This window comes from Halomonas sp., from assembly GCF_029263665.1.
Taxonomy (GTDB): domain Bacteria; phylum Pseudomonadota; class Gammaproteobacteria; order Pseudomonadales; family Halomonadaceae; genus Halomonas.
Map to the genome: position 1 here is coordinate 56,221 of NZ_JAJUFQ010000017.1, position 44,774 is coordinate 100,994.

The window sequence follows — 44,774 nt, forward strand, 5'->3', positions numbered from 1 at the left end:
CTAGAGCCGACAATGGGTGTCGAGCGCCTGGGCCTGAGCCCGGATGCTGCGACTTGATCGAGATTGCTGGGTCGTGGTGCCGGCATAAGCCTGTGCAATGCTGTCCAGGGCTTCCTGGGCCGGTACTACCTCGTCGACAAGCCCGGCTGCCAATGCATCCTGCGCGGTATAGAGCCGTGCCTGGGTCGCCACGACATCGTCGACGGCCATCCCTCGGTAGTCTGCGACGGATTCCGTGAAGGTGGCGTAGGCATGATCGAGACGTCGCTCGATCTCGGCCACGGCTTGATCCGTGATGGGCTGGTGGGGTGTCAGGTCGTTCTTGTGATCACCGCGGAAGAAGGTGTTGAAGGTGACCCCCATCGTCTCTTCCATGCGGCTCACCTCATAGGTCTCGATGATCACGCCAATGGAGCCGACTCCTGCCGTGGGACTGGCGATGATCTTCGAGCAGGCCGCCGCCAGGAAATATCCTGCCGAGTAAGCGGCAAAGTTGACCAGGGCGGTGATCGGCTTTTCTCCGGTACTGGCCCGGATGAAATCAGCCAGTTCCTTGCACCCCATGGCATGGCCACCCCCGGTGTGGAAGTCGAGCACAATCTCCTCGACCAACTCGTGGCGGAGAGCCGCCTGGATCTGGCTACGCAAACGCTCGTAAGACACCAACTCCTGGCAGGCGGCATTGATCTGCCCACGGCGAGCGACCAGCACCCCATGCACCGGAATAATGGCCACGCGACCTACCACGCGAAGCTCCTGCATCTCACGCTCTTCCGGCTCATGCGCCATTCCGAGCCCTTGTGGCAAGTCGGTGGCCTGACCCAGCAAACGGGGTTCCAGCACCGATCGCACGGCCTGCACCAAATCTGGCGTGGCATAGAGCGGCGTGTTGAACACCATGGACGCCAAGTGCGGATAATTGATCATCATGTGAGACATAGGATCCTCTCGATCTCCTGGAGCTGCTCGGGGCTGGCATTCAGGCTGTCGCCAATTTTCTGGGAATCGGCCATGTTCAAGGGTGTGAGATAGCGATCGCCTCCGGGAATGGGAGGCATGTTTTCCAGGCGACGAATATCGTTGACCGACAGCCATCCCCACTGGCGGCCAAGGGCATAAGCTTCATACCGGCTCTTTTGATCACCACGCAGCAACCCCTGGACGTTGAACTCGATGTAGAGGTCCTTGCGCTCGTCAGGCAGCAGAAGATCGCGCATCATCGCGGCCTCTTTACGCTTGATCCATGGCAGCAAGGTGTAGATGACGAATTGCAGGCCCTGGTGCTCGATATTGCTGAAGGTGGCCTTGTCCAACTGCTGCACCATGTGGGGTGGCACCTTGAACAGGCGGCAGACCTCGATGACCCCAAAGTTGCGGGACTGCAGCAACTGCGCCTTCTCGTTGTCCATGGCCAGCTGCTTGTAGCTCATACCTTCCTGCAACAGGGCCACCGAGAACATGTTGCGCAAACCGGCGTGGCGTTCGGCAAACTTCTGCAACAGCCGATCGACCTTGGCCTGGTCCGAGATCGGCGTCGCCTCTCTGGGCCGCTCGATCACCCCGGACATGGTGGCGCCACGCTGAAACACCGCCGCGGCATGTTGTTCTGTTGCCAGTGCCAGCCCGATGGCATCGGCATTGGTGGCGATCGGAGAGAGGCCCACGAACCCATCCACGGAGAAGGCCTTGACGTGGTGAACCAGGCGCATGGGCAAGATATCGTTGCCTTCCAGCAGCTGGTAATACGGCAAGCCATCCGGCCCCTTGAGCACCCGCATTTTCTGGGGATGGACCGGGATCAGCTCCCGAGGATAGCCCGCGCCATCGCGTTCGATCAGGGAGAAGTCATTGCCTTCCAGACACAGTGCGCCAATGCCTTGCTCGTAGTACTCGAACGACGTGTCCTTGCGATTCGGCTGGCTATGCACCAGGTCATAGATCGGGTGATCGACGGCCCGTGTACGCCCACCTTGGTCATCCCGGCGATACAACTCACAAGGCAACTGTGCGACCGATTCCGCCAGCAAGGTCACACAGGCCCGCAGGGCGGACACCGCCAGGGCCGTTTCCGTATTGACCAACGTGCCCGCCTTGCTCTGCCGACCGACAACAGAGCTCACCCAGCCGGTCCAGTCCGCCCCTTTCCTAGCGTGACCACTTGCGGAAGAACTGGTGAAGAGACCAGACCAGAACATCAGCTCTCCTCCTGGTCAGGTGTTGTTTGACGCGCGGCGGCCCGGGAGACTAGTCCTGACCACGCCAGGCACAGTACGCCACCGGTGATGTAGCCCGCGGCTGGCAGCATCAGCCAGGCTCCATAGGCCATCAGGCCAGCACCAAGGATGCCGACCAGGAGGGTAAGAACGTTGATCAGCATGTCACATCCGTCGTGTCGTAAATGGATTCTTCCGGCGCCTGATCTTCCATGAGGACCGCACGCCCCAGTGCCATCAGGATGGCGATGATGCCGTCGATCTTCTGCTCGGGCTTTTCCTTGCGTGGATAGATGTTGTCCTTGGCATCCGCCTTGGCCATCACATTGGACGCCATCCAAGTCAGCACCGGATCCGCGGCATGCCGCCAGCGTCCGGCGGTGATGGCTGCTTCCATCTCCCGCATCGCCGGGCTCATGTTCTGCACCGTATTGCGGTACTCGATGACCGATGCGCCATCGCTCATTAGCTGGTGCGCCAGTTGCGTCGCTCGCCAGGGGTCATAGGCCACCTCCTGGATATCAAAGCAGCTGGCCAGGTCCTTGATGTCCTCGCGGATGACGTCAAAGTCCAACTCCTCGCCATCGGTAGTGATCAGGTCGCCGCTGTTGATCCAAGTCTCATAGGCCGCCCGGTTATGGCTGGCCCGTTCCACCGCCCCTTCGGGCAGATAGCTGCGCACGAAACAGGTCCAGCGGGTCTTGAGGCGTCCCTTCTTGTCCTCCACCTCATCGCGAAACAGCAATGCAATCGCCGCGATATCGGTCTTGCTAGCCAGGTCAACACCTAGCCAGCATGGCTGGCCAACAAACTGATCCAGTGTCAGATGAGGATCACCGGCCGCATGCCAGGATGCCATGTTCAGCCAAGCGGTACGGGCACTGACCCAGACGTTGAGGTGCTTGGTGAGAAAGGCGTTCTGGCGACTCGGATAGCGCACCGCATCGCGTTGTGCCTTGAGCAGAAACTCCTCAGAAACTGAGATGCCAAAGTTCGGGTTGGCCTTGTGCAGGACGTCTGGGTCCTGCCAGTCGTCGCCGGCATCAATGGTGTAGATGATGGCGAAGAGTTCCTCATTGGGGAGCGCCCCTTCCAGCATCTGCTGCGCCTGGCGGCGTTTGTCATAGCACGGGCCTGCCAGGTTGAAGCCGGCAGTAGTGATGATGAACATCAGTGGCTGGTCACGCGCCCCCATACCCGTAAGCATGGTGTCGTAGAGATTGGGCGTCGGGTGCTCGTGAAACTCATCCACCACGGTGCAGCTGGGTGACGATCCATCACCGGGATCTCCGATCAACGGTTCCAGACGGCTGCCGTCCTCGGGGATCGAGATGTTCTTGGCCATGATTTCGATGCCCGCTGCACTGACCAGGGCAGGTGACTTGGTCAGCATTAGCCGGGCCGGGCGGAAGACCTCCCAGGCCTGCTTCTCGGTGGTGGCACCGCAATACACTTCGGCCCCGTATTCCCCGTCTGCCGCCAGCATGTAGTTGGCGACACCGGCGGCGAGCACGCTCTTGCCGTTCTTCCTGGGGACCTCGATATAGGCTTCGGTAAAGCGACGCAGTCCAGTCTTCTTGACGAGCCACCCGAACAGCGCACAGAAGATAAAGCACTGCCAGGGCTCAAGCTCAATCAGTCGGCGTTCGCGTGCCCACTTGCCCTTGGTGTGGGGCAACAACTGAATGAAGACGCAGACATGCTCAGCCGCATCACGGTCGAACCGGTACCGAAACGACCGGGACTTCGACGCCTTGATGTCGTCCAGGTGGCGCTGGCATGCCTGCCGGACCTCCTGGCACGCCGGAATCCGGCCGGCTACCACGTCGCGGGCGTACTTGTTCGCGGCGTTGACGTTGGGGTAGCTGGCCATGGTCTCTCATCGTTTCTTGCCTACCAGGTCTTTGAAGGGGTTGTTAGCGTCCTTCGCCCCAGGCACTGCCAAGCGGGTGCGACTGGCTGGATCCAGCCCCAGAGCACTGCCGAACATGGCCATCTGCTTGAGTGAGGCATTAGCCTCCGTGCAAGCCGGATTCTTCACATCGCTGTTCAGCCCCGGCACGACAATGCCATTCCTGGCGATGTCTTCCTCTGCCTGACGCCAGCGCGCATAGGCGGCGCAGTACGCCTCGAGGTTGGGCATGTCTGAGACGGTCAGGATCTTGCTGCTCACCAGCCACGGCGCCACTCGCTCCCACATCTGAATTCCATAGGGGTGCAGCCATTCCGGTGGCAAGGGGACTTCAAGCAGACCTTCACCCTCGGGCTCGTCATGATTGATGGCACGTTTTCCCGGATTGCCCTGAACCGCTTTCAGGTGGCTGGGCTTGGGTTTGCGACCTCGCGTCATCTGAAGCCTTCCAATTGAGAACGATTCCCGCTGAGCTGATTTTTCAATTTTGCGGGTGTAAAAATTTAACCTCGGCGTCGGTGTCCGCTGGCGCAGGGTAGGAGAGATTGACCTCCCCCCTCCCCCTCAGCCACCGCCGTCGCGGCCCCGGCGCGCCTCTGACAGCGTCTTGACCTGGTGGCACGGCTCGCAGATGGCCTCGAGGTTGGCGTCGCTACCATCGCCCCCTGACGCCAGGTTGACGATGTGGTCGACCTCAGTCGCGGGCGTCACTCGTCCGGCACGCCAGCATGGCTGGCAGAGCCCTTTATCCCGCTTCAGGATACGCTCCCGTTGGCGTCGCCAAGGACGACCACCACGACCATTCTTCACACCAGGTTGGCATCGGTCCCAGGTCACGGCCATGTGTGAATGCTGATCGCAGTAACCATGCTTGGCTGTGGTCTTGCCGGGACACATCGGCGCGCGACAGGGACGAGGAGGACTGGCTGGCATATTACGGGCCCAATCGAGCAAGGATAATTGTTGAGATCCGCGGCTATCCTGTCCCGTAGTCTGCTATATACACAGAAAGGAATGCTGCGCGTGCTTCTTACGTTGACAGCTTATTCGTTAATCACGTCATACTTAGACAGCACTAGGAAAAAGGAACGAGTAGCACTATGGAACCGCATTACTATCTCTTATGTATCGCAAAGGAATACGGTGACTTTTCGGATCAAGCTAGTGCGCGGCAACATGAGTTTGCTTCGATGACATGGATAGTTGTCGATGGCGCGACAGGGACGGAAACAGCATCCTTCGCATCACACCAAGAGGCAGTGGAATATGCCAACGGATTAAACAAGATAAATCCCTGAGCAACTTGCACCTGTAGCATTCCGAGGCCCTTTCGCTCCATGAGCGCCGCCATGACTTTCGAAGGAACCATTAGGCTAGTGCGAAGACTGCTATGCTCAACATATTGCATATCGCAGCCTCTATACCTCTATAGGGGGGACATTACATTGCCCACCTTCGAAGTAGTTCCAACAACGCCATCGCTGCAAGAACCTGTTGGATGGCTAGTGATTGATGCTCGGAACCCTGCCCAACCAGTATGGGCTAAATTCAGCTGCGAGATTGACGCCCGCCAGGTCGCCGCTCGGCTTTGCTTCGAATCCGAAATGGGGCTTTTAGATAACGAAAATGACGATGCCTCGCTCGATGAGGCGACTGATCATTACCGTCCCTCAACTGAATCACTTTTGTCGGCGCGATAACGCCCAGACTGATGACGACCAGGGAGTGCCGAAAATTTGTCGAATTCCGCGGCTCTCCGCCCCCGTGGATGGCTATGCCCCGGCGGGAAGGACCCACGGGGCGTCGGCGCTGACTTGGCCAGATGGTCTATTCTTTAGTTGCCTTCGATAACAAAAAGTGAAGAACATGCTTAGATTCACGAGGTGGCACATACCGCCTGTAATTATCTGTGGTGGCTTCGGACTGTTCTTCGGATCGAGAATTGGCATAGCTGCCTTTGGCGATGCTATCAGCGGAACATTCATCTCCGGGGCGCTAGGCGCTTACTTTGGATACAAGCTCTATGAATGGTACGAGCGACGGAAAGGCCAAAGAAACAAAAATCCACGTATAACTAGACGATAACCAACAACTTTATCGAGAAACATACATCACTCTTTCACCTGGCCAGCGACAGAGACAATCCTCTCTACAGCAGCACGATCTGCATTAGCTCGTCGGCGCAACGCCTCGTAATCCGCCAGGAGATCCAGCAAGTCGCGGTTACTCGCTACTGCCCTGCGTGGTGCTGCCAGAGGGGATAGCAGATGGGCTGGTATCGTTGGCCCTGGCATGATCACCGGCACTGTCACCGTATTCGGCGGGGAGCTGGCGCACCCAGTCACCAACAGCAACAGGAATAGGCTTGCCAGCCCAGTCAGCGGTCTCGGCATCTTCTTGCTCCAGCTTGCGGGCAGCACTGCGAACCAACTGCAGCAGTTGGTCATCACGCTGCAGCTGCTCTTCACGTTCATTGAGCGCGGCTTCCATCGCTTCGATCCGGCGGCGCTGCCAGCGCTGGTGTTCCAGCAAGGTCTCAGCACGCTGATCGATACGTGAAATCTCGACCTGAGCATCTGCCAGCTTGGAAGCGTAGTGCCGAGCCTGCATGCCCGAATACACGGTGATGCCCAGCAGCACTGAGATAATGAGCGGCGTGAGGTTGCGAAGTAGGGAGATCATTTCCGACCTCGCAGCAGGAAAGTCTCGAGGATGATTGACGCGCGTTCACGGATCCACTTGGTACCAAGGAAGCCAACAGCTCCTCCCAATGAGACCGCGAGGCTCAAACTCAAGCCGAAGTATTGGAGGACGGGAACCAATGACAATGTCAGGCAACCACACAGCACTGCTTCCAATAACGATTTCAGTGGCTCTCCGCCTGCCTGCATGGCACGTGCAAATGCCACAATACAAGCCATGCCAGCGGCATAGAGCTGTGGCCAGTTATGAGATAGCACCCCGAACAGGGCCTGCCAGAAGCTTGGGTCCTTGTCGGGCAGCATATCGACTCTCTTCTTTGTCATGAGACCACCTCATTGGTGGCCTGCGTATGAATTCGTTAACCGCGCCACTCTCAGGCAGCGTCGGAGTATTCGGTACAAACCTCGTCAATGAGCACTCTGCCGACTTCGGCAACTAATGCTTCAAGGTTGTCGCGGAAGGCCCTGAGGTCATCAGGGTTGGTGATGAAAAACAGCTCAACGATGATGCCACCGGCACGAACGAATGCGAGACGTGAGTGCTGCCCGCTGCCTTCACCCTTGGCACCGCGGTTGGAAATACCCATCACGCTGGATAGGGAGTTGCACAGCACAGCGCCAAGACGCTTACCGCTAACATCCGATAGAGTCTCTACACCGGTCGCGGAAGGGCTGGAGAAGGCATTGCAGTGGAACTCGACCGCTACATCATGGCGCTTGGCCATCTCGCATGCCTGACTGAGTGGCAGGTTCTGACCTTCCTTTCCATCACGAGCCAGCACGACCTTGCCAGACAGGTAGTCGAACAGGCGATCACGGAAGTCGAGGACGATGTCCGCCTCAGAAAGGCCATTGCCAGATGCGCCGGGATCAGACATGGAATGACCGGCACTGATGAGCAGCGTCTTGGTCTGGAGCGCCATCATCATGCACCTCAAATAAAAAGCCCGCAGGGGAGGCGGGCAAGACACCAGGTGGCGGTGTCATTCAGGGATCTGGTGGGCCACCGGGATTCGAACCCTGCCCATCCGGTTATGAGCCGGACGCTCTCACCGAGTGAGCTAGAGGCCCAACGCAAAAAGCCCAGCTGGAAAGCTGGGCCATGATCAATTAATTCTGTTTAGAAGGGGTATCCGGAATATCTGGTTGATATCTGACTATGACCTGACGGTTCCTACTCACCGTCTCACCGGATTTTCTGGTTGATAGTAGGCTATGCCTCATAGTTAGTGGTTAGTGGCGAAAAGAAAATGATGTGCTTGAGCTAGTAGGACCGCTGCGGTATTGAGGTGTTCTATTGTCGGTCAGTAAGGGTCAGTCAGAGACGCCCGCGCAGTTGTCGCGATACTGCGGGGCATCGGTGCCCAACGCCAGGCGCTTGGTTGCGCTGTTGTAGTAGAAGCGACCGGACTCGGCGATTGAAAGCTCATAGTCGCCGCACACCCCATAGCCCTTGTTGACCCGCGCCAGGTGGGAAATCTCGGCCGGTGCATGCCTGTCGAGGCGCTCGGCAATCGTCGCGGCGATGTGCGCATCACGCTGGGCCTCGGAATAGGCCTGGCCACCGAAGATCAGGCCGGCAACGGTGAGAATGGCGACGAAGGGAATCCATAGGTTATGCATAGCGGGTCCATTAGAGAATATTAAGGCACATGAGGCCGATAGGAAATTTGCTAGTCTGATATAAAATTTTACCTTGCGGGGTTTAATGGTTAATGAGCGCCTGGTTTTCGTAAGGATCGCTATTGATGCGTTACCAAATGCCGGCGCCATGGCATATACCGCCAGTCGTTGACGAGGGTGGCACCACGGAGCCATGCATGAGATAGCTCTGGTATCAGCCTGGGTTGTTTCTTCCATCTTTGGTCATCTGTGTTTCGTACTCCACCCCGTGCTTATGTAGATAATCACGTATCAGCTGCCGTACGACTTGCGAAGGAGTCAGATCCTGCAAAGCGCATAGCTGTTCAAAAGCTTGTTTCTTCTGAGGGTCTATGAGCAGAGTGAGGCGAGCAGTTTTCTTTTCCATTGATATTTTCCTGATGACATTAACATTTAATGTTAATGTCATTGCTCTCACATCGCAATGCTTGAGCGCTGCTCGTGCCATACAACATGGCGACCTTCGGTTGCGCCATATTATAACAGCATGTTAATGTCATTAACATGTTTTCTACTCCCTACGCCAAATGCTCCGGTCGACGCTACCATGGCGAGGGTGCATTGCAGCAAGGGCCATCGTATGTCGAGCCAACGGTTTTCAGTTAGCCTGCCCAGCATCTCCACTGGTCTTCGCGCCGCATGGCGAGAGGGTTACGGTCTCTCGGATTTGCGCAAAGACGTGATGGCTGGCCTCACGATCGGTACCGTGGCCGTGCCACTGTCGATGGCATTGGCAATCGCTACAGGCGTTTCCCCTCAGCACGGTCTCTACACAGCCATTGTGGCCGGGGCTATCATCGCGTTAACCGGCGGTGCTCGTTTCAATGTCTCAGGCCCGACAGCCGCTTTCGTCGTTATTCTTTTCCCCATTGTCCAGCAGTACGGTCTGGGCGGCTTGCTGATAGCCTCCATGATGGCAGGCATCATTCTGGTGACTTTGGGGGTTACCCGAATGGGGCGCCTGATCGAGTACGTTCCCTACCCCGTGGTTCTAGGTTTCACAGCAGGGATTGCGGTTGTCATCGCAGTACTACAGATCCCCGATTTTCTGGGGCTGAGCGTCGGGCAACTCGGCGAACATTTTGTCGAAAACCTGGGGCGGATCGTCACCTCTCTACCCACTCTGAATCCTATCGAGTTGGGGATTGGGACATTTGCTCTCGTTGTCATGTTGCTCTGGCCTCGATTGCACATGCCCATCCCGGCCCCCCTTGTCGGACTGGTCGTTGGGGCTATTGCGGCTTACGGTGCCAATCAGTGGTTTGGGAGCGCCGGTACGCCTGCCGTTGAGACGATTGCCTCTCGTTTTAGCTGGGAGGCTAATGACGAAACGGGTACTGGAATCCCTCCTGTAGCGCCTTCCTTCATGGCTCCATGGTTATTATCGGGACCCAATGGGGCCCCCCTTGAACTGAGTTTCGAGCTGATTCGCTCTCTGCTAGGTCCCGCCTTTGCCATTGCCATGCTGGGGGCCATCGAATCACTGCTCTGCGCAGTGGTGTCAGATGGCCTGACAAAGACCAAGCATGACCCCAACGCCGAGCTGATTGGCCAAGGGCTCGGCAACATCATCGCGCCACTTTTTGGCGGCATCACGGCGACGGCGGCAATTGCCCGAACAGCGACCAACATCCGAAGCGGTGCTCGTTCACCCATCGCTGCAGTGGTGCATTCTGTAGTAGTGCTGCTGGCGGTCATCGCACTCGCTGGATTGCTGGGTCTCGTGCCCATGGCTGCCCTCGCGGCGCTACTATTCATCATTGCCTGGAACATGAGCGAAGCGCGTCATTTCCTGCATACCATTAGGTCCGCGCCTCTTGGAGATGTGGCCATTCTTGTCATCTGCTTCGGCCTGACTGTTCTATTTGACATGGTTCTGGCCGTTGCTGTCGGCATGGGATTGGCTGCGGCACTTTTTATTCGGCGCATGACCTTGCTGACAACAACCGATCGCATCGAGATCGAGAATCACCCTGCTATCAACGGGCTGCCTCCAGAAGTGGTCGTTTACGAAATCAATGGACCATTGTTCTTCGGGGTGGCCGAGAAGGCACTCACCTCGTTGCATCTGGTGGATCCCAAGGTACAGATCGTTATCATCGACATGCACGATGTGCCAAGCATGGACGGGACTGCCATCGTAGCGCTCCGCTCCCTGATCGACGAAATGCATCGCGAGGGTGTCGCGCTGATCCTGGTGGGATTACCGACAAGAATCATCGTCAAGTTGCGCCGGGCCGGTATTCGCAAGACCGCCGGGATGCTGACGTACTGTAGAGATCTACCGAGGGCCCGGTCAGTGGTTTTACATTGGCAGAAAGCAAAAACAGAATAGTTATCTCCAGGTACCTATAAGAATTGAATGATTTCTCTTCATGACAATATCCTCCACCTTCCGGAGTACCACATCCAGGCCAAGGCAGAGGGCGAACACGACCTTCACTTCCGGATAGAGGCCCCTATCCCTATAGCCTGTGAGGAATGTGGCGTAGAAGGTGAGTTTGTTCGCTTCGGCAAGCGTGACGTTGCTTACCGTGACCTACCCATCCACGGAAACCTGGAGGAGCGCACCCTGTTGGACCTGCTACCCGGTCGTCAGCAGGAAGCGGTGACGAAGCGGCTCATGAGCATGGCCGAGCGCAACCAGGTCGAGATCGTCAGCATGGACATGTGGAAGCCTTACCGCCGCGCCGTCCAGGCTATGTTGCCACAGGCCCGTATCGTGGTCGATAAGTTCCACGTCGTGCGCATGGCCAACGAAGCCCTGGAGAAGATCCGCAAGGACCTCAGGAAGGAGCTGACGGCCAACCAGCGCCGAACTCTCAAGGGTGACCGGAAGATCCTGCTGAAGCGAGCTCACGATGTCTCTGACCGTGAACGCCTTATCATGGAGACCTGGACAGGGGCCTTCCCCCAGCTTTTAGCAGCCTATGAGCACAAGGAGCGATTCTTCCACATCTGGGACTGCCCCACCCGGCGTGATGCTGAGAAAGCGCTGGCTGCCTGGATTGACGACATCCCACAGGGGCAGAAGGAGGCCTGGAAGGATCTCGTCAGCGCCGTCAGTGGCTGGCGTGAGGAGATGCTGACCTACTTCGAGACTGACATCCCGATCACCAACGCCTTCACCGAGTCGATCAACCGGCTGGCCAAGGACAAGAACCGCGATGGCCGAGGCTATTCTTTCGAGGTGATGCGAGCCCGGATGCTCTACACCACAAAGCACAAGAAGAAGTCGCCGCAGACCAAGGATTCCCCGTTCTTGGGCAGGGCAACCATAGCCTACAGCATGGGCCTGCCCGAGCAAGAGAAGAACTTCGGCGTCGATCTATCAACCTTCTGGAGAGATTAAGGTCTGGGCTGGACCTAGGTGCCCCTCAACCAGTTAATCCGGATACCCTTTAGAAGTTGCTAATGCGCTCACTTAGAACAGAACTGTATTGCGTCATGTATTTATGTTGGCGGACGAGGCGGTCTTGTTCGCCAACATCAAGGGATGCGAAAACTTGCCCGCCAAGGAAGCTGTCTAGCGCTGAGATTTTTGCATCCAACTCTTCTTTTTCTGTGACGACACGTTCTTGATGCGGCTGCATAATGCTAGCTCCAATAAAAAGCCCCGCCGGTGAGGGCAGGGCTTTGAATGGCTGGCGCCTAGCGCGCACTGATCGCCAAGCTACAAATAGCGTAGATCAAACCGGTAAAAAGCACAACATGTTGTGTTAATTTCGGATGTAATCACTAGGCAAGCACATAGTCATTACTGCCCCTCCCGGAGCTTCGTCTCTGCTTAGCGACACTCCGTAAGCGATCAGCTATGCTAATTCTTCTGCTGCAAGCCGCCCCAAGAGGCGGCATGATATTCAAACGCAAGGGGATACCATGAAGAAATGGATTATGGCATGTGCTGCCGCAATGCTGGTGACAGGGTGTGCTACACAGCAATCGAAGGACAATTTTTCTACCACGATCTTGGGTCTGAAAGGCTATGACAAAGATGCTGTCTTGCGCCAATTGGGCGCGCCTGACTCAATCGCGGAAATGTCCAATGGTGAAATACTGACCTACCGAAAAGATCAGAATGACAAAGTGAGTGGGTATTACGACTACACATTCAAATGCCAAATCGACTTCATCGTCGAACACGGAACAGTTTCCGATGTTCGTTACACCGGAAACAGCAACCATCCTTATTATCGAGACATTGATAATTGTGCCCGGGTGTTTGGCAATAGGTGACTTTAGTTCAGCCCCGCCATAAAGCGGGGCTTCATATCAGGTTCAGCCCTGTTCAGATTTTCGCCAGCGCAATCATTGCAACCCGAGCGAACTTCCCTGCTTGCCTCAGCGCTTCACCATCTTTATACACTGGAATCAGTTCGACCTGATGCTCTTCAATGGTTCGAGCTTTTCCGGCCGCTTCGAGCCGCGCCAGCTCTGCATTAACCCTGTCCTCAGGCATGGGCCATACATGCATGCTGTTCCGATGCTTAGGCTGAACCTCGCGGACAACCACCCGAGCCTTTTGGTTCGGGACAGCAGCAAATCCAAGTGCTTTGGAATACCAGTCGAGATGCTCAGCGATGTGGTCATAGCTTTTCGCCCAAGGTGTATTACTGACTGCCCTAGGGTGCAGTTTCGCTGCATGAATGAGCGCTGCCAGTAGCTGGCGTGGTGGCACCTTCGCTGCTTCTATCCACTTGCGAGCCAATTCGTGCTGTTCATGTGTGTAGATGCCCCGATCGTACATGGTTGCAAGCGGCTCACGAGCAATAGCAGTACTACCTGGTCCTTCTCCGATACTTGCCAGGGGATTGGCCGAGTGCCATCCCAAGTTCTGATGGATATGCACCGTCCTACGCTCAGCTTCAATATCGAGGATTCGTGTCACAAACACACGAGCTGCATCCGGATCATGTTGCTCGTGTGACTGACGAGCCAGCTCACGCAGCTTCCAGATACCCACCTTCTGATAGTCCATCTTCTTTCCCTGCTGACCTTTTCTTTCCATCGCCATGACTGCCACTGCTCACCCCTTACGCCAGTCCGTGCCACTTGCCAGCACCAGTTGAGGGCCTACTACTTGAGTGCGCGGCCAGCTTGCGTACTCGATCAGCGCCCGTTTTGCCTCTTCGTACCCACGCGCCAGCACAGCGCAGTAACCCTGATACTCGGAACCTTCCAGCCACTTCTCCTGGCTATCAGCAAGATCCGCATCGCGGGGCGGGGTCGCTTTAAATTCAAGATAAAGACCATGCCAGCCACCACGAGCCTGGCGAACCACCAAGTCGGATACACCGGCCTTCACGCCCTGACGTTTCAGGTCTGCTGCCGTCTTCTTGTTGCGGTGCCCTCCATTGGGAACGTGATAGAGGTGGTCATAGAGCTCACCCACTGATGTACCCTGCATCTTCTGGCCATTGAGCCACACCAGCAGGGCGGTCTGCTCTTGGCCTTCCCAGTCAGTGGGACGACGGCGGGGAGTGCCTGAGCTTGTTCGACGACGTACATTTGGCCTTCTGGCAACAGTCATCCAACTCTCCTTTGCTGGCGCTCCCATTCCTGGTAGTCCGCAACGATCTTGTTCAGCATGTGGATGGCCGAGTCGTTGTGATCGATCTCGGCACGGCTCGCCACATTGCAGCTGGCGCGGATGAAGTCAGCGGCATCACACTCTGAATGAGTGCCGTCTGGGAGCTGCTCATGCGCCAGCCCATGCGCTTGCCGACGGCGCTGATCGAGATACAAGCGGAAGCGAGGGTTCGCGCACAACATGGCAGCACGGCGAGACTGAGGCCCGCCTTTAACCAGGCCTGTCACTGGCGGATCCTCCCTGCAGCCTCTCCGGCCAGGGCAAAGTAGGCAGCACCATCTTCATAACTGTCTGCCCGGTATCCACCTTGCTGACTGCGCACAGCTTTCAAAAGGCTCATGAACAACCAACCTTGCTCCTCGGTAAGCTCCAGCCCGGTGACTTCGCGGAAGGCACCGACGGTGGCTCCCATTGAGCGCTCCCCCTCTGGCTTGTCATAGGTGGCAGCACGGTCACGCATGTGAGCGCCAGCACGATCCAGGATGCCCTGGGCAGTGACGACGACAGGCTCAGGGGCGTCGTATACTTCCTTCTCTGCACAGTCACCGCACCGGTACTCCAGGAAGTGGACCTCTTCCCTGGTCATCTTTTTCCCGCAATCGCAGAACACCAGCGAATCAGACTTGATAGGTGTTGCTACCCCAAGGCCCGTTACAAGACCATCCCCGTCAGTGATCGAGACCAAGCCAGCAACCTCCTGCAGAGTCTTGGCACCACTGCCTGCAACTTCACCTTTGTCAGCATTCGGCTGCCCGTCAGTGACTGGCGCGTCATCCAGCTTCTCTGCTTGTTTGGTGCTGGGCTCATTAGGGGTTGCAACCTTGGTATCGAAAGTCGGATAGCCGACAGCTTGCTTACCCGAAGGTGTCGGCACCCATCGATTACCTACCACCCTGACGACATATCCCTTCGCCTTGAGCCTTCCCAGGTCTGTTGCTACACCCTCACGCGCACTTTCTGACCGAACATTGCATGCAGCCTGCACGATCATGAGCTTCACTGGATGGCGGCTCTGAGAGTGCTCATGCACCAAGGCCTTTAGGGATTTCATTTCGCTTGTTGTCAGGCTCATGCCGCTACCTCTCCATGCGTATGTACTGTTTTCTGTTCTTTTACTGGGCGGATCACTTCAAGTATCGGGAACGCCTGGCGTTCGGCATCGATCAGGGGAAGGACTCCCAACACGTCGGAATCTATTTTCACTATGGCTTGGCGCAGGTTTTGGGTGTCTGCCTGCCATATGGCCTCGTCAATGGAGCCAGCAATGGTGGCGCAGAGGATCATGCGTCACCATCCTTCATGTGCTTACCGTCGATGGTCAGTCGAGGCGTAATGCCACCGCCAGGAGCTCTGAGATACTGCAAGCCGGTTTTGGCATCTGTGACCACTGATACGCCGCTGCGGCCATCGACTGGATCGCTGTCGTCTTTGTGGTTATCGACTCTGCTGATCACACCGTAAACAAGTGCGCAGACACAGATCGCGACCATCGTGCCCATAGCAAAAGCAAACCCCTCATCAAAACGGCTCATGCAGCTTCCTCCCGCAAGGCATCACCCACGCTCTCTGGCCACTTGAGCTGCTGCACTGGAGCGCCATCACCATGTTGCTTACCGGTATCCATCATTCGGCCACCGGCGGCACGACCTGCATCGGTCAGCACCCAATGATTACGCCCGCGTGCATCGGGTTGCTGGCGCTGGTAGCCCAGGTCACGCAATGCCCGGTTCACGGCAATGGCGCTCATGTCCAACGGCAATCCCAGCTCAGTAGGTGTCAGGTAACGTTCATTGATCGGGCTGAGTAGGTGTGTGGCGTTCAGCTCACCAAGCAGGTTGACGCCAGTACGCTTCTGCACGGCTTGGTTGACCGACAGCAGGCGCATGTTGTCGTCGAAGCCGAATGCTCGAGCTGCAGCGTCCAGGGCGCCAGCAATGGCGGATGCCCGGGCAATGTCCGTCAGACGATCATCGGGGGCTGGCGCAGGAGCCTCGACCATCTGATAGGCTCCTGTCTTGCGGATCGCTGGTAGGACCTCGGATGTCACCCACTTCTTGAATGTCTTTGCCTCTGGTTTACGGCTGCGAAGGACAGCGGAATACAGGCCAGACTCGTTGATGACGCTTAGCCCACGGTCCTGCTCAACACCATTGGCAGACCTGACCGCCACAATGTGGCGCCCCTTTTCATCTTCATCGAGGAGGCGTGTCATTCGGTGGGGGCTGTCGTATTCCAAGGCCTCGGCCACGTCTGCAGCTACGAACCACACCTCACCATCACGATCAACGACACGGACCTGATGGCTGTTGAAATCGAATGGAATCACATTGCTCATGGGAAACCTCCTGTCAGGCCTTAAGGGCAGCGCGAAGGGAACGCAGGCCCTGATCAGAGTTCATACGATGTGGCAGCCCCGCTGCTTCTGCCCTGCGCTGGGCTTCCTCCTGCCCCGCACGCTCAGCAAGCTCTGCCGGGGTGCGGTGGCTGTCATGCTCGAGGAGCTGACGCGGCACCAGGTCCTCACCTGCCATCACCCGGTTGGCCAAGGCGGCGTAGTGCTTGTGAAAGCGTTTCTCGAGCCGTGGCCACTGGCTCTTTGCCGTTGTGTGGGTCAGGTCCCACCAGCCAGTGGCATTGCCTGCCATGTGCACAGCTTCATGGCTCCACCGATGGCGATTCGGCTCATGGGCATGCGCCAATGCTTCGCACCATGCGTCACCAGTCGCCGGCATTCCAAAGTCCTCCGGTGTCGGCGCCAGCATTGAGACCAGTGCGGGAATGGCCGGTGGCCAGGTGCTGCCCTCGCGCTTCAGGTCGCTCATGGCACGTTCCACCACCCTGCGTGTCGGTAGCGCTGGCCAGCTTGCTACCTCCTGCGCCAGCTCCCGGCGTGCCAGCGTCATCATGTCCGCACTCGGGAACGCACTCGAGAATGTCCTCGGGAAGATCGCTTCCAGCCGGGTAAAAATCTGGGCTACCAGCGCCAGCACCTGCTCCCGCGGTGGGTTCTCCAGGCGATCCGCCTTCTGGCCACCAGCCATCTGCCCAGCTGAGGTCGAGCGGGTTGGCAAGGGCTTCCCGGACGCGGCGGCGCTCATCGCTCGAGCTGTCAGGTTGGCGATGTTGTGCATGGGCAATTCCTCCGGTGGACACCTGGGTAGGCATGGCTAGGATCTGACGCTGACGATTTTCGTAAACCCAACGAGCAAGGCGGCCGTGCCATCCGCTTTGAGTCATTGGGCGGCCGTTCTCGGCAAAGTGGCCGGTGAAGTCAGCGAGCTCTGCTGGTGTGGGCTGGGCATCGGCAGGCAAGCCGCGACGTTGAGCCATGGCAGCGAACAGGGATGCATCCGGCTCCCAGTCGTAGGTCATCGGGAATGAGCGAGACATGCCGCCAAGGGGCTGGCCATCGTCGTCCAGGTGTTTGGCCCGGTCGTGATGCGACGCGCCCGCGTCAGAAAGAGAGGGGGTATTCTCTGTTGTAGTCTCTGTAAGAAAACTCCCATTGGTCGATTCTGTAGACGCCGTTTGGGAGAAACATGTTTCTCCGGTTGGGAGATTCTTGCTTCTCCCATCGGGAGAAACTGGACAACCATGCGGGCTGGAGGCTTGTTCCGCTTTCTTGTCGTCGCTCAAAGCTTGCGCCAGCGCTTCAGCCAGGCGATCACAGTTCACCCGATACCAGGTCTTGGCGGGCATGCCCTTCCGAGCCTCCTCAAGCACCCCCAGGGCAACCAATTGACGCCTGGCAGTAGCCTGCTGCTTGGCGCTCATGCCCGTCTCGGATTCCCAGCTGTCATGCGGGCCTTCCTGTTCCTTCCAAAACCACCCTTCTCGGCGCTGTGCCGTTGGCGTGTTGCACAGAAACAGCGCCTGGGACAGGAAGATGGCGCCCTGCACGTTGACACCCGGCAGCTTGGTGAACACCGGCTGATAGGCAACAGGACGGCCCAGCAGGGACGGGAGCATGGCGGCAGTGATGTTGCTCATGCGACACCCCCACCGATATAGAGGGCCATGCCGTTACCCGTTACATTGGGAGTTCCCACACAACCAAATGGAGCAACAGCATGGCCGAAACTGATCAAATGCTGAAAGCCGTCCTCGTCATGCAAGCTGAGATTCTGGGGAGGCTGGACTCTATAGAGCGACACATCCAAGCTGACCAGAGTTGGCATAACGAATCCAGAGGCGAGGCTTTGGCTGCCATGGAGTACATTGCCGACTGCGACATCGGAAAAGAGATCTGGAAGGACCTGCAGCCCATTATCCGGAAGATCAGCGCTTTCCAGGACCATTAGAGCTTCTCCAGGATTTCAGTGAGATCGTCTTTCCGCGTCGCCTTAATATGCTGGTCTAGGCGGCGCGCCCACGCTTCGCCGAGCATTCGGTCGGACAGGTACCGGTGGTGATTCATCTGCATGTTCATTTCGATCCACCTACCACTGCTGGCCAGCGACATAAGCATGTGCCCTTTGGCACCAGTGAAGGTCGCCCCTTCTTCCATCGCCTCAAGAACTCGATCAAGCTCTGCGCCACGACCTTTGCGCACCAGGCGAATCACTGCTGCCATTCGCTGTAATGTCTTCAGCATCACTCTTCCCCCCGAGGCCGTTCGAACGGTCGAAAGGCGCATGAGCGAATATCCTTTGCTGAAATCAGCCCTGGATCGTCATTCCCCTTAAGCTCCTGGCTTTCCTTTGACTCAATTGGCCCGCCTTTGACCTGCTCAAGGCGGGCCACTGCAAGTGCCAGTTGGGCGTGAGCGACCTGCACCTTGGCCGCTTCAACCTTGGCACTACATGGATCCGATATGGACCCATTGTCTTGAAGGCTGGCTTCTTCTAACTGATCTGCCGGTATGGCACGTGATAGGAGATCTTTCTCTCGCTTTGCTCGCTCAGCAAGATCAGACACCGGACAGTCAATATCCTGGAGGCCGAGACGAGCTCGGTATGCTGATACGGCCACCTGAAGCTCTCTCACCTTGGATTGAAGGCGAGATTGATTACGGGCAGCTTCCTGTGCCGCCTCCTCTTTCTCAGCCATTGCTTCACGCAGTTGCCAGACGAGCCTCCCCAGGGTGATTTCAGCTTCACACTGATCCAGCTCGGTAGGCGGAACCACCTTAAAATCCGTCATATTTGCTCCCGAAAAACCTGTACGTCTATTCACCCCGATCAGTCGGATGTTGCCTATGCATCAGCAGGGATAAGCTTTGGTCTACTGGAAGGGAGTAGCTCCGGCCAAAGCACATGCCAGTCATTTGGACGGAGGGATTTGCGCGAGGTAGCACCAGCAGACGCCGCTTCTACCCGAACAGCTATTTCTGGAGAGGCTGTCTTATGCCCGTATGCAATCTGTTTGAGATAGGCACGTGTGGTGCCTGTGGACGAGACCTGATCATCACTGGCACTTCGCAGCCAGTTGAGTAGGCCTTCATGGCGAGTCTTCATGGGCGGCTCCTGTGTCTATCGCCCAAATGATTACCTGCGGGTAATGTTATAGTCAATACCTCGGGGTAATTTACCTATGAGTAACAGTGTTCGAATATATGCCGATGAACATTGCCGACCTACGTAGAGAGAACCTGCGAAAACTCCTTGAAGATCGCTTTGAGGGGAAAAAATCTGCTTTGGCTCACGCGATTGAGCGTGAGCCAAGCTACATATCGCGCTGTCTCAGCGATAAATCTCACAGAAAGAAAATTGGTGAAGACTTCGCGAGGCACATCGAACGCTCGCTCAACCTCCCATCTGGCTGGATGGACCAAGACCAGGATAAAAGTAGTGCCGTGGTCAGTGAGCATCCGGCCTTCAAAGAGTCGAATGTGGCTCCACCTCCCAAGATGGAGGGATATGTGCCTGTTCTTTCATGGATACAGGCTGGCGCATGGACAGATATGTCCAATGTTGACTTCATCAGCGATGAGATGGTGCCGAAACCACCAGGGAGTTCAGACAATACGTTCGGTCTTAGAGTTCGCGGACAGTCTATGGCGCCGAAGTACGAACCGGGGTTGATCATCTATGTTGATCCGGAGGTGCCCGCATACGATGGCGATGATGTAGTGGCAATTCTCACTGAGGATAATGAGGCCACCTTTAAACAGCTGGTAGAGGAGCCCGGTGGTCGGCGTCTGCTCAAAGCCAGAAACCCCAGTTGGCCAGACCCATGGGTACCGATCAATGGAAATTGCGAGATCATTGGTGTGGTCATTGGGTTTCTGTGGATGCGGGCTCCGAGAACTTCGTGATAGTGTCCAGCATGTGCCATGAGGCAAGCCATGCCCTGGAGCACAAGAAAGAACTTGCCTCCCTATGAATACATCTCTTGTAATGGCTATAATCCAGTCATGAAAACGCTCACCCTTCACTTAGATGGTATCAAGCCGGCGGATCTCCCCATGAAACGCTTGGCCGAGTACTTGTGCGAGCTTTCCGAGCTGTATGGGAAAGAAGGAAGGGTGCATTTCACTTCTGTTACCAAGGGCTCAGCAATGCTGAATGCCCGTGTCGATGATGACCACTATACCAAGGTGCTTCATCGTGTGAGAGAAGTAGCCAACGGCGTTGGTCCTAAGGCTGCGACAAAAGCTTACCGTCGCCTCACGGATCTTATGCAGGAAGACCAGACATCTGGGACGGTGATGTCAGAAGGCGCACAGATTATTCAGTTCCCTCACACACCCAGAAGGCAAAAACCTATGGTGGTGTTCAGGACTGGAAGTGTGCAGGGCAGGCTGTACACCATAGGTGGTAAAGATGACTCTGTTCCGGTTCGTCTTGAAGGTGCCAATGGTGAAACCCTTTACTGTGAAACGGACTTGGAAACTGCGGCCCTTCTGGCCCCTCTGCTTTTCAAGCAGATTCGCATCTATGGCAAAGGTGAGTGGGAGCGTCGCCAGACTGGTGGATGGCGATTGAAGAAGATGCGCATAGCCTCATATGAGCCTCTGGAAAAGGGTTCTCTCAAGGTGGCTATTGAGCGTATGCGAGAAGCTGGTGGCATCTTGTGGGATCGCATAGATTCCCCTCACAAGTCGATACTGGATCAAAGGGGATAGTGTGCGAGTCGTTATAGACACCAACATCCTAGTACAATTCATGTGTGACGCAGATCCGGTCGACTTGAAAGACCCTGAGACTGGCAAAATGGTGGAGCGGGCCTCTGCTCGAGCTAACGCGCTTGTGGAGATGATCGATCAACGCAATGGAGTTGTCATTATCCCTGCTCCAGTTCTAGCCGAGTATCTGATTGGAATCAGCCAGGATGCATATCAGGCACAGTTGGACTTAATGAATAGCTTCTCTTGCATCGAGATTTCACCCTTCGATGATATGTCCGCGATAGAGTGCGCTTTGCTTGTAGATGAGCAAGAGCACAAGGTGCTAGATCCAAATGCCACAAAAGCTAAATTGCGTTTTGATCGGCAGATACTAGCGATTGCCTTAGCCAATGGGGCTGATGAACTGTGGACACATGACAAAGGCCTTTTCTTCAAGGCTAAGGCATCAGGCGTGACAACCAAATCTTTGGCAAAAATTGCTCCTCTGCCTGACCAAAAGAGCTTAGACCTCCCTCCTGACGAAGACTGATATATACGCTTCAGCCCTGCTGAAGCGAGAGATATTTGTCGCCAATCTGATACACTTCAATATGGTGCCGTGAACCAGGAAATCTGGTTGATGCCTTCGCACTCGGTTTGCGGCACCAACCTCTTCCTTGGCCTTCCTATCCGCCCTCGAGGCGGTTTTTTTGTGCCTGCTTAAAATAGGTTTTTACCCACCAGTCTCATTTTCGAGTGACGTTTACCTGCCTGACAATAAAAATTACCCAAAGGTATTGACCAATAATTACCTATAGGTAATCATCTAAAGCAAAGCTTCAGGGCAGATAGGGGTAATCATGCAAAACACAAATTCAATCGAGTTCGCTGGATGGCGTTGCCGATACGGGAAGCGAGGCAGCAATCTACCAACCGCCAAACAAGTCACAGTTCTAGCGGGATTAGCCTCCGGCATGACTCAGAAGGAAATTGCCCGTAAGCGAGGCATATCCCCCTCAACCGTCAAAAGCACTGCGGAAGCAATGTACTGCCGCCTACGTGCTGTGCGTGCTACAGATGCAGTATCGAAAGCCATTCGTCGCGGCTGGATAGCCCCGCTGGTGCTTGTCCTCCTGATCAGCGACATGCACCACCAGGCGTACCGCGTGCGCCAGCCAAACCGCTCTCGCGAAACCACCACCTTTGTGCGCATCGCTCGGAAATTCGAGGGGGTGATCGTATGAACCCCATCGACATTCAGGAATACCAGATCGCCAAGCGGGTGGTTGGAACCATTGTTGGTGGCGCCAGCGTTCTTCTACTGCTGTCGGCTTTCCTCGTAGTTCTTCATCAAGACAGAGCCATGGAAGCGGCCATAGAAATTCAGTACTGCAGTGAGGTCAGCATTTGGCGCGCAGAGGCTGATAGAGGCATTCCCGCCATCGACCGTACTGGCCACCCCGATTACCGCGGCATTGCCGATCGGCAGTGCCCTGGCATCAGAACAGATCTCGCATCTCATTAGATTGCACGGTGCGGTCGCCCTGCCCGCAGCAGGGTCTCGCTCGGGGTGTCAGCTGGTCTATGTGCCACCGGGATCACGAGCAAAACGCCAGCAGCTGGTGATGGATAGCCCCTTCTATCTGGGCACCAGCAACCTTTACTTCCCTGCGTTTTCCGGCCCTCGGGCCGGGCTGTTCAAGCAACAAGGAGCACGCCCATGTGGTTCAAGAACGTGATCATCTACAAGCTCCATGCCGCCGCCTCAATTGATGTCGGAAAACTGGAAACCGCCCTGTACGAGCAAGCATTCCGTCCCCTGGGTAGTAGCGAAGCACGCCGGATTGGTTGGACATTCCCTGCTGGCCGTGAAGGTGCTCAGCACCTGCATGAGCTGCAGGGGCAACGCCTCATGACGGCCATGCGCCAGGAGCGGATCCTCCCGCCTTCAGTGGTGCGTGACGAAGTTGAAGAGCGCGCAGCCAATATCGAAACCCAGGAAGGCCGCAAACTACGTCGCCAGGAAAAGCAGGCGATTAAAGAGCAGGTATACGAAGAGCTGCTACCTCGTGCCTTCGTTCGCACCCAGCGTACTGACCTTTGGTGGGATACCCAGCGCCAGCTCTTGGCTGTGGCCACCTCGAGCCGAAAGCGTGCTGAGGAAGTGCTCGACTTACTGCGCGAGTCGTTGGGCAGCCTCAAGGTCACCCCTCTTGCCACACAGTCTCTGCCTATCCGCGCCATGACGACCTGGCTGACAGACCCAGGCACTCGCCCTGCCGACATGGTCATGGGTGACCAGGTGGAGCTCAAGGCCAAAGGGGATGACGGTGTGGTCCGCGGTCGTCAGGTCGATCTGGATAGCGATGACATGCAAAAGCTCCTGGAGAGTGAACGCCAGGCCAGCAAGCTTGCCTTGGGCATCGAGGGACGTATCCATTTTGTCCTGCACGAAGATCTGGCCATCAAGGCCATCACCTTCGATGACGCCCTCATCGATGAGGCTAACCAGGCAGATGACGGAGATGACGCAATCATCCGCCTTGAAACCGACTTCCTCCTGATGGCCCAGGCACTCAGAGACAGCATTGATCGCCTGGTTCAGTGGATGGGTGGCGAGGCTCAGCAGTACGGCGCCAGCCACAAGGATGATCTGCTGAGGACCGCATAACCATGGCTCGCAACTGGACCAAGTGGGAACGATCGGAATACGACCGGCTCGAGGAGCTGTATCAGGCATGTCTGTCCTATCGGCAAATTGCCAAGCTCATGGGGAAGACATTCAACCAAGTGAGGGGCATGGCTGATTGCCTTGGACTCCGTGACCCGAACAGGCCGAACCCGAAGACCCGCACTGACTGGGACGAGATAGACGCCATCATTGTCGATTGCGTCGAAGTTGAAGGTATGTGCGCGCCTCAGATTTCCCAGCGGCTTGGTGCCCTGGGCAAGCAGATGTGTTCAGAGACGGTGCTGAAGCGCTTAAAGGGCATGCCGGAAGTACACAGGGAAGCAAGGCGTAACGCGGCAAAGAAGCGCGCCACCGCTTCAAGGATCTATTGGGCGCGCCAGCGTGCGAAGCGCCAGCAGGAGGCATCGGCATGAACAGCAAGCAAGCTGATAAAGCCCGGCAACAGCTCGAGCAGTTTGCTCGCCAGCACCAAGGGCTACTTCAAGCTGGGCTTCATATTCTCCCAGTCTTCGAGGCTTTCAATCCTGTAGTCCTCGGTATTAGGGGCGTTACTGAAACGGTTCTCAGCAATAATGGTATCTCCATCTTTTAGAGCCGAGTCAATCGAGCTGATCAGAGTTTGACTTTCAGCTTTTTCAGGGTTTGCGAGAGCTTCAGCTATATCTGATGAGTCTATATAGATTGTTTCGTCAGCCATTTTTGCATTCCTTCGAATAGGCTTTTGGTGTGAGCACTTAAAAAGTAGCAGATGGGTAAGTATTTCACTGAGCAGACATCAGTCTATGAGTCATCATTACAAATAAGAGGCGAAAGTATAGTGAAAGACGTCAATGTTGAGCTGTCCGTGGCAGTAGCCAGCGGCGATGCCGGACAGATCATGAAAGTTCTATCGAACCTGGCTCGTGACGAGCTCGGCATGACGAAGTTGGCGAATGCCACCGGCCTTGCCAGAGGCAACCTGTACCGAATTTTGCGTGAGGACGGTAACCCGACCCTCTCCACACTGCTGCTGATTCTCGATGCGCTGGACCTCAAGTTAAGCATTACAGCCAAGCCGACCGAGGAAGGTGCATGTCACAGCAGGTAACACATACCCATCGTCAACTCGGCGGACGCTTTGCACTGGTCGCTGAGCATGCAGGCACGGGTGCACTGGAAGGCCAGGGAGTGGCCATCTACCTCGACATTGACAAGGACATAACTAGCGCCACCACAACTGACGACTGGCGCCAGCAATGGCGTCCCATCGCAAAGGACGATTGCCCAGTGTGTCTCGGTACCGGTACCGACCAAATCAAGGGCAATAAGCGCAGGCCATGCGGTGGGTGTTTTGGGCTGGGCAAGGTCAAGGGCGATGGGGAAACGCCGGGAGACATGTGGGAGCTGGCGACGGTGGCCACGGGCATCATCCAGCGCCAGCTGCAGGAGCTCGGTCAGTTGCATGAAATGGTTGCCCAGCCAGAACTACAGAGCGCCATCCAGGTGTTGCAGCAGCGCCAGCACGAAGCAGAGCTGAACGCGATAGCTCGCAGCGAGCAGCAATGGCGGAACGGTCAAGGCCGAGCGGCTGGCGGTCGAAGGCATACGGGAGATTGATATGGCTCGTAACAGGTGGGTGCTCAAGAAGAAGGTTGCCGAACTATTCGGCTACAGCGAAACCGCCATCGATCACAAGCGTAAAGATGGCACATGGCCAGAAGGCCGCCTATGGCGCAAAGCACCAGATGGACGGGTGTTCTATAACGTTGAGGAGATCGACAAGTGGGTCGAAAGTCTGCCACTGAGAGCCTGACCCCCGCCCTGCGGGAGTTATTGTCCAAGCACCCAGGAGTAGAAGTTCATGGACCAAGCCTAAGAATCTGGTTCATGTGGCGTGGCAAGAGGTGCCGCGAGAGCATTGGCCTGATTCCCACGCGAGCCAACATCAAACATGCAGCTCAACAGCGGGCAGCGGTCACACATGCTATCAAGCTTGGTACATTCGACTATGCAGAGTGGTTTCCGGATTCAAAGCATGTTGATGGCAAAGGGCCTGTTCGGAATGCCCGCGTCCAGGAGGTTGCTGAGCGCTATCTCAAATTGAAGAGCGTCGATATCACCACTGACACGGAATATCGCTACAAAGCAGCATTGGACGAAGTGTGCACGGTGATCGGGAACGACCTATTGATAGGCACTGTCACTCCTGAAGATATCCAACAGATGCGAGGAGAGCTCGCCGCAACTCGCCAGGTAAGCACCGTCAACAACTACCTCGCCACGGCTAGAGGTTTTCTCGAATGGTGCAAGACAAACGGCTATACCGATAAGGACCTGGCTGCTGCTGCCGAACGCATTCGCGCTGAAGATGTGGATCCAGATCCATTCACCCAGCCAGAGTTTCGAAAGCTCATCGAAAAAGGGTGCCTGCATGAGCAAGATGTAGCAGCTCTCACATTGGCGATATATACCGGACTGCGACCAGGTGAAATATGCGGCCTAGCCCGTGAGGATGTAGATCTGGAGTCAGGTTGCCTGACTGTCAGGCGGTCAGTCACTCGCCGCAACCAGGTGAAGGTGCCAAAGACACGCCAGAGCCGTGATCGAGTCATCTGGCTATTACCTCCAGCCCTAGAAGCTGCACGTGTGCTGCACGAGCAGACAAAGGACTTGAAACCAGAAACTACTGAGGTGGCCATCACTCGGCATCAAAGCCGAACCGATACCGTCACACCATTGATCAGCCCGACTATCCAAGCCAGGCAGCCGATCATAAATCGCTGGATGAATCCCCATACGTGGGGTGTGAAGCTGACCAAGCTAATGAAGCGTGCCGACATTCGGCACCGGAGACCGTACCAGACACGACACACCTATGCATGCTGGTCCCTAACGGCTCATGGCAACCTTGCGTTCATTGCCAAACAGATGGGGCACAAGGACTACTCTATGTTGGTCAAGGTCTATGCCAGGTGGATCGACAGCGAGAGTCAGGATGAGGCCGCACGCATCTGGACCGAGATGAAAAAAGCAGGTGCTCTTATGCCAATGTTGCCCACTTCCGAAGGCTGAGAGAATTCCCGACCCTAATCGGCCAGGGCTTCATTCTGCCCTGGCCTCACACATCAGATGAAAGCTGCAAAAGAGCGGAGCAAGGGAGGTGACTCCGACCCTCTGGCTATGTGCGTAAGCACGTAGATCAATGGACGATCAGGAGACCCATTTTTTCTGAAGATCTCCCCTCGCACTTCAGCACCATCTTCAAAGGCCCGATGGAGGACATCCACGCACCCCTTGGGGACAAACCCAAGTTTCCTACCTTGAGACTCAATACGAATTGCTTTCGAATCAAAGGAATTAGTTGGATCTGACCGGAAGGTTATGGAGTCCCCCTCCTTCAAGTCATCTGCACTTATCTCGGTTTCATGTCGAAAGCCAGCTATCTCTATCAAAAACTCGAAGCGCTCTGGCGGCTCATCAAATGGATGTACGAGCTCAAAGCCATCATTAGGAAGCTTCGCCCCTGTATAGCCCAGCAGCGCAAAGTCACTGACATCTGATGATGGGTTGATGGCAAAGTGCTGCAGGTACTTGCCAAAGTCACTCCGATTGCGAGGCGGAAGCCGACGCATGAAGGCTTCCAGCACCTGATGTGAGTGTTCTTGATGCTTCAATGGAAATGCTGGATATCCGTGAAAACCCAGTTCTTTTGCTTTGATAAACTCAGCGCCCTCCAGGTCGTATTTCAGCACGACCTGATTCCCCTGCTTCACAATCTGCCCCACGTAGAAGCGAGAGCGGCTTTTGCTCTCACGAGCCTGCCAAAATAGCAGCAGACGGTGTGGTTCCACGATGTGTTCTATGAAGCGGTCCATGTTAGGTCTCCAGAGCCTGAATTAAGCGCTCTCTCCTAGCGAGGGTTAAAAACTGTACAAACTCAGCGTTTTCTTGAGTGAAAGGGGCCGGCATGTCTGTGAATTTTGTGAAGCCGCTCAGGATACCCCAAAGATCCTCTTCATCCCACTGCCTCAAGCGGTTAATAAGCAGGTCCTTGACTTCAGGATAGCTCTCACCGAAGCGCTCAACACCTTCAATCAGCCGTAAGCGTTTACGGTCATGCAACGACCAACGCATGTGATGCTCCCCTTTACGGAGATAGGCAGCAAACTCGTTGGGGTCACGCATCTTGCGACGAGCCACTTCTGGAAGCAGCTCATGCCCAAGGCTAGTGCCATTATCGAAATAGGGACTAAACCTCACAGACTTGCCGTCGGGCGTGACAATCAGTCCCCAGTTTTCCTGATGCCTGTCCGTATTGCCGATAAGAGCATCAAAGCAAAGGCAAAGTCCCCAGTACTCTTCCCAACTGTGAGTCAGCCTACCTGTGCGGTATAAAAAAAGTGCTAATCGTTGGATAGTCCCAAAATTGTGCTGACGCCCTTTGTCACGGTCATAACCTGGAATGAGATGCTGCATCAGGTCACCGCCGGCTATGTATAGCTCGCCCTCTTGCCCAGGATAATCCATGAACCACTCGTTAATCGTACCAGGCTCACCGCTATCAGAATCGATCGCAACAAACACTGGAGGAAGGGAGAGCTTCATCAACCGACCAATTCGAAATGCTATCGCTTCAGACCAGTATTGAGCTGGATGCCGCGGACGCCCGGGTTGCTTTGCACTCTTAATCGCTTCCTTGAAAAGGTATCGATGCCTAGGGATGCAGAAGGGTTGAGGTGCTGGATCTGGACACAAGCGCAAACTCTTGTCTCTCGCACCCACAGGATAAACGCCGTGAGTTCCAGAGGTGGGCCAATCAACAATATCAATCACCTGGTCTTCATTCTGATCTACCCCCCCACGATCAATCATCTGCACTCCTCTATCCCTAACGCTAAGAGCTCATTAAGCACCGCAGGTCATGCCAAACTCAACCTGCTTACGCGTGCTGGTCCCTAACTGCTCATGGTAACCTTGCGTTCATTGCCAAACAGATGGGGCAGCGAAAGTCAGGATGAGTCTGCACGCATCTGGTCAGAGATGAAAAGTGCAGGTGCTTTTGCCCCACTGGTGCCCCAAGAAACCGAAGAGATTGCTTTCAACCCATGAATGACATGGCGACGCCAAAGGCCCCCACTCATACGCCGATGATGAGCCAGTACCTCAAGATCAAGCGTGAGCATCCAGAGGTGCTGCTGTTCTATCGCATGGGGGACTTCTACGAACTGTTCTATGACGACGCCAAGCGCGCTGCTGCACTGTTGGACATTACCCTGACCCAACGCGGGCAATCCGCGGGCCAGCCGATCCCGATGGCGGGCGTGCCTTACCATAGTGCAGAAGGTTACCTGGCTCGCCTGGTCGCCGCAGGCGAGTCCGTGGCCATCTGCGAACAGATTGGTGACCCGGCCAAATCCAAGGGACCTGTAGAGCGCAAGGTCGTGCGCATCGTCACTCCGGGAACCCTCTATGACGAAGCGTTGCTCGATGCCCGCCGCGACAACCTGCTTGTCTCGCTGGCACCGCTGGGAGAACGCCTTGGGCTGGCGTGGCTGGAGTTGTCCAGTGGACGCTTCAGCGTGCTGGAGGTCGAAAGTGAAGCGGAAATGCTTTCCGAGCTGACTCGCCTCGACCCTGCTGAACTGCTGGTTCCGGAAAGCCAGAGCCTTCCACCAAGCCTGGCCGAGCGTCGTGGATTACGTCGCCAGAATGATTGGTTGTTCGACCTGGAAAGCGCTACCCGTGCACTGTGCAACCAGTTTGGTGTCCAGGACTTGCGCGGCTTCGGTTGTGCACATCTGTCAGCCGCCATTGTCGCCGCGGGTGTACTGGTGGAATATGCCCGGGACACTCAGCGCAGCGCATTACCTCATGTCACCGCCATCGGCGTCGAGAACCGTGATGATACGGTCGTCATTGATGCCGCCAGCCGACGCAACCTGGAAATCGACACCAACCTCAATGGCACTGGCGACAACACACTGGCCAGCGTCCTCGATACCAGCGCCACCGCCATGGGCTCACGCTTGCTCAAGCGCTGGCTCAACCGTCCACTGCGTGATCGTGCCCAGGTCCAGGGGCGACAGGCGGCCATTGCGCTGCTGCTCGATCGCGATGATTACGAGCCCCTGCGCGAGGATCTCAAGGCCATCGGCGATGTAGAACGCATCCTGGCCCGCGTCGCACTCTACAGTGCCCGCCCTCGGGATCTGGCCCGCCTGCGCGATGCGCTCAATGCTCTTCCCGCACTTCAGGTCAATCTGGCCAACTTCGATGACGGCACCGCGCTTGACGAGATTCGCCACCATATACGCCCTTATCCGGAACTGGCTGACACGCTCACCCGAGCCTTGATCGACAACCCTCCGGTCGTGATCCGGGATGGCGGTGTCATTGCGCAAGGCTTCGATGCCGAGCTTGATGAATACCGTGGCCTGGCAGAGCATGCAGGCGACTACCTTGTGCAACTGGAAACACGGGAAAAGGCCCGCACCGGCTTGAGTGGACTCAAGGTCGGCTATAACCGAGTGCATGGCTATTACATCGAAATTCCCCGTTCGCAAGCCAAGGAAGCACCGGCAGACTACGTGCGTCGCCAGACGCTCAAGAATGCCGAACGCTTCATCATTCCTGAACTGAAGGAATTTGAAGACAAGGCGCTGTCGGCCAAGTCCCGCGCCCTGGCAAGGGAAAAGCTGCTGTATGAGGCCTTGCTCGACGAGCTCAATGCCGAACTCTCCCCTCTACAGGCCTCCGGCCGTGCGCTGGCGTCCCTCGACGTGCTTTGTGCTCTGGCCGAACGTGCGCGCGCCCTGGATTTCGTCCGCCCAACCCTGTCCGATGAACCCGGCATAGCGATCACAGGCGGTCGTCACCCCGTCGTGGAACACGTCAGCGATGGTCCCTTCGTGCCCAACGACCTGCGTCTGGATAACGAACGTCGCATGCTGGTGATCACCGGTCCCAACATGGGGGGTAAGTCTACCTACATGCGTCAGGCCGCACTGATCACGCTGCTGGCTCACACGGGCAGCTTCGTACCCGCAGACGCAGCCACTGTCGGCCCGGTGGATCGCATCTTCACCCGTATCGGTTCCAGCGATGACCTTGCTGGTGGCCGTTCCACCTTCATGGTGGAGATGACCGAGACCGCCAATATTCTGCACAATGCCACTGACTGCAGCCTGGTGTTGATGGACGAGATTGGCCGTGGCACCAGCACCTTCGATGGCTTGTCACTCGCCTGGGCCAGTGCCGAACACCTGACCAGCACTCGGGCCTTCACCTTATTCGCTACCCATTACTTCGAAATGACCGCCTTGGCGGATCAGGCACCCAGTGTCGCCAATGTGCATCTGACTGCTACCGAGCACAATGACGGCATCGTCTTCATGCACCGGGTGGAAGAAGGTCCTGCCAGCCAGAGCTATGGCCTGCAGGTCGCTCAGCTTGCAGGCGTGCCTCAGAATGTCATTGCACGCGCGCGAACCAAGCTGGCCAGCCTCGAGCAACAGGAAGTCGACCATAGCCGCCCCGCCGCTGGCGGCAATGTATCCCCGGATGCTCCTCAGCAGGCGGACTTGTTCGCCAGCGCTCCGCATCCGGTTGTGGAACGGGTTGGCCAGCTGCAACCCGATGAACTGACCCCTCGCCAGGCATTGGAATTGCTGTACGAGTTGAAAGCCAACCTTTGACCCTGTCTTTTTCTGCAAAGGCCCGGGACAGGCATTGCAATGCTTGCCCCGGGCCCGACCCGGAGACTAGAATGTGGCAACAAAGGACCGTGACTTATAAAAAGCCATTGGTTAATAACCAAAGGCAATAAGAGAATGCTCGCCAGGGCCACCTCGTGGCGAGCCCGGGCAAGACCTCGAACGGCGTGAAATAGGCCATGAGCCAAAGCTTTTGTGCTTGACCCTCAGGGGCTTAATTCTCAGGTGATGAGTCCTGAAGCACATCGCCCTATAGAGTGAACAAATAGCCTGAAGAATGAATAGCGCCCTCTGATCGAGAACTTCTGACTTGATCGAGAATTTCTGAAGAGAGGGTCTGTAGCGTACTAACCCACCATATTTGAGTATCACCGGCAGCCAATCCGGTGAGAGGAAGGGAGACTGGCATGGCATTCGTCGTCACCGAAAACTGCATCAAGTGCAAGTACACTGATTGTGTTGAAGTCTGTCCGGTGGACTGCTTCTATGAGGGCCCGAATTTCCTGGTGATCCATCCCGACGAATGCATCGACTGTGCACTATGCGAGCCAGAGTGTCCTGCCGAGGCCATCTTCTCGGAGGATGAATTGCCGGAAGGTCAGGAGCAGTTTGTCGAGATCAACGCCGAACTGGCTGAGGTGTGGCCAAACATCACCGAAAAGAAAGATCCGCTGGAAGACGCCAAGGAATGGGATGGCAAGGAAGGCAAGCTGGAGCAGCTCGAGCGCTGAACCGGCACCTGCCAACGTCTCCCAGGCAAAAATCGCCAGGCATGGGCCTGGCGATTTTTGTATCCAGGGAAAGTGTTTGACCTAGATGAAGATGATGGATCTAGAGAAGGTGATGGATCTGGAGAGATTGATACATCACCGTCACGTCCTCGTCGCGATAGCTGAGCTCCTCGAGATCCCGCCAACCAAGTCGACGATAGAGCGACTGCTGGTCCGGCGTATAAAGATAAAGCCGATTGACACCATGCTCACGAGCCTCATCTTCGACGCGACGTACCAGAGCCGAAGCCAGTCCCTGGCCGCGCTGCTCAGGCAACACGAAGACAGAAGCCAGCCAGGGAGAATATGCCTGACGGATGCTCATATCGTCCGGCGACAGGCTGGCCGTGCCGACTGGCTTTCCATCACGCATGGCCACGAATACTGAAGGTACGCCACCATTGCCACAGAGGCTGGCCACTTCCTTGCTCCAGCTTTCTAAATCACTATCAGGGTGTAGATGCCCCCAGGCTTCATAGGTCCAGGCAGCCACATCAACCAGATGGGGAGAGTCAGCCTCTAGGCGCTCGATGACCCATGCTCGCATTGCTCGATTCCTCCTTGGAAAACAAATGCATAAATGTCTGCGCTACTCAATCACTGCGTTCAGCGGTGCGCAGAATCCTCACCTATACTCCATAGGCTCCTATGCTCCGGGCGCCTTGTTCTTGAGCATGCTCGTCGGCTTATTCAGTGTTTTCATCGAGATATTCTGGCTTCAACCGCGTCCAAAACGTTCAAGCTGCATTTCGCTGAGACGGCTCAGGGTGCGTCGAAAGGCAAAGGCCAGATGGCCATCAGGGTAGAGTTCGCCCATCGGCACTTGCGCTTCAATCATCAGTGGAACACCGCGGTCATAACACTCATCCACCAACGCGATGAAACGCCGTACACCATCATCCTTGGGCGATAGTGGGGGCAACTGTCGGTCACCGGCCTGAACCTGCTCGCTGGCATCTTCGGTACCCCGGGCAATACGTGCCGGCTGCGCACATCCGGCAAGGGCTGGTACCTGCCCCAGCATCAGCACATCAAAGCGGTCACACAGGGCAATGAAATCCAGGGCTGCCAGGGGCGCTTCACACAGAGCAGCGTAATCGCACCAGAGCACCTTCCTTCCCATGCCACGGGCAGCGATGGTACGGCTGCCCAGCCTCAGCTCCACATCTCGACGGGCATCAGGATCAAGCGCGGCAAGCTGATCCGCCATCACGCTGGGTTGTCCTTCACGCTGAACAAAGTACCGCTGACAGGCAATCCCCGGATGCTCGCGATGGTCGACGCCCCCATCCAGGTGTACCAGCACCATATGCTGTTCCATGGCCGCAATCGCCGGCAGCAGACGGTCACGATTGTAACCATCGCGATAGAGCTCTGCAGGAGGTTGATTGGAGGTCGCGATCACGACCAGGTCACGCTCAAAAAGCCGGATCAACAAGCCACCAAGCAAGGTAGCGTCGGCAATATCCTCCACATACAGCTCATCTAGGCACAGAACCTTGACCTCCGCGACCAGCTCTTCGGCCAGGGCCGCCAGAGGATCCGGCCGCCCCCGCCAATGAAACTGGCGTTGGTGTACCCAACGCATGAAATGATGGAAGTGCCAACGCCGTACAGGAACTGGGCAAGCCATCACGAAACGATCCATTAGCCAGGTCTTGCCTCGCCCGACACTTCCCCACAGATAGACACCGGCTATCGCACGTCCATCCGCCTTGAGAGACGAGCCCTTGAGGGCCTGATGGCAGTCATTCAGTATTTCGACGGCACGCCATTGAGCTGCGTCCTCGACGATACGCTCCGCCTCCAGGGCTGCCTGGTATGCCTCCAGAGGAGACAGCGGCGATGTCACGCTGGTCAAAACACTATCATCGGCTTGCATGACAACGGTGGGGCTCGAATTGGGCACGTATCTCCTCCTTGTTTGCTGCGTCATTACACCACAGGTATAGGCAGCACTTCGCGGGTCACCTATAGTAGGCTGTCATACTCATTTGACCTGGCATTCACCGCCCCATCCATCACCCCGCTTGAACGGCTTCTTGATGTTGTCACTCAATGCTCGCCTCCTACGCTGGCTTGGCTATCTGGCCCTGTTCGCCATGCTGATGATGTTTATCGGCCCGGTGATCAGCCAGACTCAACGCCTGCTCCTGAGCGAAGCCAGCGCCACACTTGCTGCCAGTACAGGGGTTGATAAAAGAGCTGGGGTTGCCCAGAGTACCGAGACATCACACGAGCATCATCACGGTCATCATGGTGATTCGCCATTCAGCAAGCTGCCTGGCAGTCCTGAATCAGGCTCTCATCATGACTTGTCCGCCTGTGGCTATTGTGTGCTGTTCACCCTGGTACCGGGGCAGGCAATGGCCGTGAGCCTGCCCGACCTGATCCCTCCTCGGAGTGCTCCCCCGGTTGCCATCAATGGCACTCGAGCACCACCCTCCCGTTCATACGCTCACCCGGAAACCCGTGCTCCACCTGTTTTCTTTTCCTGACTGATTTCGGCGTCTTCCATGACTCAGGCCCTTGTCTATGCCCAGCGGCATGGAGAGACGGTATTCCTCCAGGAACAGAGAATCCAAAACATGCATTCCGCTCATTCTCGCGAAGCCTCATCAAAGGCTTCCTGGATACCTGCGCTTAAAGCGCTGGTAATCCGCCTGCATTTCTACGTCGGCCTGCTGGTCGGTCCGTTCATCTTCTTTGCAGCCCTTAGTGGCACGCTTTATGCGCTCACCCCAGCACTGGAGAAGATGCTTTACCAGCATGCATTGTCAACCGAAGCCACAACGTCCGACGCCGTCCCTCACTCCCTGGCTGAACAAATTGGCGCAGCACAGCAATATCTGGGACATGACACGCTGCCCAGTGCTGTGCGCCCCGCCCCTGAAACGGGAGCCACGACTCGGGTCATGTTCAGCGACCCCACCCTGAAGCCCGGTGAACATCGCGCCATCTTCATTGACCCGACAAACCTCGAGGTTCGGGGCGACCTGACGGTCTACGGTACCAGTGGCGTGCTGCCGCTGCGCAAGACCATCGATCAGCTCCACCGCAGCCTGCTGCTTGGCGACTTCGGTCGTCTCTACAGTGAGCTGGCAGCATCCTGGCTATGGATCGCTGCCTTGGGCGGATTGGCCATCTGGTGGTTCAGCCCTAAGGGGGCCAGGCAGAATCCGGACAAGCGTAACCGTACAGCCAAACGGCTACGCACACGCCGTCGTCATTCCACCCTCGGCCTGGTACTGCTGGTGGGTCTGCTGGGACTGTCCGCCACAGGCATGACCTGGTCGCAATGGGCTGGCAACAACTTTTTCACGGTGCTCAAGGCCGGTGGCTGGACCACTCCTCGCGTCTCGGTGGAGCTGGATGCTAACGATGCAGGCAGCATGAATGATCCTCATGCCGAACATCATGCTCACGGAGCGTCTCATGCTGGTCATCAGCTCCCTTTGGGCGACTTTGACCGAGTATTGGCCCAGGCCAGAAAGGCAGGACTTGATGCAGGCCTTATCGAGCTGATAGTGCCAGGCGAGCAGCAGGCTTGGAAAGTGCGCGAAATCGACCGCAGCTGGCCCAGTCAAGTGGATGAAGTCAGCATCCATCCCAGCAGCTTCCAGGTGCTCCAGCAGGTCGCTTTTTCCGACTACCCGCTGATGGCCAAACTCACTCGCTGGGGGATCGATGCTCATATGGGCGTCTTGTTCGGTCGTCCCAACCAGTTGCTGCTGACAGCCCTGGGCATTGGCATCATGACCATGGTGGTCTGGGGCTATGCCATGTGGTGGAGGAGACGCCCCTCGGTATCTCAACCTCTGTGGCACACTCTCGGCAGGCTGCCTGTTTCTGCTCTGCTGCTGACCGGCATCATCAGCCTCGGACTTGGCTATGCCATGCCAGTGATGGGAGTCAGCCTGCTTATCTTCCTGCTGATCGATGGCGTGCGTTGTCTGGTCGGTACGCGCCAGGCCACAACGGCCTGACGCCTCCTGGGTACATCATGAAAACGAGACGGGCGCCGACAATCGGCGCCCGTCTCGTTTGTCAGCGACCACTCATCGCAACCGCTCAGTGCTTGCCACGTACCTTCTGCACCCCGGTCACGATGGCGACCAGCACAGCGCCGACCACCACGCCGAACAGGCCATTGCTGAGCATCGGCACGACACCATGCAGAATGGCATCAACGCCGGGAATGGACACATCCGCTTCGGCGATATCCTCGATCATGTGATGTACCGCAGGAATGCCATGGGCAAGGATTCCCCCGCCAACCAGGAACATGGCCAGGGTGCCAAAGATCGACAATCCCTTCATCAGCAATGGTGCGCCCTTGAGCAGCATTGCGCCGATCGACTTGGCCACAGAGCCATCCTTGCCGGATAGATAGAGGCCAAGGTCATCCAGCTTGACCAGGCCTGCCACCAGCCCATAGACGCCCACGGTAATCAACAGGCCAATGGCCACCATCACCGCAATCTGAGTCGTCAGCGGTGCATGGGTCACTGTACCCAAGGAGATGACAATGATCTCCGCCGACAGAATAAAGTCGGTACGAATAGCGCCCTTGATCTTGTCCTTCTCGAAGGCCCGGATATCCGTCTGATTATCGGCCAAGGCCTTGAGCCGGGCCTCATGTTCCACTTCTTCCTCATGCTTGTGCAGAAACTTGTGGGCGAGCTTCTCGGCGCCTTCAAAGCAAAGGTAGGCCCCGCCAATCATCAGCAATACCGTCACCAACCAGGGTAGGAAAGCACTGATCAGCAATGCCCCCGGAATCAGGATGGCCTTGTTGAGCAAGGATCCCTTGGCTACAGCCCACACCACAGGTAGCTCGCGATCGGCCTTGACGCCACTGACCTGCTGGGCATTGAGTGCCAGATCATCACCCAATACCCCAGCGGTCTTATGTGCCGCCACCTTGGTCATCGCGCCAACATCGTCAAGTAACGTGGCGATATCATCAATCAGCGTCAGCAGACTACTTCCGGCCACAGAGGCTCCCTCCTTGGGTTGCGAAGATATGAAGATTGGGACTCAGCATACCCCACAAATGCGAATCCCGCCGATAGCGACGGGATTCGTTGGAGCATGCGAGTTGGCACGACAAACGTTCGGCTCAGGATTCAGCCTCGCTGGAAAGGGTACACCGGCCCGATCTGCAGAATACGCGTCAGTTCATCCAGCGCCGCCAGACACTCTTCAGCCAGCTTGGGATCGGCCAGATCCTCCGGCGCCAGACGGTCACGGTAATGGCGCTCGACCCAATCCACCAGTTCTGCATAGAGCGCATCATCAAGCATCACTCGGCCAGCAATGGCCTCACGCTCGGCCTGATTGAGCACAACACGCAGCCGCAGACAGGCAGGGCCGCCTCCATTGCGCATACTCTGCTTGACGTCCTTGACCACTACCTCGGAGATAGGATTGTTGCCCGCCAGCAGATAATCCTGAATGCAGCGCCACACGGCTTCGCGTTCCTGACACTCCCCTGGTACGACCAAGGTCATGCTGCCATCCGCATTGGACAGCAGCTGGGAGTTGAACAGGTAAGAGGACACAGCATCCTCGAGGCTGACCGCTTCCAGCGGCACCCGTACCGGAATCAACGGCACGGACATCTTGGTGCGCAACTCGTCCAGAACCGACTCTTCATCGCGGAAGGCCAGCTCATGATAGAGCAGCACCGGCCCATTACCCACGGCAATGACATCGTTATGGAACACACCAGCATCGATAGCCTCAGGATGCTGCTGGGCATAGACCACCTGGTCATCGCTCAAGCCATGCTGGCGAGCGATCGCCTGACTGGCTTCCAGCGTCTGGCGGGCCGGAAAGCGCTTGGGCTCGATACCGTCGCCACCGAACGCCTGGCGCCCATAGACAAACAAGTGCACACCCGGCTCACCATACTCACCGCACAAGCGGGTATGGTTGGCCGCGCCTTCATCAGAAAAGGCCGGAGTGGCCGGCAACGACGGATGATGAGCAAAATGTTCCTGGCTGGCAAAGATTGCCGCCAGCACGCGTCCAGTCGTTTCTGGCTCCAGGTAGCGATGGAAGCTGGACTGCAGGTTGGCAGGCGTGAAGTGCACTCGAGCATCCTTCACATCACGGCTTGGCGTCACAGTTCCCGCATTGGCCGTCCACATGCTGGAAGCGGAACACACAGCACGCAACAACTGAGGGGCCTGCTCGGCAGCCTGAGCCAGCACCTGGGCATTATCACCACTGAACCCCAGGGCTCTCAGGGCCCCCAGGTCCGGACGCTGTTGAGGCGGCAGAACACCTTGGGCGTAGCCAGCATCCTTCAGCGCCTTCATCTTGGCCAGGCCCTGAAGTGCTGCTTCCCTGGGGTTGGAAACCAGGCCACCATGAGACATGGAGGCCACATTGCCATGAGCCAGCCCGGAATAGTTGTGGGTCGGGCCAACCAGGCCATCAAAGTTGACTTCAATGTAATGGTTATCTTCGGCGTTCACAGACTGACTCCCGGAGGCAGCTTGTCGGGCAGATTGAGATCTTCGCTTTCCACGGAAGCGACCGGATAAGCACAGTAATCAGCAGCATAGAAAGCACTGGGACGATGGTTGCCGCTGTCACCCACGCCACCGAAAGGTGCATCGCCAGAGGCACCAGTGGTCTGACGATTCCAGTTGACGATGCCAGCACGGATGCGCAGCAGGAAATCGTCCCAGTCGGCACGTTCACCACCGATCAAGCCGGCAGACAAGCCATAGCGCGTGTCATTGGCCAGTTCCAGGGCCTCATCCCAGCTCTTGTAACGGTATACCTTGAGCAATGGACCAAAATGCTCTTCATCGGGCACTTCGATGCCGGTGACATCGACCAGGCCAGGGCTCAGCAGGCTGGTGCCGTCCTTGAGACGAGTCATGCGGGCCAGCACCTTGCCACCACGGCTTTCCAGGTCGTCCTGGGCCGCCAGCAGGCCATCGGCGGCAGCCACGCTGACCAGACCACCATAGAAAGGAGCATTCTCGGAAAAGGGCTCGGCAACCCTCAGGCGCTCGATGGCCCGGGTCAGAGAGGCAACCAGGCGATCACCGCCAGCGCCCTCAGGAACCATCAGACGACGGGCACAGGTACAACGCTGGCCGCCAGACAGGAACGCGGACTGCAGAATGGTCAGTACTGCAGCATCTTCATTCGGCACATCCTTGACCACCAGCGGGTTGTTGCCGCCCAGCTCCAGGGCCAGCACCTTGCCCATCTGGCCGGCGAACTGGCGGTGCAACAGACCACCGATCTTGGCACTGCCGGTAAACAGCAGGCCATCGATACCCGGGTCGGCAGACAATGCCTGACCGACCTCGGCCGCCCCCTGAACCAGGTTGATCACGCCATCAGGCAGCCCTGCTTCCAGCCAGCATTGCAGAGTCAGATCTGCTGTCAGCGGTGTCTGCTCACTGGGCTTGAACACGACCGTATTACCCGCCAGCAGCGCCGGAATGATATGCCCGTTGGGCAAGTGACCCGGGAAATTGTATGGGCCGAATACTGCCATCACCCCATGTGGACGATGACGCAGCACCGCATGAGAGTCACCGAGGTCACGTTCACGTTCTCCTGTGCGCTCTTCACGAGCGCGGATGGAAAGCGCCACCTTGCCGATCATGGCGCCGACTTCCGTGCGAGCTTCCCACAGCGGCTTGCCGGTTTCATGGGCAATGCTGGCAGCGAGATCCTCACGATGCGTCTCGAGCACTTCACGGAAACGTTCGACCAGGGCCTGACGTTGTTCCTGGGAGGTACGCGCCCATGTCGAAAAAGCCTGGCGGGCAGCCGCCACTGCAGAAGTGACCTGCTCGGCACTGGCAGCAGCGCCCTGCCACAGGGTTTCGCCACTCACTGGATCCGTCTTGCTGAAGACATCTCCCTGACCGTCCTGCCATTGGCCGTCGATCAGAATTTTCTGGGTCGGCTTCATCACGCCTCCTCGTCAGTATCCAGGATGCGCAGGGTGTCGCCGGAGACGACCTCAAGCCTGCGAGCTTCATCATCATTCAACGTCACGACACCATTGGCGTCGGGACCACGTCCCACCCATGCCGCGCGGAACCCGGCCATGCTGGTGGTCGCCGCCAACCACTGGGGACGTCCTGTACTCTGTGCATTAGGGTCAATCTCGACCCGGGCGTGGTGCGACAGACGCACGCCCTTGACGTCATCGATATAGGCTTCCACGGTGGGGCCGCCATCGAAGATGTCGATATAGCCTTCCCAGCGCAGCCCCTGCTTCTTGAGCATGGCCAAAGCCGGGCGCGTCTGGTCATGAACCTGGCCGATACAGGCACGCGCCTCTTCGGACAGGAAGGGGGTATAGATCGGGAACTTGGGCATCAGCTCGCCGATGAAGCTCTTCTGTCCCATCCCGGTGAGGCGGTCGGCTTCGTTGAAATCCATGGGGAAGAAATTGCTGCCCAGGCACTCCCAGAAAGCGCTGCGCCCGTTCTCGTCGAAACGTCCGCGCATTTCGGCAAGCACCTTGTCCGGAAAACGGTCCCGGAACTCAGCCATGAACAGCCAGCGCATCATCGACAGCATGGCGCCGTTGCGCTCCTGGCGCCGGTCATCACCACGGTATTGCGGGCGCAGGAACAATGATGCGACTTCAGCGTCACCGGTATGGTCGGAACTCAGGAACAGCGTATCGATGGTGCGATGCAGATCAAGCTGCTTGGATGAGTGGGCCAGGGTACCCACGCGATAGTGGTAGAACGGCACTTCGCGCCCCACCTGACCATCGATGGCACAGCATCCTGCCAGCTTGCCCTGCTCTTCATCTTCAAGGACAAAAAAGTACAGACGCTGGTCAATCGGCGTCGCTTCAGTGAAGGAGCGGGTCGCCGAGGCAATCTTCTCGGCAAGAAATTCACGATTGTCCGGCAGTGAGGTAAAGCCCACCCCGGTCTCTCTGGCCAGTGACTGCAGTCCGTCGAGATCGCTGTCGCTAATCGGTCGAATACGCATTACAGCTCTCCCTCATCGTATCCTGGATCCAGCTCACCACCGGGAAGCGTCAGCGGCGCAACCAGCACAGCACGACCTTCTTCCACGCCCAGCAGCTCGGCGTGTTGCGGCGACAGCATCAACTGCCCCGTCGGCGACAACGCATAACGCGCAACAATGCAGCGGAAGTCATCAAGGCGCTGATTGGCGATCATCGCGGGTTCCGCATCGGGCAAAGTATGCTCTGGTCGAATACGTACCGGATGCCAGGCAGCACGACGGAAGGTTTCCAGGCGTGCTCTTTCACCCTTGACGATAGGGCCTGCATCAAACAGGTCGACATGGCGCGAGCGCAGGAAACCTTCGGCCAGCATCTCGTCCAGTGCCGGCTCATGAGCCGGGTGCTCGCGGCCGATAGCGGCACGGGCCTGGGGGGTCAGCAAGGCAAGATACAGCGGAAACTGCGGCATCACTTCAGCAATGAAGCTCTTTGAGCGCACCCCGGCGATGTAGTTGATGTCCTGGAAGTCACGCACGAAGAAATGACGCCCGACGCTATTCCAGAACGGTGACTCATTGTCATCGTCCAGATACCCCGGGAACGCCATCGCCAATACTTCAGCGAAGCGCTCAGGATACTGGGCAATGAACATCAGCCGTGCCCGACGCAGCAGACTCTCGGCACTGGTGCCCTTGTAGCGGGCATCGAGTGACAGCGCGCACAGCAGGCTGGCATCGGACACCTCGTGGGACAAGGCCAGCGTCTGAACTTCACGGCGCACATTGAGCTGATGCGAGGCATGGATCAGGGTTTCCTGGCGGTAGGTGTAATAGGCCTCGTTGGCACCTGCCAAGGCACGGATGGTAGCCGTGCCCACCACTTCGCCTCTTTGCGTGTCCTCGAGCACGAAGGTGTAGTGCTCGTCACCAGGGCCGTCAACCTCAGCGGCGAACGCCCGCTGGGAGCGCGCAATGCGCTCCTCAAGGCGGTCACGATGAGCGGGCAGATTGGTCAGCCGCGGCGTCGCACTCCCTGCCAGCCGTTCAAGGGCTGGCAGGTCGGAAAGCCGTGTGGGGCGAACGACCAGCATGGGGTTGCCTCCTCGCAAGGCGCTTGCATCCGATTGACTATCTGCCATCACTTGCCTGCGACCAGGCGTGCGATGGCACGCTCAAGACGCTGCATACCTTCGGCAATATCGGCTTCCGGAATCACCAGTGACGGAGCCATGCGCAACACATTAGGACCGGCAACCAGCGCCATCAGACCTTCTTCAATGGCCAACGGCAGGATGTCCTTGGCGCGATCCTTGTACTCCGGCGCCATCTCGGCACCAATCAACAGGCCCATGCCGCGAACTTCCTTGAACACCCCATGCTTGCGATTGATGGCTTCGAGATGTTCACGGAACAGGTCATGGCGCTTGGCCACGCCACCAAGGACTTCAGGAGTATCGATGTGACGGACAGCCGCCAGAGCCACGGCAGACGCCAGAGCATTACCACCGTAGGTCGAACCATGCGTGCCAATCGCCATGGCCGGTGCTACACGATCAGTGGTCAGCATGGCTCCCACCGGGAAGCCACCACCCAGGCTCTTGGCACTGGTCATGATGTCCGGCGTCACCCCATAGTCCATATAGGCATAGAAAGAGCCGGTACGACCAACGCCTGTCTGCACTTCGTCGAAGATCAGCAGCGCGTTGTGGGTATCGCACAGTTCACGCAGCCCCTCGAGAAACTCGGGTGTCGCCGGCTTCAGCCCGCCCTCACCTTGCATCGGTTCCACCATGATGGCGCAGGTATCGTCGTTGATCAGTGCACGCACGCTGTCCAGGTTGTTGAACTCGGCATGCACGATCCCTCCCGGTACCGGGCCGAAACCCTGGGAATACTTGGGCTGACCACCAACGCTGACAGTGAAGAAGGTACGGCCATGGAACGACTGGTTGAAGGAGATGATCCGGTTCTTCTGCTCGCCATAGTTGTCATGGGCCCAGCGACGAGCCAGTTTCAAGGCAGCCTCGTTGGCCTCACCACCGGATGAACACAGGTAGACCTTGTCAGCAAAGGTTCGCTCGGTCAGCTCACGAGCCAGTTCCAGCGCAGGTTCATTGGTGTAGACATTGGACAGGTGCCAGAGCTTGTCGGCCTGTGCCTTGAGTGCGTCGACCAGCACCGGGTGGCAATGGCCCAGAGAGTTCACCGCAATGCCACCGGCAAAATCGATAAATTCACGACCGTCCTGGTCCCAAAGGCGACTACCCTCGCCGCGCACCGGAATGACCTTCTGCGGTGAGTAGTTGGGCACCATGTACTGATCGAAGTCGGCACGGGTCGGGGTATGGCTCATGTGGGCTCTCCGCTTGTTCGGTGATGACATCCGTTCTGGAACACTCCAGCGACGGGAGGTGTTTCATTGTGTCATTCGAGTATAGGGAGAGCCGTGATTTCAGGCTTTCAGCAATGGGACCCGGATTTTCATAAAGGCTGAAATCCGCCAGCAGACAAGGACGCGATGATAGAAAAAACGCGTGCGCAAGAAAGAGCGTCAGATCGTCCTGCGACGTTCATGACTGGCAGCAGCGCCGCCGCCATACTCCCGGTGAGTCCTGCTCGTAGCGTCCCCAGACCCGGCGTAGCTGGCGGTCATCCTGCAATCCGACACGTTCGGCGATATCCGCCAGGCCAAGTGATGTTTCCTGCATCAAGCGCCGGGCCATGTTCAAGCGCAGACGCGCCAGATACTCCGGCAACGACATGCCAGTGAGCCGTTGAAAGCGCCGACGCAGATGACGCTCGCTGAGAGCCACTTCTGCCGCCATTCGCGGCATGTCCCAATCCTGTTGCGGGGCCTCGGTCAGACGATCCTGCAGTCGATGAATACGCGCATCCACATGATTGCGCCCTTGTAGCCAGATGCCCAGTTGCGGCTCCTGACCGCTGCGACGCAGATAGAGCACCATCTCCCGGGCAACGGCCAGGGACAATTCATGACCAAAGCGTCGAATCAGCCAATGCAGCATGGTGTCGATGCCGGTGGAAATACCGGCGCTGGTCAGTACCCGCCCATCATCGACGAAGATGCAGTCACGCTGAACCCTGGCAGCTGGCGCCAACCTGCTCAAGCGCTCGACGAGATCGTGATGCGTCGTGCAACGACGACCGCATAGCAGCCCCGCCTCAGCCAGCAGCAGCGTGCCGGAACAGATGCCCATGACCTGGCCAGGCTCATTGCCCCGCTGGCGCAGCCAGTTGACCGCTGTCTGCTGCATGCTGGGGTCGATGGCTGCCGCGTACTGTCCCGGCACCACCAGCAAGTCGAGGTGCTCAAGGGACTCCGGTAACGGCTGCATGCCACTCAAGCGCAAAGGGCCCAGCCAGTCCACCGACTCACAGGGCCCGAAATAGCTTACCTCGAAGGAAGATGAAAGACGCTGGGCACAGTGCAATACCTGCCAGGGCCCAACCAGGTCCAGCGGCACCTGCCCAGGCAACATCAGGATACCTACCCGACATAT

Annotated in this window: 53 protein-coding genes, 1 tRNA gene and 1 pseudogene; 19 read left to right on the forward strand and 36 right to left on the reverse strand. The window is 57.1% G+C overall.

Annotation, left to right across the window (positions count from 1 at the left end; translation table 11 throughout):
* From Q1K07_RS15485 to Q1K07_RS15540, 12 genes are all read right to left on the reverse strand, one after another.
* Positions 1-930, reverse strand: a complete 930-nt coding sequence (locus Q1K07_RS15485; RefSeq protein WP_300312766.1) for a S49 family peptidase — start codon at positions 928-930, stop codon at positions 1-3.
* Positions 927-2,195, reverse strand: a complete 1,269-nt coding sequence (locus Q1K07_RS15490) for a phage portal protein (protein WP_300312769.1) — start codon at positions 2,193-2,195, stop codon at positions 927-929. The genes Q1K07_RS15485 and Q1K07_RS15490 overlap by 4 nt, the downstream gene beginning before the upstream one ends.
* Positions 2,195-2,377 (reverse strand): hypothetical protein, encoded by a 183-nt coding sequence (locus Q1K07_RS15495; RefSeq protein WP_300312772.1) that lies wholly within the window; start codon positions 2,375-2,377, stop codon positions 2,195-2,197. Before Q1K07_RS15495 ends, Q1K07_RS15490 begins: the two co-directional genes overlap by 1 nt.
* On the reverse strand, positions 2,371-4,086 hold the full coding sequence (locus Q1K07_RS15500) for a terminase TerL endonuclease subunit (RefSeq protein WP_300312775.1): 1,716 nt from the start codon (positions 4,084-4,086) through the stop codon (positions 2,371-2,373). The genes Q1K07_RS15495 and Q1K07_RS15500 overlap by 7 nt, the downstream gene beginning before the upstream one ends.
* A gap of 6 nt (positions 4,087-4,092) precedes the next feature.
* Positions 4,093-4,563 carry a phage terminase small subunit P27 family gene (locus tag Q1K07_RS15505; protein WP_300312777.1) on the reverse strand — a complete coding sequence of 157 codons (471 nt, stop codon included), beginning with the start codon at positions 4,561-4,563 and terminating at the stop codon, positions 4,093-4,095.
* 126 nt (positions 4,564-4,689) lie between these two features.
* Positions 4,690-4,968, reverse strand: coding sequence for an HNH endonuclease (locus Q1K07_RS15510; protein WP_300312778.1), 279 nt, complete (start codon positions 4,966-4,968; stop codon positions 4,690-4,692).
* A gap of 1,380 nt (positions 4,969-6,348) precedes the next feature.
* Positions 6,349-6,807 (reverse strand): hypothetical protein, encoded by a 459-nt coding sequence (locus Q1K07_RS15515; RefSeq protein WP_300312780.1) that lies wholly within the window; start codon positions 6,805-6,807, stop codon positions 6,349-6,351.
* Positions 6,804-7,151, reverse strand: a complete 348-nt coding sequence (locus tag Q1K07_RS15520; RefSeq protein WP_300312781.1) for a phage holin, lambda family — start codon at positions 7,149-7,151, stop codon at positions 6,804-6,806. Before Q1K07_RS15520 ends, Q1K07_RS15515 begins: the two co-directional genes overlap by 4 nt.
* 50 nt (positions 7,152-7,201) lie before the next feature.
* On the reverse strand, positions 7,202-7,750 hold the full coding sequence (locus tag Q1K07_RS15525) for an N-acetylmuramoyl-L-alanine amidase (RefSeq protein WP_300312783.1): 549 nt from the start codon (positions 7,748-7,750) through the stop codon (positions 7,202-7,204).
* 73 nt (positions 7,751-7,823) lie between these two features.
* Positions 7,824-7,898, reverse strand: a tRNA-Ile gene (locus Q1K07_RS15530).
* A gap of 243 nt (positions 7,899-8,141) precedes the next feature.
* Entirely contained in the window at positions 8,142-8,450 is a 309-nt protein-coding gene (locus Q1K07_RS15535) for a hypothetical protein (protein ID WP_300312785.1), read from the reverse strand.
* Positions 8,451-8,664: 214 nt separating this feature from the next.
* Positions 8,665-8,856, reverse strand: coding sequence for a CopG family transcriptional regulator (locus tag Q1K07_RS15540; protein ID WP_300312786.1), 192 nt, complete (start codon positions 8,854-8,856; stop codon positions 8,665-8,667).
* Positions 8,857-9,069: 213 nt separating this feature from the next.
* Between Q1K07_RS15540 and dauA the strand changes: the two genes are divergently transcribed.
* Positions 9,070-10,824 carry a C4-dicarboxylic acid transporter DauA gene (gene dauA, locus Q1K07_RS15545; RefSeq protein ID WP_300312788.1) on the forward strand — a complete coding sequence of 585 codons (1,755 nt, stop codon included), beginning with the start codon at positions 9,070-9,072 and terminating at the stop codon, positions 10,822-10,824.
* Positions 10,825-10,851: 27 nt separating this feature from the next.
* Complete coding sequence (locus Q1K07_RS15550; protein ID WP_300312791.1) at positions 10,852-11,841, forward strand: ISL3 family transposase; 990 nt, start codon at positions 10,852-10,854, stop codon at positions 11,839-11,841.
* Positions 11,842-11,890: 49 nt separating this feature from the next.
* Here the strand turns inward: Q1K07_RS15550 and Q1K07_RS15555 are convergent, their stop codons facing one another.
* Positions 11,891-12,082, reverse strand: a complete 192-nt coding sequence (locus Q1K07_RS15555; protein WP_300312793.1) for a hypothetical protein — start codon at positions 12,080-12,082, stop codon at positions 11,891-11,893.
* A 286-nt stretch (positions 12,083-12,368) separates the two neighbouring features.
* Between Q1K07_RS15555 and Q1K07_RS15560 the strand changes: the two genes are divergently transcribed.
* A complete protein-coding gene (locus tag Q1K07_RS15560) occupies positions 12,369-12,725 on the forward strand; it encodes a hypothetical protein (protein WP_300312796.1) in 357 nt (118 codons plus the stop codon).
* Positions 12,726-12,777: 52 nt separating this feature from the next.
* On the opposite strand, the gene Q1K07_RS15565 is transcribed toward Q1K07_RS15560, so the two are convergent.
* The 9 genes and pseudogenes from Q1K07_RS15565 to Q1K07_RS21275 form a co-directional block, all read right to left on the reverse strand.
* Positions 12,778-13,503 carry a hypothetical protein gene (locus tag Q1K07_RS15565; RefSeq protein WP_300312798.1) on the reverse strand — a complete coding sequence of 242 codons (726 nt, stop codon included), beginning with the start codon at positions 13,501-13,503 and terminating at the stop codon, positions 12,778-12,780.
* A gap of 12 nt (positions 13,504-13,515) precedes the next feature.
* Entirely contained in the window at positions 13,516-14,019 is a 504-nt protein-coding gene (locus Q1K07_RS15570) for a VRR-NUC domain-containing protein (RefSeq protein WP_300312801.1), read from the reverse strand.
* Entirely contained in the window at positions 14,016-14,306 is a 291-nt protein-coding gene (locus Q1K07_RS15575; protein ID WP_300312803.1) for a hypothetical protein, read from the reverse strand. The genes Q1K07_RS15570 and Q1K07_RS15575 overlap by 4 nt, the downstream gene beginning before the upstream one ends.
* Positions 14,303-15,151 (reverse strand): DUF6378 domain-containing protein, encoded by an 849-nt coding sequence (locus tag Q1K07_RS15580; RefSeq protein WP_300312806.1) that lies wholly within the window; start codon positions 15,149-15,151, stop codon positions 14,303-14,305. Before Q1K07_RS15580 ends, Q1K07_RS15575 begins: the two co-directional genes overlap by 4 nt.
* Positions 15,148-15,363 (reverse strand): hypothetical protein, encoded by a 216-nt coding sequence (locus tag Q1K07_RS15585; protein ID WP_300312808.1) that lies wholly within the window; start codon positions 15,361-15,363, stop codon positions 15,148-15,150. Before Q1K07_RS15585 ends, Q1K07_RS15580 begins: the two co-directional genes overlap by 4 nt.
* Positions 15,360-15,611: a hypothetical protein gene (locus Q1K07_RS15590; protein ID WP_300312811.1), complete on the reverse strand. Its 252-nt coding sequence runs from the start codon at positions 15,609-15,611 to the stop codon at positions 15,360-15,362. The genes Q1K07_RS15585 and Q1K07_RS15590 overlap by 4 nt, the downstream gene beginning before the upstream one ends.
* Positions 15,608-16,414, reverse strand: coding sequence for a Bro-N domain-containing protein (locus Q1K07_RS15595; protein WP_300312813.1), 807 nt, complete (start codon positions 16,412-16,414; stop codon positions 15,608-15,610). The genes Q1K07_RS15590 and Q1K07_RS15595 overlap by 4 nt, the downstream gene beginning before the upstream one ends.
* A gap of 13 nt (positions 16,415-16,427) precedes the next feature.
* Positions 16,428-17,210 carry a replication protein P gene (locus tag Q1K07_RS15600; protein ID WP_366945082.1) on the reverse strand — a complete coding sequence of 261 codons (783 nt, stop codon included), beginning with the start codon at positions 17,208-17,210 and terminating at the stop codon, positions 16,428-16,430.
* Between the two features lie 55 nt (positions 17,211-17,265).
* Positions 17,266-18,069 (reverse strand): annotated as a pseudogene (locus Q1K07_RS21275) (DnaT-like ssDNA-binding domain-containing protein); the annotation flags it as partial.
* An 80-nt stretch (positions 18,070-18,149) separates the two neighbouring features.
* On the opposite strand from Q1K07_RS21275, the gene Q1K07_RS15615 reads away from it, so the two are divergent.
* The gene (locus Q1K07_RS15615; RefSeq protein ID WP_300312822.1) at positions 18,150-18,380 is read left to right on the forward strand and encodes a hypothetical protein; all 231 of its coding nucleotides are present in this window, start codon (positions 18,150-18,152) and stop codon (positions 18,378-18,380) included.
* Here Q1K07_RS15615 and Q1K07_RS15620 read toward each other — a convergent pair.
* A complete protein-coding gene (locus Q1K07_RS15620) occupies positions 18,377-18,673 on the reverse strand; it encodes a hypothetical protein (RefSeq protein WP_300312825.1) in 297 nt (98 codons plus the stop codon). The genes Q1K07_RS15615 and Q1K07_RS15620 overlap by 4 nt on opposite strands.
* Entirely contained in the window at positions 18,673-19,254 is a 582-nt protein-coding gene (locus Q1K07_RS15625; protein WP_300312828.1) for a hypothetical protein, read from the reverse strand. The genes Q1K07_RS15620 and Q1K07_RS15625 overlap by 1 nt, the downstream gene beginning before the upstream one ends.
* Before the next feature lie 385 nt (positions 19,255-19,639).
* Here Q1K07_RS15625 and Q1K07_RS15630 point away from each other — a divergent pair, with 385 nt between their 5' ends.
* The 7 genes from Q1K07_RS15630 (at position 19,640) to Q1K07_RS15660 (ending at position 24,232) form a co-directional block, all read left to right on the forward strand.
* Positions 19,640-20,335, forward strand: a complete 696-nt coding sequence (locus Q1K07_RS15630; RefSeq protein ID WP_300312830.1) for a LexA family transcriptional regulator — start codon at positions 19,640-19,642, stop codon at positions 20,333-20,335.
* 30 nt (positions 20,336-20,365) lie between these two features.
* Positions 20,366-21,145 carry a hypothetical protein gene (locus tag Q1K07_RS15635; protein WP_300312832.1) on the forward strand — a complete coding sequence of 260 codons (780 nt, stop codon included), beginning with the start codon at positions 20,366-20,368 and terminating at the stop codon, positions 21,143-21,145.
* A 40-nt stretch (positions 21,146-21,185) separates the two neighbouring features.
* Positions 21,186-21,677, forward strand: coding sequence for a PIN domain-containing protein (locus Q1K07_RS15640; RefSeq protein WP_366945083.1), 492 nt, complete (start codon positions 21,186-21,188; stop codon positions 21,675-21,677).
* A 310-nt stretch (positions 21,678-21,987) separates the two neighbouring features.
* A complete protein-coding gene (locus tag Q1K07_RS15645) occupies positions 21,988-22,371 on the forward strand; it encodes a LuxR C-terminal-related transcriptional regulator (protein ID WP_300312838.1) in 384 nt (127 codons plus the stop codon).
* Positions 22,368-22,652 carry a hypothetical protein gene (locus Q1K07_RS15650; protein WP_300312841.1) on the forward strand — a complete coding sequence of 95 codons (285 nt, stop codon included), beginning with the start codon at positions 22,368-22,370 and terminating at the stop codon, positions 22,650-22,652. The genes Q1K07_RS15645 and Q1K07_RS15650 overlap by 4 nt, the downstream gene beginning before the upstream one ends.
* Positions 22,653-22,847: 195 nt before the next feature.
* Positions 22,848-23,798, forward strand: a complete 951-nt coding sequence (locus tag Q1K07_RS15655; protein WP_300312844.1) for a recombination-associated protein RdgC — start codon at positions 22,848-22,850, stop codon at positions 23,796-23,798.
* Positions 23,799-23,800: 2 nt separating this feature from the next.
* Positions 23,801-24,232, forward strand: a complete 432-nt coding sequence (locus Q1K07_RS15660) for a hypothetical protein (RefSeq protein WP_300312847.1) — start codon at positions 23,801-23,803, stop codon at positions 24,230-24,232.
* Between the two features lie 62 nt (positions 24,233-24,294).
* Here the strand turns inward: Q1K07_RS15660 and Q1K07_RS15665 are convergent, their stop codons facing one another.
* Positions 24,295-24,516 (reverse strand): hypothetical protein, encoded by a 222-nt coding sequence (locus tag Q1K07_RS15665; protein ID WP_300312850.1) that lies wholly within the window; start codon positions 24,514-24,516, stop codon positions 24,295-24,297.
* Between the two features lie 120 nt (positions 24,517-24,636).
* On the opposite strand from Q1K07_RS15665, the gene Q1K07_RS15670 reads away from it, so the two are divergent.
* From Q1K07_RS15670 to Q1K07_RS15685, 4 genes are read left to right on the forward strand one after another with little or no spacing between them, the layout of a single operon-like run.
* Complete coding sequence (locus Q1K07_RS15670) at positions 24,637-24,906, forward strand: addiction module antidote protein (RefSeq protein WP_300312852.1); 270 nt, start codon at positions 24,637-24,639, stop codon at positions 24,904-24,906.
* Complete coding sequence (locus Q1K07_RS15675) at positions 24,891-25,415, forward strand: hypothetical protein (protein ID WP_300312855.1); 525 nt, start codon at positions 24,891-24,893, stop codon at positions 25,413-25,415. The genes Q1K07_RS15670 and Q1K07_RS15675 overlap by 16 nt, the downstream gene beginning before the upstream one ends.
* A gap of 1 nt (position 25,416) precedes the next feature.
* Entirely contained in the window at positions 25,417-25,611 is a 195-nt protein-coding gene (gene xisR, locus Q1K07_RS15680; RefSeq protein ID WP_300312858.1) for an excisionase family protein, read from the forward strand.
* Positions 25,581-26,870, forward strand: a complete 1,290-nt coding sequence (locus Q1K07_RS15685; protein WP_300312860.1) for a DUF3596 domain-containing protein — start codon at positions 25,581-25,583, stop codon at positions 26,868-26,870. The genes xisR and Q1K07_RS15685 overlap by 31 nt, the downstream gene beginning before the upstream one ends.
* A 53-nt stretch (positions 26,871-26,923) precedes the next feature.
* Here Q1K07_RS15685 and Q1K07_RS15690 read toward each other — a convergent pair whose 3' ends face one another.
* Together Q1K07_RS15690 and Q1K07_RS15695 are read right to left on the reverse strand one after the other, a co-directional pair.
* Positions 26,924-27,673, reverse strand: a complete 750-nt coding sequence (locus tag Q1K07_RS15690) for an HIRAN domain-containing protein (RefSeq protein ID WP_300312863.1) — start codon at positions 27,671-27,673, stop codon at positions 26,924-26,926.
* A gap of 1 nt (position 27,674) precedes the next feature.
* Complete coding sequence (locus Q1K07_RS15695) at positions 27,675-28,670, reverse strand: hypothetical protein (protein ID WP_300312865.1); 996 nt, start codon at positions 28,668-28,670, stop codon at positions 27,675-27,677.
* 233 nt (positions 28,671-28,903) lie between these two features.
* Between Q1K07_RS15695 and mutS the strand changes: the two genes are divergently transcribed.
* Together mutS and fdxA are read left to right on the forward strand one after the other, a co-directional pair.
* Positions 28,904-31,492 carry a DNA mismatch repair protein MutS gene (gene mutS / locus Q1K07_RS15700; RefSeq protein ID WP_300312868.1) on the forward strand — a complete coding sequence of 863 codons (2,589 nt, stop codon included), beginning with the start codon at positions 28,904-28,906 and terminating at the stop codon, positions 31,490-31,492.
* A 425-nt stretch (positions 31,493-31,917) separates the two neighbouring features.
* The gene (fdxA, locus tag Q1K07_RS15705) at positions 31,918-32,241 is read left to right on the forward strand and encodes a ferredoxin FdxA (protein ID WP_300312872.1); all 324 of its coding nucleotides are present in this window, start codon (positions 31,918-31,920) and stop codon (positions 32,239-32,241) included.
* Between the two features lie 100 nt (positions 32,242-32,341).
* Here fdxA and Q1K07_RS15710 read toward each other — a convergent pair whose 3' ends face one another.
* Positions 32,342-32,827 (reverse strand): GNAT family N-acetyltransferase, encoded by a 486-nt coding sequence (locus Q1K07_RS15710; protein WP_300312875.1) that lies wholly within the window; start codon positions 32,825-32,827, stop codon positions 32,342-32,344.
* Between the two features lie 171 nt (positions 32,828-32,998).
* Positions 32,999-34,189, reverse strand: coding sequence for a cell division protein ZapE (zapE, locus tag Q1K07_RS15715; RefSeq protein ID WP_300312878.1), 1,191 nt, complete (start codon positions 34,187-34,189; stop codon positions 32,999-33,001).
* 136 nt (positions 34,190-34,325) lie between these two features.
* On the opposite strand from zapE, the gene Q1K07_RS15720 reads away from it, so the two are divergent.
* Together Q1K07_RS15720 and Q1K07_RS15725 are read left to right on the forward strand one after the other, a co-directional pair.
* The gene (locus Q1K07_RS15720) at positions 34,326-34,778 is read left to right on the forward strand and encodes a DUF2946 domain-containing protein (RefSeq protein WP_300312880.1); all 453 of its coding nucleotides are present in this window, start codon (positions 34,326-34,328) and stop codon (positions 34,776-34,778) included.
* An 18-nt stretch (positions 34,779-34,796) separates the two neighbouring features.
* Positions 34,797-36,266 carry a PepSY domain-containing protein gene (locus Q1K07_RS15725; RefSeq protein ID WP_300312883.1) on the forward strand — a complete coding sequence of 490 codons (1,470 nt, stop codon included), beginning with the start codon at positions 34,797-34,799 and terminating at the stop codon, positions 36,264-36,266.
* An 85-nt stretch (positions 36,267-36,351) separates the two neighbouring features.
* Here Q1K07_RS15725 and Q1K07_RS15730 read toward each other — a convergent pair whose 3' ends face one another.
* The 7 genes from Q1K07_RS15730 to Q1K07_RS15760 all read right to left on the reverse strand — a co-directional run bounded on the left by Q1K07_RS15730 (position 36,352) and on the right by Q1K07_RS15760 (position 44,774).
* The gene (locus Q1K07_RS15730) at positions 36,352-37,278 is read right to left on the reverse strand and encodes a DUF808 domain-containing protein (protein ID WP_300312885.1); all 927 of its coding nucleotides are present in this window, start codon (positions 37,276-37,278) and stop codon (positions 36,352-36,354) included.
* Between the two features lie 131 nt (positions 37,279-37,409).
* Positions 37,410-38,765 (reverse strand): N-succinylarginine dihydrolase, encoded by a 1,356-nt coding sequence (gene astB, locus Q1K07_RS15735; RefSeq protein ID WP_300312887.1) that lies wholly within the window; start codon positions 38,763-38,765, stop codon positions 37,410-37,412.
* A complete protein-coding gene (gene astD / locus Q1K07_RS15740; RefSeq protein ID WP_300312890.1) occupies positions 38,762-40,231 on the reverse strand; it encodes a succinylglutamate-semialdehyde dehydrogenase in 1,470 nt (489 codons plus the stop codon). The genes astB and astD overlap by 4 nt, the downstream gene beginning before the upstream one ends.
* Complete coding sequence (astA, locus tag Q1K07_RS15745; protein ID WP_300312893.1) at positions 40,231-41,274, reverse strand: arginine N-succinyltransferase; 1,044 nt, start codon at positions 41,272-41,274, stop codon at positions 40,231-40,233. The genes astD and astA overlap by 1 nt, the downstream gene beginning before the upstream one ends.
* Positions 41,274-42,344: an arginine N-succinyltransferase gene (locus Q1K07_RS15750; RefSeq protein WP_300312896.1), complete on the reverse strand. Its 1,071-nt coding sequence runs from the start codon at positions 42,342-42,344 to the stop codon at positions 41,274-41,276. The genes astA and Q1K07_RS15750 overlap by 1 nt, the downstream gene beginning before the upstream one ends.
* Positions 42,345-42,391: 47 nt before the next feature.
* Positions 42,392-43,606 carry an aspartate aminotransferase family protein gene (locus Q1K07_RS15755; RefSeq protein ID WP_300312898.1) on the reverse strand — a complete coding sequence of 405 codons (1,215 nt, stop codon included), beginning with the start codon at positions 43,604-43,606 and terminating at the stop codon, positions 42,392-42,394.
* A 217-nt stretch (positions 43,607-43,823) separates the two neighbouring features.
* Positions 43,824-44,774, reverse strand: coding sequence for a helix-turn-helix domain-containing protein (locus tag Q1K07_RS15760; RefSeq protein ID WP_300312901.1), 951 nt, complete (start codon positions 44,772-44,774; stop codon positions 43,824-43,826).

Bases quoted from the DNA above. Each gene is read 5' to 3' on its own strand.
- Q1K07_RS15485 (WP_300312766.1), bottom strand. From the start codon at position 930: ATGATGATCAATTATCCGCACTTGGCGTCCATGGTGTTCAACACGCCG.
- Q1K07_RS15490 (WP_300312769.1), bottom strand. From the start codon at position 2,195: ATGTTCTGGTCTGGTCTCTTCACCAGTTCTTCCGCAAGTGGTCACGCT.
- Q1K07_RS15495 (WP_300312772.1), bottom strand. From the start codon at position 2,377: ATGCTGATCAACGTTCTTACCCTCCTGGTCGGCATCCTTGGTGCTGGC.
- Q1K07_RS15500 (WP_300312775.1), bottom strand. From the start codon at position 4,086: ATGGCCAGCTACCCCAACGTCAACGCCGCGAACAAGTACGCCCGCGAC.
- Q1K07_RS15505 (WP_300312777.1), bottom strand. From the start codon at position 4,563: ATGACGCGAGGTCGCAAACCCAAGCCCAGCCACCTGAAAGCGGTTCAG.
- Q1K07_RS15510 (WP_300312778.1), bottom strand. From the start codon at position 4,968: ATGGCCGTGACCTGGGACCGATGCCAACCTGGTGTGAAGAATGGTCGT.
- Q1K07_RS15515 (WP_300312780.1), bottom strand. From the start codon at position 6,807: ATGATCTCCCTACTTCGCAACCTCACGCCGCTCATTATCTCAGTGCTG.
- Q1K07_RS15520 (WP_300312781.1), bottom strand. From the start codon at position 7,151: ATGACAAAGAAGAGAGTCGATATGCTGCCCGACAAGGACCCAAGCTTC.
- Q1K07_RS15525 (WP_300312783.1), bottom strand. From the start codon at position 7,750: ATGGCGCTCCAGACCAAGACGCTGCTCATCAGTGCCGGTCATTCCATG.
- Q1K07_RS15535 (WP_300312785.1), bottom strand. From the start codon at position 8,450: ATGCATAACCTATGGATTCCCTTCGTCGCCATTCTCACCGTTGCCGGC.
- Q1K07_RS15540 (WP_300312786.1), bottom strand. From the start codon at position 8,856: ATGGAAAAGAAAACTGCTCGCCTCACTCTGCTCATAGACCCTCAGAAG.
- dauA (WP_300312788.1), top strand. From the start codon at position 9,070: ATGTCGAGCCAACGGTTTTCAGTTAGCCTGCCCAGCATCTCCACTGGT.
- Q1K07_RS15550 (WP_300312791.1), top strand. From the start codon at position 10,852: ATGATTTCTCTTCATGACAATATCCTCCACCTTCCGGAGTACCACATC.
- Q1K07_RS15555 (WP_300312793.1), bottom strand. From the start codon at position 12,082: ATGCAGCCGCATCAAGAACGTGTCGTCACAGAAAAAGAAGAGTTGGAT.
- Q1K07_RS15560 (WP_300312796.1), top strand. From the start codon at position 12,369: ATGAAGAAATGGATTATGGCATGTGCTGCCGCAATGCTGGTGACAGGG.
- Q1K07_RS15565 (WP_300312798.1), bottom strand. From the start codon at position 13,503: ATGGCGATGGAAAGAAAAGGTCAGCAGGGAAAGAAGATGGACTATCAG.
- Q1K07_RS15570 (WP_300312801.1), bottom strand. From the start codon at position 14,019: ATGACTGTTGCCAGAAGGCCAAATGTACGTCGTCGAACAAGCTCAGGC.
- Q1K07_RS15580 (WP_300312806.1), bottom strand. From the start codon at position 15,151: ATGAGCCTGACAACAAGCGAAATGAAATCCCTAAAGGCCTTGGTGCAT.
- Q1K07_RS15585 (WP_300312808.1), bottom strand. From the start codon at position 15,363: ATGATCCTCTGCGCCACCATTGCTGGCTCCATTGACGAGGCCATATGG.
- Q1K07_RS15590 (WP_300312811.1), bottom strand. From the start codon at position 15,611: ATGAGCCGTTTTGATGAGGGGTTTGCTTTTGCTATGGGCACGATGGTC.
- Q1K07_RS15595 (WP_300312813.1), bottom strand. From the start codon at position 16,414: ATGAGCAATGTGATTCCATTCGATTTCAACAGCCATCAGGTCCGTGTC.
- Q1K07_RS15600 (WP_366945082.1), bottom strand. From the start codon at position 17,210: ATGCACAACATCGCCAACCTGACAGCTCGAGCGATGAGCGCCGCCGCG.
- Q1K07_RS15615 (WP_300312822.1), top strand. From the start codon at position 18,150: ATGGCCGAAACTGATCAAATGCTGAAAGCCGTCCTCGTCATGCAAGCT.
- Q1K07_RS15620 (WP_300312825.1), bottom strand. From the start codon at position 18,673: ATGCTGAAGACATTACAGCGAATGGCAGCAGTGATTCGCCTGGTGCGC.
- Q1K07_RS15630 (WP_300312830.1), top strand. From the start codon at position 19,640: ATGAACATTGCCGACCTACGTAGAGAGAACCTGCGAAAACTCCTTGAA.
- Q1K07_RS15635 (WP_300312832.1), top strand. From the start codon at position 20,366: ATGCCCTGGAGCACAAGAAAGAACTTGCCTCCCTATGAATACATCTCT.
- Q1K07_RS15640 (WP_366945083.1), top strand. From the start codon at position 21,186: ATGTGTGACGCAGATCCGGTCGACTTGAAAGACCCTGAGACTGGCAAA.
- Q1K07_RS15645 (WP_300312838.1), top strand. From the start codon at position 21,988: ATGCAAAACACAAATTCAATCGAGTTCGCTGGATGGCGTTGCCGATAC.
- Q1K07_RS15650 (WP_300312841.1), top strand. From the start codon at position 22,368: ATGAACCCCATCGACATTCAGGAATACCAGATCGCCAAGCGGGTGGTT.
- Q1K07_RS15655 (WP_300312844.1), top strand. From the start codon at position 22,848: ATGTGGTTCAAGAACGTGATCATCTACAAGCTCCATGCCGCCGCCTCA.
- Q1K07_RS15660 (WP_300312847.1), top strand. From the start codon at position 23,801: ATGGCTCGCAACTGGACCAAGTGGGAACGATCGGAATACGACCGGCTC.
- Q1K07_RS15665 (WP_300312850.1), bottom strand. From the start codon at position 24,516: ATGGCTGACGAAACAATCTATATAGACTCATCAGATATAGCTGAAGCT.
- Q1K07_RS15675 (WP_300312855.1), top strand. From the start codon at position 24,891: ATGTCACAGCAGGTAACACATACCCATCGTCAACTCGGCGGACGCTTT.
- xisR (WP_300312858.1), top strand. From the start codon at position 25,417: ATGGCTCGTAACAGGTGGGTGCTCAAGAAGAAGGTTGCCGAACTATTC.
- Q1K07_RS15690 (WP_300312863.1), bottom strand. From the start codon at position 27,673: ATGGACCGCTTCATAGAACACATCGTGGAACCACACCGTCTGCTGCTA.
- Q1K07_RS15695 (WP_300312865.1), bottom strand. From the start codon at position 28,670: ATGATTGATCGTGGGGGGGTAGATCAGAATGAAGACCAGGTGATTGAT.
- mutS (WP_300312868.1), top strand. From the start codon at position 28,904: ATGAATGACATGGCGACGCCAAAGGCCCCCACTCATACGCCGATGATG.
- fdxA (WP_300312872.1), top strand. From the start codon at position 31,918: ATGGCATTCGTCGTCACCGAAAACTGCATCAAGTGCAAGTACACTGAT.
- Q1K07_RS15710 (WP_300312875.1), bottom strand. From the start codon at position 32,827: ATGCGAGCATGGGTCATCGAGCGCCTAGAGGCTGACTCTCCCCATCTG.
- Q1K07_RS15720 (WP_300312880.1), top strand. From the start codon at position 34,326: ATGTTGTCACTCAATGCTCGCCTCCTACGCTGGCTTGGCTATCTGGCC.
- Q1K07_RS15725 (WP_300312883.1), top strand. From the start codon at position 34,797: ATGACTCAGGCCCTTGTCTATGCCCAGCGGCATGGAGAGACGGTATTC.
- astD (WP_300312890.1), bottom strand. From the start codon at position 40,231: ATGAAGCCGACCCAGAAAATTCTGATCGACGGCCAATGGCAGGACGGT.
- astA (WP_300312893.1), bottom strand. From the start codon at position 41,274: ATGCGTATTCGACCGATTAGCGACAGCGATCTCGACGGACTGCAGTCA.
- Q1K07_RS15750 (WP_300312896.1), bottom strand. From the start codon at position 42,344: ATGCTGGTCGTTCGCCCCACACGGCTTTCCGACCTGCCAGCCCTTGAA.
- Q1K07_RS15755 (WP_300312898.1), bottom strand. From the start codon at position 43,606: ATGAGCCATACCCCGACCCGTGCCGACTTCGATCAGTACATGGTGCCC.